This is a genomic window from Saccharopolyspora sp. NPDC047091, from assembly GCF_040643635.1.
Taxonomy (GTDB): domain Bacteria; phylum Actinomycetota; class Actinomycetes; order Mycobacteriales; family Pseudonocardiaceae; genus Saccharopolyspora_C.
Genome location: NZ_JBEYUS010000033.1, coordinates 1 through 56,656 on the forward strand (window position 1 = coordinate 1; position 56,656 = coordinate 56,656).

50 protein-coding genes and 1 pseudogene (1 of these 51 cut by a window edge) are annotated in these 56,656 nt (G+C 73.3%); 37 read left to right on the plus strand and 14 right to left on the minus strand.

The annotated features are described in order from the left end of the window. The first annotated feature begins 388 nt into the window (after positions 1-388). The 11 genes from ABZ805_RS16190 to ABZ805_RS16240 all read left to right on the plus strand — a co-directional run bounded on the left by ABZ805_RS16190 (position 389) and on the right by ABZ805_RS16240 (position 12,875). Positions 389-2,002 (plus strand): amidohydrolase, encoded by a 1,614-nt coding sequence (locus ABZ805_RS16190; protein ID WP_358440328.1) that lies wholly within the window; start codon positions 389-391, stop codon positions 2,000-2,002. Between the two features lie 663 nt (positions 2,003-2,665). Further along, complete coding sequence (locus tag ABZ805_RS16195) at positions 2,666-3,661, plus strand: ScbA/BarX family gamma-butyrolactone biosynthesis protein (RefSeq protein ID WP_358440331.1); 996 nt, start codon at positions 2,666-2,668, stop codon at positions 3,659-3,661. Then, a complete protein-coding gene (locus ABZ805_RS16200) occupies positions 3,658-4,722 on the plus strand; it encodes a ketoacyl-ACP synthase III family protein (RefSeq protein ID WP_358440333.1) in 1,065 nt (354 codons plus the stop codon). The genes ABZ805_RS16195 and ABZ805_RS16200 overlap by 4 nt, the downstream gene beginning before the upstream one ends. Next, entirely contained in the window at positions 4,712-6,304 is a 1,593-nt protein-coding gene (locus ABZ805_RS16205; protein WP_358440336.1) for an FAD-dependent monooxygenase, read from the plus strand. Before ABZ805_RS16200 ends, ABZ805_RS16205 begins: the two co-directional genes overlap by 11 nt. After that, on the plus strand, positions 6,301-7,344 hold the full coding sequence (locus ABZ805_RS16210) for a beta-ketoacyl-ACP synthase III (protein ID WP_358440338.1): 1,044 nt from the start codon (positions 6,301-6,303) through the stop codon (positions 7,342-7,344). The genes ABZ805_RS16205 and ABZ805_RS16210 overlap by 4 nt, the downstream gene beginning before the upstream one ends. Next, on the plus strand, positions 7,341-7,580 hold the full coding sequence (locus ABZ805_RS16215) for an acyl carrier protein (RefSeq protein WP_358440341.1): 240 nt from the start codon (positions 7,341-7,343) through the stop codon (positions 7,578-7,580). The genes ABZ805_RS16210 and ABZ805_RS16215 overlap by 4 nt, the downstream gene beginning before the upstream one ends. Further along, entirely contained in the window at positions 7,577-8,800 is a 1,224-nt protein-coding gene (locus ABZ805_RS16220; protein ID WP_358440343.1) for a beta-ketoacyl-[acyl-carrier-protein] synthase family protein, read from the plus strand. The genes ABZ805_RS16215 and ABZ805_RS16220 overlap by 4 nt, the downstream gene beginning before the upstream one ends. 42 nt (positions 8,801-8,842) lie before the next feature. Then, positions 8,843-9,802: an aldo/keto reductase gene (locus tag ABZ805_RS16225; RefSeq protein ID WP_358440346.1), complete on the plus strand. Its 960-nt coding sequence runs from the start codon at positions 8,843-8,845 to the stop codon at positions 9,800-9,802. Between the two features lie 33 nt (positions 9,803-9,835). After that, complete coding sequence (locus ABZ805_RS16230) at positions 9,836-10,513, plus strand: HAD-IB family hydrolase (RefSeq protein ID WP_358440348.1); 678 nt, start codon at positions 9,836-9,838, stop codon at positions 10,511-10,513. Next, positions 10,510-11,913 carry an MFS transporter gene (locus tag ABZ805_RS16235; RefSeq protein ID WP_358440351.1) on the plus strand — a complete coding sequence of 468 codons (1,404 nt, stop codon included), beginning with the start codon at positions 10,510-10,512 and terminating at the stop codon, positions 11,911-11,913. Before ABZ805_RS16230 ends, ABZ805_RS16235 begins: the two co-directional genes overlap by 4 nt. Then, a complete protein-coding gene (locus ABZ805_RS16240) occupies positions 11,910-12,875 on the plus strand; it encodes a zinc-binding dehydrogenase (protein WP_358440354.1) in 966 nt (321 codons plus the stop codon). Before ABZ805_RS16235 ends, ABZ805_RS16240 begins: the two co-directional genes overlap by 4 nt. Before the next feature lie 461 nt (positions 12,876-13,336). Here ABZ805_RS16240 and ABZ805_RS16245 read toward each other — a convergent pair whose 3' ends face one another. Further along, the gene (locus tag ABZ805_RS16245) at positions 13,337-14,029 is read right to left on the minus strand and encodes a helix-turn-helix domain-containing protein (RefSeq protein ID WP_358440356.1); all 693 of its coding nucleotides are present in this window, start codon (positions 14,027-14,029) and stop codon (positions 13,337-13,339) included. A 111-nt stretch (positions 14,030-14,140) separates the two neighbouring features. Between ABZ805_RS16245 and ABZ805_RS16250 the strand changes: the two genes are divergently transcribed. The 8 genes from ABZ805_RS16250 to fahA all read left to right on the plus strand — a co-directional run bounded on the left by ABZ805_RS16250 (position 14,141) and on the right by fahA (position 22,401). Next, on the plus strand, positions 14,141-14,560 hold the full coding sequence (locus ABZ805_RS16250; protein WP_358440359.1) for a nuclear transport factor 2 family protein: 420 nt from the start codon (positions 14,141-14,143) through the stop codon (positions 14,558-14,560). A 34-nt stretch (positions 14,561-14,594) separates the two neighbouring features. Next, complete coding sequence (locus tag ABZ805_RS16255) at positions 14,595-15,422, plus strand: SDR family NAD(P)-dependent oxidoreductase (RefSeq protein WP_358440362.1); 828 nt, start codon at positions 14,595-14,597, stop codon at positions 15,420-15,422. After that, a complete protein-coding gene (locus ABZ805_RS16260) occupies positions 15,415-16,209 on the plus strand; it encodes an SDR family oxidoreductase (RefSeq protein WP_358440365.1) in 795 nt (264 codons plus the stop codon). Before ABZ805_RS16255 ends, ABZ805_RS16260 begins: the two co-directional genes overlap by 8 nt. Further along, entirely contained in the window at positions 16,206-17,621 is a 1,416-nt protein-coding gene (locus tag ABZ805_RS16265; RefSeq protein ID WP_358440367.1) for an FAD-dependent oxidoreductase, read from the plus strand. Before ABZ805_RS16260 ends, ABZ805_RS16265 begins: the two co-directional genes overlap by 4 nt. Before the next feature lie 27 nt (positions 17,622-17,648). Next, entirely contained in the window at positions 17,649-18,974 is a 1,326-nt protein-coding gene (locus ABZ805_RS16270; RefSeq protein WP_358440370.1) for an MFS transporter, read from the plus strand. A gap of 132 nt (positions 18,975-19,106) precedes the next feature. Then, positions 19,107-20,306, plus strand: a complete 1,200-nt coding sequence (locus tag ABZ805_RS16275) for a cupin domain-containing protein (protein ID WP_358440372.1) — start codon at positions 19,107-19,109, stop codon at positions 20,304-20,306. Beyond that, positions 20,273-21,232: a hypothetical protein gene (locus ABZ805_RS16280; RefSeq protein WP_358440375.1), complete on the plus strand. Its 960-nt coding sequence runs from the start codon at positions 20,273-20,275 to the stop codon at positions 21,230-21,232. The genes ABZ805_RS16275 and ABZ805_RS16280 overlap by 34 nt, the downstream gene beginning before the upstream one ends. Further along, complete coding sequence (gene fahA / locus ABZ805_RS16285) at positions 21,229-22,401, plus strand: fumarylacetoacetase (protein ID WP_358440377.1); 1,173 nt, start codon at positions 21,229-21,231, stop codon at positions 22,399-22,401. The genes ABZ805_RS16280 and fahA overlap by 4 nt, the downstream gene beginning before the upstream one ends. A 64-nt stretch (positions 22,402-22,465) precedes the next feature. Here the strand turns inward: fahA and ABZ805_RS16290 are convergent, their stop codons facing one another. Together ABZ805_RS16290 and ykgO are read right to left on the minus strand one after the other, a co-directional pair. Further along, positions 22,466-23,032 carry an exonuclease domain-containing protein gene (locus tag ABZ805_RS16290; RefSeq protein ID WP_358440380.1) on the minus strand — a complete coding sequence of 189 codons (567 nt, stop codon included), beginning with the start codon at positions 23,030-23,032 and terminating at the stop codon, positions 22,466-22,468. Positions 23,033-23,210: 178 nt separating this feature from the next. Then, positions 23,211-23,333 carry a type B 50S ribosomal protein L36 gene (ykgO, locus tag ABZ805_RS16295; protein WP_009943488.1) on the minus strand — a complete coding sequence of 41 codons (123 nt, stop codon included), beginning with the start codon at positions 23,331-23,333 and terminating at the stop codon, positions 23,211-23,213. 136 nt (positions 23,334-23,469) lie between these two features. Between ykgO and ABZ805_RS16300 the strand changes: the two genes are divergently transcribed. Next, complete coding sequence (locus ABZ805_RS16300; protein ID WP_358440382.1) at positions 23,470-24,477, plus strand: 2-oxoglutarate and iron-dependent oxygenase domain-containing protein; 1,008 nt, start codon at positions 23,470-23,472, stop codon at positions 24,475-24,477. Further along, positions 24,474-25,772: an aminotransferase class V-fold PLP-dependent enzyme gene (locus ABZ805_RS16305; RefSeq protein ID WP_358440384.1), complete on the plus strand. Its 1,299-nt coding sequence runs from the start codon at positions 24,474-24,476 to the stop codon at positions 25,770-25,772. Before ABZ805_RS16300 ends, ABZ805_RS16305 begins: the two co-directional genes overlap by 4 nt. Here ABZ805_RS16305 and ABZ805_RS16310 read toward each other — a convergent pair. Beyond that, positions 25,769-26,605 carry a hypothetical protein gene (locus tag ABZ805_RS16310; protein WP_358440387.1) on the minus strand — a complete coding sequence of 279 codons (837 nt, stop codon included), beginning with the start codon at positions 26,603-26,605 and terminating at the stop codon, positions 25,769-25,771. The two genes, ABZ805_RS16305 and ABZ805_RS16310, sit on opposite strands and share 4 nt — an antisense overlap. Before the next feature lie 147 nt (positions 26,606-26,752). On the opposite strand from ABZ805_RS16310, the gene smpB reads away from it, so the two are divergent. Continuing rightward, on the plus strand, positions 26,753-27,289 hold the full coding sequence (gene smpB / locus ABZ805_RS16315; RefSeq protein ID WP_358440390.1) for an SsrA-binding protein SmpB: 537 nt from the start codon (positions 26,753-26,755) through the stop codon (positions 27,287-27,289). A 48-nt stretch (positions 27,290-27,337) separates the two neighbouring features. Here the strand turns inward: smpB and ABZ805_RS16320 are convergent, their stop codons facing one another. After that, a complete protein-coding gene (locus tag ABZ805_RS16320; RefSeq protein ID WP_358440393.1) occupies positions 27,338-27,496 on the minus strand; it encodes a hypothetical protein in 159 nt (52 codons plus the stop codon). Positions 27,497-27,663: 167 nt separating this feature from the next. Between ABZ805_RS16320 and ABZ805_RS16325 the strand changes: the two genes are divergently transcribed. Further along, positions 27,664-28,101, plus strand: a complete 438-nt coding sequence (locus ABZ805_RS16325) for a MarR family winged helix-turn-helix transcriptional regulator (RefSeq protein ID WP_358440396.1) — start codon at positions 27,664-27,666, stop codon at positions 28,099-28,101. Between the two features lie 178 nt (positions 28,102-28,279). Further along, the gene (locus ABZ805_RS16330; RefSeq protein ID WP_358440399.1) at positions 28,280-29,116 is read left to right on the plus strand and encodes an SAM-dependent methyltransferase; all 837 of its coding nucleotides are present in this window, start codon (positions 28,280-28,282) and stop codon (positions 29,114-29,116) included. A gap of 43 nt (positions 29,117-29,159) precedes the next feature. On the opposite strand, the gene ABZ805_RS16335 is transcribed toward ABZ805_RS16330, so the two are convergent. The 3 genes from ABZ805_RS16335 to ABZ805_RS16345 form a co-directional block, all read right to left on the minus strand. Beyond that, positions 29,160-29,555 (minus strand): hypothetical protein, encoded by a 396-nt coding sequence (locus ABZ805_RS16335; protein WP_358440402.1) that lies wholly within the window; start codon positions 29,553-29,555, stop codon positions 29,160-29,162. Positions 29,556-30,086: 531 nt separating this feature from the next. Next, a complete protein-coding gene (locus ABZ805_RS16340; RefSeq protein ID WP_358440405.1) occupies positions 30,087-31,559 on the minus strand; it encodes a HAMP domain-containing sensor histidine kinase in 1,473 nt (490 codons plus the stop codon). Beyond that, entirely contained in the window at positions 31,556-32,245 is a 690-nt protein-coding gene (locus tag ABZ805_RS16345) for a response regulator transcription factor (RefSeq protein WP_358440408.1), read from the minus strand. Before ABZ805_RS16345 ends, ABZ805_RS16340 begins: the two co-directional genes overlap by 4 nt. A 364-nt stretch (positions 32,246-32,609) precedes the next feature. Between ABZ805_RS16345 and ABZ805_RS16350 the strand changes: the two genes are divergently transcribed. Together ABZ805_RS16350 and ABZ805_RS16355 are read left to right on the plus strand one after the other, a co-directional pair. After that, positions 32,610-32,735 (plus strand): hypothetical protein, encoded by a 126-nt coding sequence (locus tag ABZ805_RS16350; RefSeq protein WP_358440411.1) that lies wholly within the window; start codon positions 32,610-32,612, stop codon positions 32,733-32,735. Continuing rightward, positions 32,732-33,889: a methyltransferase domain-containing protein gene (locus tag ABZ805_RS16355; protein WP_358440413.1), complete on the plus strand. Its 1,158-nt coding sequence runs from the start codon at positions 32,732-32,734 to the stop codon at positions 33,887-33,889. Before ABZ805_RS16350 ends, ABZ805_RS16355 begins: the two co-directional genes overlap by 4 nt. 61 nt (positions 33,890-33,950) lie before the next feature. Here ABZ805_RS16355 and ABZ805_RS16360 read toward each other — a convergent pair whose 3' ends face one another. After that, positions 33,951-34,889 (minus strand): LysR family transcriptional regulator, encoded by a 939-nt coding sequence (locus ABZ805_RS16360; protein ID WP_358440416.1) that lies wholly within the window; start codon positions 34,887-34,889, stop codon positions 33,951-33,953. 151 nt (positions 34,890-35,040) lie between these two features. Here ABZ805_RS16360 and ABZ805_RS16365 point away from each other — a divergent pair, with 151 nt between their 5' ends. Next, positions 35,041-36,090: a YncE family protein gene (locus ABZ805_RS16365; RefSeq protein ID WP_358440418.1), complete on the plus strand. Its 1,050-nt coding sequence runs from the start codon at positions 35,041-35,043 to the stop codon at positions 36,088-36,090. A gap of 106 nt (positions 36,091-36,196) precedes the next feature. Here the strand turns inward: ABZ805_RS16365 and ABZ805_RS16370 are convergent, their stop codons facing one another. Together ABZ805_RS16370 and ABZ805_RS16375 are read right to left on the minus strand one after the other, a co-directional pair. Continuing rightward, a complete protein-coding gene (locus ABZ805_RS16370) occupies positions 36,197-38,008 on the minus strand; it encodes a sialidase (protein ID WP_358440421.1) in 1,812 nt (603 codons plus the stop codon). 1,027 nt (positions 38,009-39,035) lie between these two features. After that, entirely contained in the window at positions 39,036-41,645 is a 2,610-nt protein-coding gene (locus ABZ805_RS16375) for a bifunctional FO biosynthesis protein CofGH (protein WP_358440423.1), read from the minus strand. A gap of 145 nt (positions 41,646-41,790) precedes the next feature. Here ABZ805_RS16375 and ABZ805_RS16380 point away from each other — a divergent pair, with 145 nt between their 5' ends. The 4 genes from ABZ805_RS16380 to ABZ805_RS16395 all read left to right on the plus strand — a co-directional run bounded on the left by ABZ805_RS16380 (position 41,791) and on the right by ABZ805_RS16395 (position 46,841). Then, the gene (locus tag ABZ805_RS16380) at positions 41,791-43,389 is read left to right on the plus strand and encodes a transposase (RefSeq protein ID WP_358440426.1); all 1,599 of its coding nucleotides are present in this window, start codon (positions 41,791-41,793) and stop codon (positions 43,387-43,389) included. 96 nt (positions 43,390-43,485) lie between these two features. Beyond that, positions 43,486-44,181: a DJ-1/PfpI family protein gene (locus ABZ805_RS16385; RefSeq protein ID WP_358440429.1), complete on the plus strand. Its 696-nt coding sequence runs from the start codon at positions 43,486-43,488 to the stop codon at positions 44,179-44,181. A 109-nt stretch (positions 44,182-44,290) separates the two neighbouring features. Further along, positions 44,291-45,595, plus strand: coding sequence for an enolase C-terminal domain-like protein (locus tag ABZ805_RS16390; protein ID WP_358440431.1), 1,305 nt, complete (start codon positions 44,291-44,293; stop codon positions 45,593-45,595). A gap of 94 nt (positions 45,596-45,689) precedes the next feature. Continuing rightward, positions 45,690-46,841: a sialidase family protein gene (locus ABZ805_RS16395; RefSeq protein WP_358440434.1), complete on the plus strand. Its 1,152-nt coding sequence runs from the start codon at positions 45,690-45,692 to the stop codon at positions 46,839-46,841. Between the two features lie 93 nt (positions 46,842-46,934). Here ABZ805_RS16395 and ABZ805_RS16400 read toward each other — a convergent pair. Together ABZ805_RS16400 and ABZ805_RS16405 are read right to left on the minus strand one after the other, a co-directional pair. After that, a pseudogene (locus ABZ805_RS16400) lies at positions 46,935-47,033 on the minus strand (transcriptional regulator); the annotation flags it as partial. A 138-nt stretch (positions 47,034-47,171) separates the two neighbouring features. Then, complete coding sequence (locus ABZ805_RS16405; RefSeq protein WP_358440437.1) at positions 47,172-48,416, minus strand: helix-turn-helix domain-containing protein; 1,245 nt, start codon at positions 48,414-48,416, stop codon at positions 47,172-47,174. Between the two features lie 267 nt (positions 48,417-48,683). Here ABZ805_RS16405 and ABZ805_RS16410 point away from each other — a divergent pair, with 267 nt between their 5' ends. The 3 genes from ABZ805_RS16410 (at position 48,684) to ABZ805_RS16420 (ending at position 52,706) form a co-directional block, all read left to right on the plus strand. Then, entirely contained in the window at positions 48,684-51,032 is a 2,349-nt protein-coding gene (locus tag ABZ805_RS16410) for a molybdopterin cofactor-binding domain-containing protein (RefSeq protein WP_358440440.1), read from the plus strand. A gap of 297 nt (positions 51,033-51,329) precedes the next feature. Next, positions 51,330-51,806 (plus strand): (2Fe-2S)-binding protein, encoded by a 477-nt coding sequence (locus tag ABZ805_RS16415; RefSeq protein WP_358440443.1) that lies wholly within the window; start codon positions 51,330-51,332, stop codon positions 51,804-51,806. A gap of 171 nt (positions 51,807-51,977) precedes the next feature. Then, positions 51,978-52,706, plus strand: coding sequence for a lysophospholipid acyltransferase family protein (locus ABZ805_RS16420; RefSeq protein ID WP_358440446.1), 729 nt, complete (start codon positions 51,978-51,980; stop codon positions 52,704-52,706). On the opposite strand, the gene ABZ805_RS16425 is transcribed toward ABZ805_RS16420, so the two are convergent. Beyond that, positions 52,678-54,246: a hypothetical protein gene (locus tag ABZ805_RS16425; RefSeq protein ID WP_358440449.1), complete on the minus strand. Its 1,569-nt coding sequence runs from the start codon at positions 54,244-54,246 to the stop codon at positions 52,678-52,680. The two genes, ABZ805_RS16420 and ABZ805_RS16425, sit on opposite strands and share 29 nt — an antisense overlap. Before the next feature lie 207 nt (positions 54,247-54,453). On the opposite strand from ABZ805_RS16425, the gene ABZ805_RS16430 reads away from it, so the two are divergent. The 3 genes from ABZ805_RS16430 to ABZ805_RS16440 all read left to right on the plus strand — a co-directional run. Continuing rightward, on the plus strand, positions 54,454-55,200 hold the full coding sequence (locus ABZ805_RS16430) for a class I SAM-dependent methyltransferase (protein WP_358440451.1): 747 nt from the start codon (positions 54,454-54,456) through the stop codon (positions 55,198-55,200). 153 nt (positions 55,201-55,353) lie between these two features. Continuing rightward, entirely contained in the window at positions 55,354-55,707 is a 354-nt protein-coding gene (locus ABZ805_RS16435) for a hypothetical protein (RefSeq protein ID WP_358440454.1), read from the plus strand. Further along, positions 55,704-56,656 carry the beginning of an AAA domain-containing protein gene (locus ABZ805_RS16440; RefSeq protein ID WP_358440457.1) on the plus strand. 2,416 nt of this gene lie beyond the right edge of the window, so the window shows 953 of its 3,369 coding nt (coding positions 1-953); it begins with the start codon at positions 55,704-55,706; its stop codon lies beyond the right edge, outside the window. Before ABZ805_RS16435 ends, ABZ805_RS16440 begins: the two co-directional genes overlap by 4 nt.

The following is a 56,656-nucleotide window of genomic DNA, read 5'->3' on the forward strand; positions in this document are numbered from 1 at the left end:
GTTCGGCGGGGTCACCCCCCCGGGGGGGCCCCCACCGCCCGACCAGTGGGGTAACGCTGCGGCCAACGATGGGGGCGGGCGGGGGGCGCGCCCCCCCCCACCCCGGCCACGGTGGCGCATGGCGAGGTTCACCTCGGCGCGGGCCTCGATCCACCGGGGTCGCGGAGCTCCGCGTAAGGTGATCCACCCGGCTCCGGACGGAGCGGGCGGATGGGGACCGGGCGGCCGAGCCGCCCGATGCGGTCCGCCGCCGACCGGACAGGTCGGTGCGACCCGGAGCGGAGGGGCTCGTGCCGACGCGGGGGCCGGGCGGAACAGTTGCTCGTCACGCCTTGCGCCGCCAGCAAGCCGAAGCCGGGGGAGATCCCCAGGACAGGGAACACAGGACATGTCCGAGACCACGTTGCTGCTCGGCGGCCGGATCCATTCGCCCGCCGATGCCGACGCCACCGCGATGGCCGTCATCGATGGCACCATCGCCTGGGTCGGTTCTGACAGGGTCGGCCGTGCACTGCATCCCGAGGCGGAGATCGTCGAGCTCGGCGGGGCGTTCGTCGCCCCCGCGTTCGTCGACGCGCACGTGCACGCCACCTCGTCCGGTCTGCTGATCAACGGCCTGGACCTGACCGGTTGCGCTTCGCTGACCGAATTCCTGCACGCGCTGCGCGACCACGTCGAAGAGCACCCGGGCGCGCTGGTGTGGGGTCACGGCTGGGACGAGACCTGGTGGCCGGAGCGCCGCCCGCCGTCCCGCGCGGAGATCGACAACGCCTGCGGCGGAGCGCCCGTCTACCTGTCCCGGATCGACGTGCACTCGGCGCTGGTCTCCAGCGCGCTGATCGAGCGCGCCCCGCTGGCCAGGGACACCGAGGGCTGGAGCCCGGACGGTCCGTTGACCCGGGTCTCGCACCACCACGCGCGCAGCGCCGCCCGCGAATCGCTGGGCCTGGCGCAGCGCCGGGAGGCGCAGCTGGCGTTCCTGCGGCACGCGGCGTCCTGCGGCGTCGCGGCCGTGCACGAGTGCGCGGGACCGGACATCTCCGGGGCGGAGGACCTGCGGGACCTGCTGGCGCTGTCGGCTCGCGGGGACGTGCCGGAGGTCGTCGGTTACTGGGGCGAGCTGGGCGCGTTGGAGACCGCGCGGGAGCTGGGCGTGCGCGGGCTCGGCGGTGATCTGTTCGTGGACGGCGCGGTCGGTTCGCGCACGGCGGCGCTCGGCGCGCCCTACGCGGACGACCCGACGACCTCCGGCGTGCTGTACCTGGACGCCGAAGCGGTCGCCGAGCACCTGATCGACTGCACCCGCAACGGCTTGCAGGCCGGGTTCCACGTGATAGGGGACGCCGGGGTCGCCGAGGCCTGCGAGGGGTTCCGCCGCGCGGCGAAGGTGCTCGGCGTGCCCGCGCTGGCGAGCATGCGGCACCGGCTGGAGCACCTGGAGATGGTGACCACCGAGCAGGCCGCGGAGCTCGGCTCGTTCGGCGTGGTCGCCTCGGTGCAGCCGCAGTTCGACGCGGCCTGGGGCGGGCCGTCGGACATGTACGCGCGCCGGCTCGGCGTGCCGCGCGGCACCCGGTTGAACCCGTTCTCGGCACTGGCCGCGAACGGCGTCGTGCTCGCGTTCGGCTCGGACGCGCCGGTCACCCCGGTGGACCCGTGGGCGGCGGTGCGGGCCGCGGTGCACCACCGCACGGACGGTTTCGGCGTCTCGCCGCGCGCCGCGTTCACCGCGCACACCCGGGGTGGCTGGCGGGCCGCCGGGGTGGATGACGGGGTGACGGGCGCGCTGGTGCCGGGCGCTCCGGCGACGTACGCGGTGTGGGAGACGGGAGATCTCGTCGTCACCGCACCGGATTCGCGGGTGCAGCGCTGGTCGACCGATCCGCGCGCGGGCGTGCCGCCGCTGCCGGACCTGAGCCCGGGCGCGCCGTTGCCGCGCTGCCTGCGCACCGTGCTGCGGGGGAGGACGCTGTACGTCCGGGATCCGGACGAGGAGGACTGAGCTCCGTCGCGCCGGCTCGCGCCGGCGAACGACGTGATCGAGCGCCGGGGTGGTGCCCGGCCGGTCGAGGACCGGGGGCACCGCCCCGGCGTTCGCACGTCCGGGGGCGGGGCCGTCTCGTGCGGGCTCACCCGATCAGCGTGCCACGGTGTTCGGTCGACAATGGAATTGGAATATGCCGATGGCCGCATTAATTCGATCGGGTGCACTTCGCGATTCCGCTGCGTGCTGCGGCAAATTCTTCGATGAATGAGACCCGCTATTCGAGGCCGCTGCGACCAGTGGTTTTCCCGAAAAAACGGACGCAATTCCACCGGCGCGGTGAATAGGATCACAGCGCGTTGCGGAGCGTGATCAATCGGCGCTAGCGTGTGCGCATCCACTGCGAGAGGCCGCGTCGTCCGCGGCTCCGGTGGACCCCGTTCGGGGAACTGGGGATGGCGCTCCGCGGAGCGCGCACGACGGCCGATCGATGCGACGGGGAACGCGCGTCGGCCGCGGGGGAAAGAAGAACAGCACGCACCGCGAAGCGGGGCGACGCCGTGCATTCCGGCGTCGGCCGCCCGGAACGCGTGCGTTCTCCCGGCCGGTCCGCCGGTCGAAACGGAATGCAGGAGTACCGCCGCCGGCCCGGGGTGCCGGCGACGAACTGAGGGGAACGTTGTGACGAATACTCCCGTGCACGAAGGTGCCTGCCCGGAGCTCGGCTTCGAGCACACGGTCGCGCGCAGCCTGGTGCACCGGCGGAACCTGTCGGAGTTGTTCCTGACCGACGGCGTGCGGCTGGACAGCGCGCACTTCGCCGCGGCCGCCCAGCTGCCGATGATCCACTACTACTACACCGACCACCTGACCGACGAACGCGTCGACCCGCTGCTGCTGCTGGAGTGCTGCAGGCAGGCCGAGACGCACGCGATGCACGCGCACTTCGGCGCGCCGCTGGACACCAAGTTCGTGCTGCGCTCCTGGTCGCTGCGGCTCGACGACGCGCACGGCGACCGCGGGGCGGCACCGCACGAGTTCACCGCCACCGCCGAGACCTCGCTCGCCCGGTGGCGCGGCGGGGAACTGCGCGGGCAGCGCTACGACATGGCGCTGTTCCTGGACCAGGCGCCCATCGGGCAGGTGCGGATGGACGTCGGCTACCTGCGCGGCGCGGTGTACGCGGCGATGCGGGAGCGCAAGCGCGGCGGACTGCCGCCGAGCTCCGCGGAATTCACCGCGGACGCCGCCGCGGATCTGGTGAAACCGCACCTGGTGGGCCGGTCGAACGCGGACAACGTGCTGCTGCTCGCGCCCCGGTTCACCGCGGACCGGATCGTGGCCCGATTGCGGGTGCACGGATCGCATCCGAGCCTGTTCGACCACCCGCAGGACCACGTTCCCGGAATGGTGCTGATGGAAGGCGCCCGCCAACTCGGGGTGCTCGCCGCGAAGCATTTCGCCGGGATTCCGGCGCACGAACTCGGCATCGTCGGGATGGCGGCGGAATTCGACGCCTACGCCGAATTGGACGCGCCGGTGGAACTGCTGTGCTCCGAGCCGGTAGCCGGTGCGGACGGCGAATCCCGCATTTCCATCCGATTCGTGCAGCACGGTTCGGTCATCGCCCGCGCTACGTTCGACGTGCGCTGCGGGGCAGTGCGGGAGGCGGCGTGAGCGCCCCCGCCCGGACCTGGCTCAGCGGATTGTCCGAATGGTTGCCGCCGACGAGCGTGCCCGTCGCGCAAGCGGTCGCCGAAGCTCGCCTGGAGCCCGCCGAGGCCGCGGCCACCGGGTACGCCGCGCTGCCGGTGTCGCACGACCTGGCGGCACCGGAGATGGCGGTCCGCGCGGCCCGCGACGGGCTGGCGCGGGCCGGGTTCGCGGCCGCGGACATCGGGTTCCTCGCGCACGCCTGGACCTACCACCAGGGCCACGACTTCTGGTCCCCGGCGCACTACATCGCGGCCCGGATCGGCGCGGACGGCGCGAACCCGGTCGGGGTGCAGCAGATGTGCAACGGCGGGGCGGCGGCCCTGGAACTCGCCACCCGCTGGGTCGGCGCGGCGGAGGCGGGCACCGCGCTGGTCACCACCGCCGACCGGTTCGCCGAACCCGGGTTCGACCGCTGGCGCGGGGATTACGGGCTCTGGTACGGCGACGGGGCGGCCGCGGTGCTGGTCGGGCGCGGGACGGACGGCTCCAGCGCCGACCTGGAACTGCTGGCGCTGGCCAGCCGCGCCGAACCGGCGGCGGAGGAGATGCACCGCGGCGCCGACCCGTTCAGCGCCGCACCGCTGGGCCGGGTCGACGTCCGCCGCACCAAGAAGGCGTACCTGAGCAGGCACGGCCGCACCCGCTTCGCCGAGATCACCGCGGTCCGGGTGCCGGAGGTGGTGCGGGCGGCGCTGCTGGCGGCCGAGGTGGACGCGGGCGATCCGCGGCTGCGCTGCGTGCTGCTGCCGCGGCTCGGCGAACGCGCCCTCGGCGAGGCCTACCACCCGGCGCTGCGCGCGGTCTTCACCGATCTGCCCGCACTCGACCTGGGTGCCGACACCGGCCACCTCGGCGCCGGTGACCTGCTGTCCAACCTGGTCGCGCTGGCCCGCCCCGGAGCGCTCGCCGCGGGCGAGCTCGCGGCGGTGCTCAGCGCGGGCGGCGGGTTCACCTGGTCCTGCGCGATCGTGCGCAAACCCGCCCCGGCCGACCACGAACGGGAGAACCACCATGTCCGCTGACTCCTCCGGGAACGACCCGGTCCTCGTCGTCGGCGCGGGCCCGGTCGGGATGGTGCTGGCCGCGTTCCTGCTCCGCCAGGACGTGCCGGTGCGGATCGTCGACCGCGAGCCGCGCAGCACGCTGCACTCGCGGGCGGTGATCCTGTGGCCGCGCAGCCTGGAACTGCTGCGGCCGCTCGGCGCCGCCGACGAGCTGACGGGCATCGGCGAGCACATCGAACGCGTCTCGTACTACTCCGGCAGCCGCCGCCTCGGCGACATCGACATGACCCGGCTGCGCGAGACGCCTTACCCGTTCGGGCTGTGCACCCCGCAGCACCGCACCGAGGACGTGCTGCGCGCCTGCGTGGAATCCGCGGGCGCCGCGGTGGAATCCGAGGTCGAGCTGGTCGACCTGGACGGCTCCGGCGAGCGGCCGGAGGCGACGCTGCGGCACGCCGACGGCACCCGGGAACGGGTGCGGGCCCGCTGGGTGATCGGCGCGGACGGCGCGCACAGCGCGGTGCGCCGGCTGCTGGACATCCCGTTCGAGGGGGCCGGGGCCGACGTGCTGTTCGCGATCTGCGACGCACCGCTGGACGCCGAGCTGCCGCGCAACGAGATGCTGTACTGCTACGACCGCGGCGGTGCGATGGGGTTGGCGCCGTTCCGCGGCACCGACTTCCGCGTCGCGTGCAGCGTGCCGGTGTGGAACGACGACGAGCCGCCGCCGCACGAGCTGTTCCAGCGGAACCTGGACGCGGTGGTGCCGTTCCCGGCGCGCCTCGGTGAGCTGAAGTGGACCACGGTGTTCCGGGCCCGCAGGCGCACCGCGGGCCGGTTCCGCGCCGGGCGGTGCTTCCTGGTCGGCGATGCCGCGCACATCTTCAGCGCGGCGGGATCGCAGGGCATGAACACCGGCATCCAGGACGCGGTGAACCTCGCCTGGAAGCTCGCCGCGGTGGAGCACGGCACGATGCGCCCCGAGGTGCTGGACGGCTACGACCCGGAACGGCGCCACTCGGCGAAGCGGGTGTCGCGGCTGACCGCGAAGCAGACCAGCTGGGGGCTGATCTCCCGGCGGGACAAGGTGGTGGTGCGCGACGCGCTGGTCGGCGCGGCCCGGAAGTCGGGCGTGCTGCAGCACGTGGTGGCGCCGATGATGAGCCAGCTCAGCGTGCGCTACCGGCCGGACGCCCCGGAACGGGCCTCCGACCTGCGGTTGCGGAAGCTGGTGCGGGAACCGGGCGGCCGGATCCCGGTGTTCACCACCGGTTCCGCGCCGGACCCGTGGCCGGAGGTGGCCGGAGATCGGTTGACCGTGCTGCTGTGGGCGGGCGAGACGCGGGACGCGGCGTGGCGGGCGCGGTGCGCGGCGATCCGCGCGGAGGTGCCCGCGGGTACCCCGGTGCAGGACGTGTCGTCCTGGGCGGTGCTGCGCGATTTCCTGGGCCGCGACCGCTGCGCGGTGGTGGTGCGCCCGGACGGGCACGTCGCGGCGATCGAGCGCGGCGCGGTGGACCCGGGCGCGGTCCGGTCGGCGCTGCGCCGCAGCGGAGCGCTGGACGCGGCCGGCGCGCCCGCCGAAGGAGCCGTCCGATGAGCCCGGCGGCCGTGCTCGCGGGCCTCGGCGGCTGGACGCCGCCGCGGGTGGTCACCAACGACATGCTGGCCGCCGAGCTGGACACCTCCGACGAGTGGATCCGCACGCGCACCGGCATCCACCGGCGGTGCGTGGTCCCGCCGGGCATGAGCACCGGGGACCTCGCCGTGGAGGCGGGCAGCCGAGCGCTGGACTCGGCGGGCGGTGGCGCGGTGGACGCGGTGGTGCTCGCGACGAGCACTCCGGACCGGCCGTGCCCGGCGACCGCGCCGTCGGTGGCGCACCGGCTCGGGCTGGGCGAGGTGCCCGCCTTCGACGTGGCCGCGGTGTGCACCGGGTTCCTGTACGCGCTGGCCACGGCGCGCGGGCTGATCGGCGCGGGCATCGCCGGATCGGTGCTGGTGATCGGCGCGGACGCGTTCTCCACCATCCTCGATCCGGCGGACCGCACCACCCGGGTGATCTTCGGGGACGGTGCGGGCGCGGTGGTGCTGCGCGCGGGGGAGGTGGCGGAACCGGGAGCGCTGCTGGGGTTCGACCTCGGCAGCGACGGCGCGGACGCGGAGCTGATCACGGTGCCCGCGGGTGGTTCGCAGCAGCGCAGCCGCGGCGCGCCCGCCGCGGTCGCGGACCACTACTTCCAGATGGACGGCAAGCCCGTGTTCAGCCGCGCGGTGCGGCGGATGAGCGGTTCCGCGCGCCGGGTGGTGGCGGACGCGGGCTGGGAGATGTCCGATGTGGACGTTCTGGTCGCGCACCAGGCGAACGCGCGGATCCTCAAGGCCTGCGCGGCGGAACTGGGCATCGCGCCCGAGCGCGCGGTGCAGAACCTGGACCGCGTGGGCAACACGGTCGCCGCCTCGGTGCCGCTGGCGATGGCCGACGCGGCGGCGAGCGGCGAACTGGCTCCCGGTGATCGCGTGGTGCTCACCGGGTTCGGCGGTGGACTCACCTGGGGGGCCACCGCCTTGAGATGGCCGGGCATTCCGGTGAACGACGAGCCGGACGCGGTGCGTCCGGGGACTGAGGGGACATCATGAACGAGATCGAGGAACGCCTCTGCGGCATCGCGGGCAGCAGTCTCGGGGTGGAGGCGCAGCGGTTGCGCGACGGGCAGACCTTCGAAGACCTGGGCCTGGACTCGCTGGCGCTGATCGAATTCGGGATCGAGGTGCAGCGCGAGTGGGGCGTGCGGCTCGAAGACGACGAGATCAAGCCGGAGTTCACCCTCGGGGACCTGCTGGACCTGATGGCGGCCAAGGGCGTGTCCGCGTGACCGCACCCTTCGACGCGGCCGTGACCGGGCTCGGCCTGGTCACGCCCGCGGGCGTCGGAGTCGCGGAGAACTGGCGGCGGGTCTGCGCGGGCCGGTCGACGGCGCGCACCGACGAGCGGCTCGCCGGCGACCAGGTGGACATCTCCTGCCGGGTGCCGGACTTCGACGCGGAACGGCTGCTGGGAGCGGCGACCGCGCGGCGGGTGGACCGGTTCGTGCAGCTCGCGCTGGTCGCGGCTCGGGAGGCCGTCGCCGACGCGGGACTGGACCCGGCGAGCTGGGACGGCGACCGGGTCGCGGTGGTGATCGGCAACTCGCTCGGCGGCACCGGGACGGTGGAGCGCCAGCACCGGCGGCACCACGAGGAGGGCGACCGGGTGGTGTCGCCGCTGACGATCCCCGCGTCGATGTCGAACATGGTCGCCGGGCACGTTGCCATCGACTGCGCCGCCCGCGGCCCGAGCCTGGTCACCGCCACCGCGTGCGCGTCCGGGACGACGGCGGTGGGGCTGGGCCGGGCGCTGCTGCGGGCCGGGCAGTGCGACCTGGTGCTCGCGGGCGGTGCGGAGTCGGCGCTGTCGCCGACGGCGATGGCGGCGCTGAACCGGATGGGCGCGCTGTCCCGCCACGGCGATCCGGGTTCGGCGTGCCGCCCGTTCGACGCGGACCGGGACGGGTTCGTGGCCGCCGAGGCCGCCGGTTTCCTGGTGCTGGAGCGGCCGGAGTCCGCGGCCGCGCGCGGTGCGCGGGTGCGGGCGCGGGTCAGCGGCTACGGCTCGGCCACCGACGCGCACCACCCGACGACGCCGCACCCGCGCGGGGCCGGGCTGGAGCGCAGCATCCGGGAGGCGCTGCGCGACGCGGACGTGCCCGGGTCGGCGGTGGAGCACGTGAACGCGCACGGCACCGGCACGAAGCTCAACGACGTCACCGAGGCGGCGGTGCTGCTGCGCAGCCTCGGCGACTCGGCGGCGGTGACCTCCACGAAGGGCGTCACCGGGCACGCGCTCGCCGCCGCGGGCGCCATCGAGGCCGCCTACGCGGTGCTGGCGCTGGAGACCGGCACCGTGCCGCCGACGGCGAACCTGGCCCGGCTGGACCCGGAGATCGGCGTGGACGTCGTCGCCGGGGAACCGCGGCAGCGGCGGCTGCGCACCGCGCTGAGCACCTCGCTCGGCTTCGGCGGGCACAACGCGGCGCTGCTGCTCACCGCCGCGTGACCGCGGGGCGGGACGTGAAGGGGAACGACGAGAGGAGAACGCGTGCGACAGCGCGAACTGGGCGCCACCGGCCACGAGGTCGGGGCGATCGGCCTGGGCTGCATGGGCATGAGCTGGGGCTACGACGAGGGCAAGCGCGATGACGCGGTGTCCGCGGCGGTGATCCGCGAGGCGATCGACTCCGGTGTCACGTTCCTGGACACCGCCGACGTCTACGGCGACGGGCACAACGAGCGGCTGGTCGGCGGCGCGCTCGCCGGGCGCCGCGACGAGGTGGTGCTGGCCACCAAGTGCGGCCTGGTGGTGGACGACCTGGCGACTCGGTCGATGCACCGCGACGGTTCCCCGGAACGCATCCGGGCCGCGGTGGAGGCGAGCCTGCGCAGGCTGGGCACCGAGCACATCGACCTGTACTACCTGCACCGCGTCGACCCGGAGGTGCCGCTGGCCGACACCTGGGGCGCGCTGGCGGAACTGGTCGAGCAGGGCAAGGTCCGCTGGCTCGGATTGTCCGAAGTGGACACCGAGCAGGCCGCGGCGGCGCACGCCCAGCACCCGGTGACCGCGATCCAGTCCGAGCTGTCGCTGTGGACCGCCGACGCCGTCGAGAACGGCGTGCTCGACTGGTGCTTCGCGAACGGGGCGGCGTTCGTGCCGTTCGCCCCGCTGGGCCGCGGATTCCTCGCCGGCGCCGTCGGCGGGCCGGGCGACTTCGAGAGCTCCGACTTCCGCAGCACCAACTCGCGGTTCGCCGCCGAGGCCTGGGAGCACAACCGCCGCATCGTGGACGTGATCGAGCGGGTCGCGGCCCGGCACGGCGCCACCGGGGCGCAGATCGCCATCGCCTGGACCGCCTCGCGCGGCCCGCACGTGCTGCCGATCCCCGGCACCAAGCGCAGCACCTACCTGCGGGACAACGTCGGCGCCGCCGACGTCGAGCTCACCGCCGTCGACCTCGCCGAGCTGGACGCGGTCCCCGCGCCGGTGGGCACCCGCTACTGACCGACCACCTCCGACGGGAGAACGAGGACAGCCATGACCACCACGCCGCCCGGCACGACCGCGGCGTTCTTCGACGTGGACGAGACGCTGGTGACCTGCAAGTCGATGCTGTCGTTCCTGGCGCACCACCACCGGGAACGGGGTTTCGCCCGCGACGAGCACGAGCAGGCCCTGGCGCTGCTCGCCGACCTCGTCCGGCTCCGCGGGTCCCGCGCCGAGTCGAACCGCGCCTACTACCGGCTGTTCGCCGGGCAGCGCATCGACCAGGTCATCGCGGCCGGGCGGCGCTGGTTCGGCGAGCAGGTCCGCGACGGGCTCTTCCACGAACCGGTGCTGAGCCGGCTGCGGGCGCACCGCGAGGCGGGCGAGCTGATCGTGCTCGTCTCCGGATCGTTCCGCGCCTGCCTGGACCCGATCGCCGCGCACGTGGGCGCGCACGTCGTGCTCGGCAGCGAACCGGACGTGCTCAACGGCCGCTACACCGGTGACGTGCGGGAGGTGCGCATCGGCGAGGGCAAGGCCGTCGCGGTGCGCCGGCTCTGCGCCGACCGCGGCATCCGGGCCGAGGACAGCCACGCCTACGCCGACCACGCCACCGACCTGGAACTCCTCGAAGCGGTGGGGAATCCGGTGGTGGTGGGCACCGATCCGGTGCTGCGCGAGCGGGCCCGGCTGGACGAATGGCAGTGCGTGGAAGGGATCGGGACGTGACCGCATCGACGACGGCGGGCCGGACGACGACGCTGCTGGTCTCGCTGGTGGCGGTGTTCCTGGTGCCGCTGACGCTGACCGGGGCTTCGGTGGCGTTGACCGACATCCAGCGGGACCTCGGCGCGGGGCTGGCCGGAGCGCAGTGGGTGGTGAACGCCTACAGCGCCACGTTCGCCGGGTTCTTGCTGGTGACCGGGTCGCTGGCGGACAAGTTCGGGCGGCGCCGCACCTTCGCGGCCGGGGTCGGCCTGTTCGCCGGGTGCGCGGTGGTGAGCGCGGTGGCGCCGGGCATCGTGCTGCTGGACGTGGCGCGGCTGCTGGCCGGGATCGGCGCGGCGGCGACCACGACCGGGGCGAGCGCGATGCTGGCCGAGGTGTTCCAGGGCCCGGCGCGGGCGAAGGTGTTCGGGTTGTTCGGCACCACGATCGGCGTGGGGCTGGCGTTCGGGCCGACGATCGCGGGGCTGCTGCAGTCCGAGCTGGGCTGGCGAGCAGTGTTCGCGGTGCCCGGGGTCGTGGGGCTGGTGCTGCTGGCGTTCTTCCCGGTGCTGCCCGCGACGAGCGAGCGGGACTCGACGAAGCTGGACGTGGCGGGGGCCGCGCTGTTCACCACGGCGCTGCTGCTGCTGATCTTCGCGCTGGTGGAGGGGCCCGAGCTGGGCTGGGGCCACGGCCTGGTGCTGGGCGCGTTCGCGGCGGCGGTGCTGCTGTTCGTGGTGTTCGTGCCGGTGGAGCGGCGGGTCGAGAATCCCGTGCTGCGGCTGGAGGTGTTCGCGACGCCGCGGTTCGCCGCGCTGTGCGGGGCGATCACGGCGATCGTCGGCGTGTTCGGGCCGCTGCTGGTGTACCTGCCGTCCTACTTCCAGGGCGTGCTGGGCATGAGCACCCGCGAGGCCGGGCTGAGCATCGTGCTGCTGACCGGGCCGACGCTGGTGGTGCCGGTGCTGTGCGGCTGGCTGGTGAAGTGGGTGCCGGGGCTGCGGCAGGTGGTGTTCGCGCTGCTGCTCGTCGGCGCCGGGGCGGCGTGGCTGGCCGGGACGGGCAGCTGGGTCGGCCCGCTGCTGGTGATGGGCGTGGGCATCGCGATCGCGCAGGGGCTGCTGGACGGGCTCGCGGTCGGCAGCGTGCAGGCCCGGTTCGCGGGCATCGCGGCGGGCGCGTTCAACACGGCGAAGGTGACCGCGGAGACCGTGGGCATCGCCGCGGTCGGTGCCGCGGTGGCGGGCGCGACCGGCGGCGAGCTCGCCGGGCCCGCGTACGAGGAATCGCTGCGCGGCGCGCTGTGGGTGTTCGCCGCGCTGGCGTTCGCGGTGGCGCTGCTGGTGATCGCGCTCGACCGGCGCGCCGCGCCGGACCGCACGACGACGGAGCACTCCGAGCGGGAAGGAACCCGACAGTGACCAGAGCAGTGACCATCCCCGAGTTCGGCGGCCCCGACGTGCTGCGGCACGCCGAAGTGGAACCGCCCCGCCCCGGGCCGGGGGAGATCGCCCTGGACGTGGAGTGCTCCGGCGTGAACTACGCCGAAGTGCTGTTCCGGCAGGGACTGGTGGACGTGCCGCTGCCGTACGTGCCCGGCATCGAAGCCGCCGGGCGGGTCCGCGAGCTCGGCCCCGGCGTGACCGGTGTCGAGGTGGGGCAGCGCGTCGCGGCGCTCACCATGACCCACGGCGGCGGCTACGGCGAGGTCGCCGTCACCGACGCGAACCTGGTGGTGCCGGTGCCGGAGAACCTGAGCACCGCGGAAGCCGCCGTGATCCCGTCCAACACCACCACCGCGCTGCTGGTGCTCGACGCGGTGGCGCGGCTGCGGGAGGGCGAGTCGGTGCTGGTGCACGCTGCCGCGGGCGGTGTCGGTACCCAGCTCGGCCAGGTGGCCCGGCTGCTCGGCGCGGGCCGCGTGGTGGGCACCGTCGGGTCGGCGGCGAAGATCGAGGTGGCGCGCCGCTCCGGCTACCACGAGGTGCTGGTGCGGGAGGACTTCCTGCGCACCGCCCCGCGGGACGAGTTCGACGTGGTCGTCGACCCGGTCGGGGGCGCCGTGCGCAGGCCCGGCCTGGACGCGCTGCGGATGGGCGGGCGGCTGATCGCGATGGGCAACGTCTCCGGCGGCGCCGACGTCGCGTTCGACGCGAACGAGCTGTGGTTCAGCGGCAAGGGAGTGCTGGGCTTCAACCTGGGCGGGCTCAGCGCGAGCCGGCCGCAGGAGGTGGGTCCCGCGCTGCGCCGGGCCGTCGCCGAGGTCGCGGCGGGCCGCATCCGCGTGGAGCTCACCGGCGAGTTCCCCGCCGCGCAGGCCGCGCAGGCGCACCGCGAGCTCGAATCCGGTGCCAGCACCGGGAAGTTCGTGCTGCACCACTGATCACTTCTTGGCTCGCTTCTTCTGTTGCGTAGTGGTCGGGTGGCGGAACCTCAGCTGCCCCCTCGCTGCGGGATCGATTTCACAGGTGGCTCCGCCACATGCGAAATCGCTGTCCTCGCGAGGGACCAGCTGAGAACCCGCGGCGGTGCCGGTTGATGAGGTGGCCGCTGCTCAGCGGCTGCGCCGCTGACAGGGCACCGACACGACCGCCGGGCGGGTTCGGCGACGGGCGGTCATGGTTCCCTCGCCGCGGGAGCGATCTCCGACGCGGGTGGAGTCGCCGTCCGCGCGGGGGAACCGCTGGGCACCTGATGGTCGCCTGCGTGGTCGGCGGCGCATCGGCTTCGCCGCTGACGGACGGCGGCACGATCGGCCGCGCCGGTTCGACGCGGCCGGTGACCCGGCGGATCGAGCGCCCCGCTCGCGCGGAAATCGCGGGCGGGGCGTTCCGGCGTCCGGGGTCAGCGCAGCAGCGTGCCGAGCCGGTGCGCGGCATCGAGGACGATGCCGCCGAGCTCCGGCACGTCGTCCACTTCGAACAGCGACAGCCCGAGGCTGACCGGCCGTTCGGTGCCGGGCACGAGCGCCGAGATGCCGGTGACCGAGGGCGCGATCTCCCCGTGCGACACGGCGAATCCGCGTGCGCGGGTCTCCCGCACCGCCTCCCGTTCGCCCGCACGTGGGGGCGCGGCGGCCAGCAGGGCGAGGCCCGCCGAGCCGCGGTCGATCGGGTCGACCTGCCCGGGCCGGAACGACACGTGCATCCGCGCTCGCCGGGGTTCGACGATCATCAGCATCCGCACCCGGTGCTCGTCCTCCTGCACCACCAGGTGCGCGGTGGCCTGGGTGCGTTCGGTGAGCTCGTCGAGCACCGGGCGGGCCAGCGTCCGCAGGTCCTGCTCGACCGGTTCGCTCAGCTGCACCAAGCCGGTCCCCAGCGAGATGCGCTTGACCTCGTCGCGGCGGCACAGCCGGTGCGCTTCGAGGGTGCGCACCAGGCGGTGCGCGACGGTGCGGTGCACGCCGACGCGTTCGGCCAGCTCGCCGAGGGTGAGCCCGCGCGGGTGTTCGGTGAGGACTTCGAGGATGCGCAACCCGTTGTGCAGCGTCTTCGACATCCCGGAGTCGAGCTCGACCGCGCCGGTCTCGGACATGGCGTTCCTCCTGCGCAGTGTTGACGGCCTGCGTGAGCCCGCTTACAGTACCAATTAATCGCACGCTGTGTGCGATAATAGCACATGGTTCGGGCTACGAGGAGGTGACCCGTGCAGCCGATCGGCGCCGACGTGCTCGCGCACGTCCACCAGCTCTACGGGGCGCAGAGCGCGCACATCGACGAGGGCCGCGCCGCCGACTGGGCCGCCACGTTCACCGCCGACGGCGAGTTCCACTCGCCCAGCTACCCGGAACCCGCTACCGGCACCGCCGCGCTCGTCGAGTTCGCCGAACGCCTCGCCGCCGCCGACCGCGACGAGGGCGCCCGCACCCGGCACGTCATCACCAACCTGGTCGCCGAGCCGGCGGGTCCCGGCGCGCTCACCGTGCGCGGCTACCTGCAGATCGTGCGCACCGCCGACGGCGAGTCCCGGCTGCTGCGGATGACCACGTTCACCGACGAGCTCGTCGCCGACGGCGGAGCGTGGCGGGTGCGCCGCCGCGTGGTGCGCCGCGACGATGCGCGCTGAACCCCGAATCCCCAGCCGAAACAGGAGAAACACCATGTCCACTTCGGACGGAACCGGACCGGGCGGCGCGCTGCACCGGCCGATCGGCGCGCACTACCCGGACCTGCCCGGCAAGGTCGCCGTGATCACCGGCGCGGCGCGCGGCATGGGCGCGGTCTTCGCGCGCGGCCTCGCCGCCCGCGGGGTGCACGTCGTCGGCGGCGACCTCGACGGCGAGCGGATGTCCGCCACCGCCGCCGAGATCAACGACGCGGTGAAGTCCGAAGTGGACGAACCGGGGCGGGTCGTCAGCACCGTGGTGGACGTGACGTCGGCCGAACAGCACGACCGGCTCGCCGCCACCGCCCTCGCCGAGTTCGGCAGGCTCGACCACTGGGTCAACAACGCCGGGATCTTCCCGTTCGCCCCCGCCGCGGAGATCAGCCCCGACCAGCTCGGCGACGTGCTGCGCGTCAACGTCGAAGGCGTGCTCTACGGCGCGCAGGCCGCGGCCCGGCACCTCGGCCCCGGCGGAGCGATCGTGAACATGTCCTCGGTGTCGGCGACCCGGGTCCGGCGCGGGCGCGGCGCCTACTGCACCTCGAAGGCCGCGGTCGCGCACCTGACCGAATCGCTCGCCGTCGAGTTCGGCGACCACGGCATCCGGGTCAACGCCATCGCACCCGGCTACATCGACACCGACATGACCCGCTGGGTCAAGGAGGACCCGGTGGCGCTGCGACACGCCGTGGACACCGTGCCGCTGCACCGGATCGGCTCCCCGGAGGAGGTGTTCGGCGCGCTGCTGTTCCTGCTCTCCGACAGCGCCCGCTACATCACCGGGCACAGCATCGCCGTCGACGGCGGGTCCCGGCATGTCTGAGGCCGTCGAGCGCGTCCGCTACCCCGGAGTCGTGCTCATCACCGGCGCCGCCGGGGGCATGGGCGCCGCGCACGCGCGGGCGCTGGGCCGCCGGGGCGTGCACGTGTGCCTCGCCGACGTGGCCGACCCGGGCGAGGTCACCGCCGAGATCACCGCCGCGGGCGGCTCGGCCTCCGCGCACGAGCTCGACGTCACCGACCCGGCGGCCTGGGCGCGCGTCGTCGCCGAGATCCGCGACGGCCGCGGTGAACTCGGCGGGCTGGTGAACAACGCGGGCATCTCGCGGCGGCTGCGGTTCACCGAGACCACCGCCGAGGTGTGGGAGCAGGTGCTGCGGGTCAACCTGCACGGCCCGTTCCACGGGATGCAGGCCGTCGCCGAGCTGATGCGCGACTCCGGCGGCGGGTCGATCGTGAACATCTCCTCGATCTCCGGGCAGATTGGCTACTTCTCCCCGTCGTACTCGGCGAGCAAGTGGGGCCTGACCGGGCTGTCGAAGTCGGCGGCCGGGGACTTCGCCCGCTGGGGCATCCGGGTCAACTCGGTGCACCCGGGCCTGGTCGGCACCGCGCTGCTGGACGGTGCCGACGCGTTCGTGGCCTCCGCGGTCGCCAGCATCCCCGCCGGGCGCACCGGGACCCCCGAGGAGATCACCGAATCGGTGCTGTTCCTGCTCTCGGACCGCTCCGCGTACCTGACCGGCAGCGAGGTGACCGTGGACGGCGGGCTGGTGTCCAACGGGCTGTACCACCGCATCCTCGCCGACACCGGGGGAGACCTGCGATGACCGAGCACTACGACGTGATCGTCGTCGGCGGGGGCGGGGCCGGGCTGGCCGCGGCCGTGTCGGCGGCCGAACGCGGCGCCGCGGTGCTGCTGTTCGAATCGGAACGGGAGCTCGGCGGTTCCACGCAGCTCTCGGCGGGCATGTTCACCGCCGCCGGGACGTCCGTGCAGCGCGGGCTCGGCGTCGAGGACTCGCCGGAGGCGTTCTTCCAGCACTACATGGACCTCAACCAGTGGCTGCTGCGGCCCGGCCTGATCCGTGGGTTCTGCGACCGGGCGGGCGCCGCCCTGGAGTGGCTGATCGGGCTCGGCGTGGAGGTCCCCGCGGCGATCTCCGGCGACGCGCACACCCCCGGCCTGTGCCGGGCGGGCGTGGAGGACGTGTGGCGCGGGCACGTGCCGAAGGACCAGGGCTACGGACTGGTGCAGGTGCTGGACAAGGCGCGCCGCGCGCACCGGGTGGAAGCGGTGCTCGGCACCCGGGTGCAGCGGCTGCGCACCACCGGCGACCGGGTGTCCGGCGTCGTCGCCGACGACGTCGAGGTCGACGCGGACGCGGTCGTGATCGCCAGCGGCGGCTTCGCCCGCGACCCGGAGCTGCTGGCCCGGCACTACCCGGCCGCGGCCCGCGCCGGCGAGGACCTGTTCGTCGTCGCCGCCGACGGCAGCCGCGGCGACCACCTCCGGTTCGGCGCGCAGGTCGGCGCCGCGCTCGCCGGGGACGGCTGGGGACTGATGCTGCCCACCGCCTACTTCCAGCGGCTGCACCACTGGCAGTCCGGCTTCCCGCCGAAGTCCCGCATCCACGTCAACGCCCGCGGCCGCCGCTTCATGGACGAGGACGCCTCCTACGCGGTGTCCACCGGCATCATCGACGCCCAGCCCGGACCGGTGTGGGCGGTGTTCGACGAGCGGGCCCGCCGCGCGCTGCCACCCGGCTACGCGCACTGGGACGCGGCGGTGGTGCTGCGCGAGGCCGAGGCCGGTCGCACCGCGCGCGCCGCGACGCTGCCCGAGCTCGCCGCCGAGATCGGGGTGCCCGCCGCGGCGCTCACCGCCGAAGTGGCGCGCTGGAACGACCAGCTGCCGCACGGCGCCGACGCCGACTTCGGCCGACACGAGACTCTGCGGGCCAAGGGATCCACCGCCGCACCCGACCCCATCGGCGAGGGCCCGTTCTACGCGGTGCGCACCCTGCCCGCCGAGCTGGTCTGCACCCACGCCGGGCTGGAGATCGACGCCACCGCCGCCGTGCTCGACGAGCGCGGCGGCCGGGTGCCGGGCCTGTTCGCGGCCGGGGAGGCCGGGGCCGGGGTGCTCGGCGCCCGCTACGTCGGTGGCGGCAACGCCGTCGCCAACGCCATCACCATGGGCCGCGCCGCCGGGCTGTCCGCCGCGCGCCGCGCCGCCTGACTCTGCTCAACGTCGAGGAGAAACGCCATGTCCGACGCCGCCGACGGCGAACTCGGCAGGAGGACGGTCCGGAAGGTCTCGTCCCGCATCCTGCCGATCGTGGGCCTGCTGTACGTGTTCAACTACATGGACCGGGCCAACATCAGCTACGCGCAGCTCGGGATGCAGCACGAGCTCGCCATCACCACCGCGACCTTCGGCATCGCCGCGTCGATCTTCTTCCTGGTGTACGTGCTGTTCGAGATCCCCAGCAACATGATCATGAAGCGGGTGGGGGCCCGGCTGTGGCTGGCGCGCATCGCCCTCACCTGGGGCCTGGTCACCGTGCTCACCGGGTTCGTGCAGAACGTGCCGCAGCTCTACGGCGCCCGCATCCTGCTCGGCATCGCCGAAGCCGGCCTGTTCCCCGGGCTGCTGCTGTACATGACCATGTGGTTCCGCACCGGGGAGCGCGGCCGAGCCATCGCCGCGCTCGCCCTGGCGCAGCCGATCGCGATGGTGCTGGGCAGCCTCACCGGCGGGCTGATCCTGGACCACGTGCAGTGGTTCGGGCTCAGCGGCTGGCGCTGGGTGTTCATCCTGCAGGGCGCCCCGGCGCTGCTGCTCGGCGTGCTCACCCTGCTGTACCTGCCGAACGTGCCCAGCCAGGCCCGGTTCCTCAGCAAGGACGAGTCCGCGTGGCTGGAACGCGAGATCAGCGGCGAGTACCGGGCCGAGGAACCCGAGACGTTCCTCGGCCAGCTGCGCATCCTCAAGGACCGCAAGGTGCTGTACCTGGCGGTGGCGAACCTGTTCGCGGCCTGCGGGCTCTACGGCTTCACCTTCTTCCTGCCGCAGATCATCAGCCAGCTCGACCCGTCCTACTCGGCCACCAACATCGGAGTGCTCGGCGCGGTGCCGTTCCTGGTCGGCGCGGTCGGGATGCTCCTGGTGGCCCGCAACTCCGACCGCACCGGCGAGCGGCGCGGGCACGTGGTGGCGCTGATGCTGCTGGCCGCGGCCGGGCTGGCGGGCACCATCTGGTTCCGGCACGATCCGGTGCCCGCGCTGGTGTGCCTGTCGATGGTGGCGGTCGGGGTGCTCGGCTACATGGCCCCGTACTGGGCGATGGCGGCGCGGGTGCTGTCCCGCGAGCACACCGCGGTCGGGCTCGCCGCGATCAACTCGATCGCCGCGCTCGGCGGGTTCCTCGGCCCGTACGTCATCGGCATCAACGCGGGCGAGGGCGACGTGTCGCTCGGGCTCTACTTCCCGATCGGCTGCCTGGTGGTGTGCGCGGTGATGCTGCTGGCGGTGCGCGCGCCCCGGGACGAGCCCGCGCGCAAGGTGGTACCCGCGGGAGCGGCCGAATGAGCCGGTCGCGCTTTCGGCGGTGGCGCGCGGCGGGGCGGGTCGGTGCAATGACCCCGCCCCCGTTCGCCACCGCGGACGGGATGGCAGCAGGCGGCGGTGCCCGACCGGCACCGCGGACAGGAGGCGAGAACGATGGCGCACTACCGGCGACTCGGTGACGTCCCGCCGAAGCGGCACACCCAGCACCGCGACGAGGAAGGCGCACTGTACTTCGAGGAGCTGATGGGGGAGGAGGGCTTCTCCGCGGACTCCTCGCTGCTCTACCACCGCAACCTGCCCTCGGCGATCGTCGACTCGCAGGTGTGGGAGCTCCCGGACCAGGCGACCACCCCGAACCACCCGCTCATGCCGCGGCACCTGAAGCTGCACGACCTGTTCACCGCGGAGGCCGCGGCCGCCGCCGACGTGGTCACCGGGCGCAGGCTGGTGCTCGGCAACGCGGACGTGCGGATCTCCTACGTGGTCGCCGAACGGGAATCTCCGCTGTACCGCAACGGGATCGGCGACGAGATCGTCTACGTCGAGTCGGGTGCGGCGACCGTGGAGACCGTGTTCGGCGCCCTGGAAGCGACCTCCGGCGACTACGTGCTCATCCCGCGCGCCACCACGCACCGCTGGGTGCCGCACGGCGAGGAGCCGCTGCGCGCCTACGCCATCGAGGGCGGCGGGCACATCGTCCCGCCGAAGCGCTACCTGTCCCGGTTCGGGCAGCTGCTGGAGAACGCGCCCTACTGCGAGCGGGACCTGCACGGGCCCGCCGAGCCGCTGCTGCGCGAGGGCACCGACGTGGAGGTGCTGCTCAAGCACCGCGGCTCCACCGGCATCGTCGGCACCCGGCTCGTGTACCCGCAGCACCCGTTCGACGTGGTCGGCTGGGACGGCTGCCTGTACCCGTTCACCTTCAGCGTGCACGACTTCGAACCGATCACCGGGCGGGTGCACCAGCCGCCGCCCGTGCACCAGGCGTTCGAGGGCGAGAACTTCGTGATCTGCAACTTCGTCCCGCGCAAGGTGGACTACCACCCGCTGTCCATCCCGGTGCCGTACTACCACTCGAACGTCGACAGCGACGAGATCATGTTCTACTGCGGCGGGAACTACGAGGCCCGCAAGGGCTCCGGCATCGGGCAGGGCTCGGTGTCGGTGCACCCCGGCGGGCACTCGCACGGGCCGCAGCCCGGGGCCTACGAGCGCAGCATCGGGGTGGAGTTCTTCGACGAGCTCGCCGTCATGGTCGACACCTTCCGGCCGCTGGAACTCGGCGAAGGCGGGCTGGCCTGCGACGACGGCAAGTACGCGTGGACCTGGGCGGGACGGGGGCCGCGGTCGTGACGCCCCCGCTGGTCGCCGGGCTGCTCGACGACGCGGCGATGTTCCCGCCCGGCCTGCTGCCGCTGCCGCAGGCCGTGCGGGCGCACGCCGCGCACCGCACCGCCGCGCACTCGGCCGCGGTGGGGCCGCTGGTGGTGGCCGCGCCCGCGCTCGCCGAACTGCGCGAAGTCGATGCGGGCCGGGTCGAGACGAGCCGAGCCGTTCCGGACCGGGGTGCTCCAGGCCGGGCCGATGCCGGCCGGGCGGCTCCGGACGGTCCCGCGCCGCTGGCGGTGACGGTGCCCGCCGGGCCCGCCGCCGTGCCCGCCGCGCTCGCCGAACTGGGCGGATTCCCGTTGCGGGCGCTGGAGATCCCGGTCCCCGACCTCGATCCCGCCGACCTCCCGGACGCGCTGCGCCGGGTGCGGGAGAACACCGACGCCGAGGTGTACGTGGAGGTGCCGCGGGACGACCGCCGCGCCGCGGTGCTGGCGCTGCTCGGTCCGCTCGGCTGCCGGGCGAAGTTCCGCACCGGCGGGGTGCGCGCCGACCTGCACCCCGGCGAGGCCGAGCTGGCCGCCGCGGTGCACGAGGTGGTGCGCCTCGACGTCCCGTTCAAGGCCACCGCCGGGCTGCACCACGCGGTGCGCAACAGCGACGGGTTCGAGCAGCACGGGTTCCTGAACATCCTGCTCGCCGTGGACGCCGCGCTGCGCGGTGGCGCGGTCGCCGACCTCGCCGCCGTGCTCGCCGACCGGGACGCCCCCGGCATCGCCGCCCGCGTCGCCGCGCTGGGGGAGGAGCGGACCCGGGAGCTGCGCACCCGGTTCACCTCCTTCGGCACCTGCAGCGTCGCCGAACCGCTCGCCGAACTGGCCGCGCTCGGCCTGCTGCCCGGACACCTCGCCACCGACCTGCCCGCGATCCACCCAGGAGCCGACTCGTGATCATCGACGTGCCCGCCGATTCCGGCTACGGCCGGGAGAACCTGCCCTACGGCGTGTTCAGCACGCCCGGCACCACACCCCGCGTCGGCGTCCGGCTCGCCGACCGGGTGATCGACCTGGCGGTGGCGCTGGACGACCCGCTGTTCGCGGTGCCCTCGCTGAACCCGTTCCTGGCGCGCGGCAAGCGGAGCTGGGACGAGGTGCGCGCCCGGATCACCGCGCTCGTGGACGGCGACGTGCCCGACGCGGCCGTGCACCCGGTGGCGGAGGTGACGATGCACCTGCCGTTCGACGTGGGCGACTACGTGGACTTCTACGCCTCCGAGCACCACGCCTCCAACCTCGGCAGGCTGTTCCGGCCGGACGCGGCACCGCTGCTGCCGAACTGGAAGCACCTGCCCGTCGGCTACCACGGCCGCGCGGGCACCGTCGTGCCCTCCGGCACGCCGATCGTGCGGCCCAGCGGGCAGCGCAAGAGCCCGGACGAGGACGCCCCGAGCGACGGGCCCAGCAGGCGGCTGGACATCGAAGCCGAGTTCGGGTTCGTCGTCGGCGCCGGGTCGGAATTGGGCGAACGCGTTCCGGTGTCCGCCTTCGAGGAGCACGTGTTCGGCGCGGTGCTCGTCAACGACTGGTCCGCCCGCGACCTGCAGGCCTGGGAGTACGTGCCGCTCGGCCCGTTCCTCGGCAAGAGCTTCGCCACCTCGATCTCGCCGTGGGTGGTGCCGCTGGCCGCGCTGCGCGCCGCCCGGGTGCCGACCCCGGTGCAGGACCCGGAACCGCTGCCGTACCTGCGGGAGGACGATCCGTGGGGCCTGGACGTCGAGTTCAGCGTGCGGTGGAACGGCGCGGAGGTCAGCCGCCCGCCGTACCGCGAGATGTACTGGTCTCCGGCGCAGATGCTCGCGCACCTCACCGTCAACGGCGCGAGCTGCCGACCCGGCGACCTGTTCGCCTCCGGCACCATCTCCGGACCCGGCAAGCACGAGCGGGGCGCGTTCATCGAACTCACCTGGGGCGGCGCGGAACCCGTGCAGGTCGGCGGCGAGCAGCGGACGTTCCTGGAGGACGGCGACGAGGTCGTCCTCACCGCCACCGCCCCCACCGCGTCCGGCACCCGCCTCGCCTTCGGCGAGGTCGCCGGCCGGATCCTCCCCGCGCGGCCCTGACGAACGAACGCCCCGTTCGGTCTGCGCGATCGGTCGAACGGGGCGTTCCGGAGGGCTTTCGCCGTCAGCGGAGATCCAGTCCGTCCAGCAGTTGCGAGAAGCCGTGCTCGGTGACGATCGGGATGCCGTACTTCCGGGCCGTTTCGGCTTTGCGGGACTGCGAATCCGCGTCAGCGGCCATCAGCAGCCGGGTCTTCTCGGTGACGTATTCCTGCACGGTGAGTCCGGCTCGTTCGGCGCGGTCGATCCACTGCGCGCGAGGTGAGGTCGTCTCGCCGGTGAACACGACGGAATCTCGCGGTGCCAAGCGGAGGTCGACGGTCAGCGGAGGCACCGGCATCGCGTTCGCAGCCGCCGCGGATCGGTGCACCGGTACCGCCGCGGGGCAGAACAGCCGGGACAACTCCGGCGCGATCTCCGCGAACACCGGCGCGTTCCTGGCATCGGCGGCACTGATGCCGTGCACGTGCTGCGGGCCCGGATCGCGCTGCGGGTCGATCAGCGTGCACCACTCCTCCTGCACGGCTCCGGACGGATCGAGCAGGACGACGGCGATCTCCGCGATGCGATGCCGCGAACGGAGTCGGAGGCCGGTCGTCTCGACGTCGATCACCGCAAAACCCCAGGACATGGCGGTTTGCCTCGCCTCCTGCCGCGACTTCGAGCCTGGCCGGTTCTCCCATGGCGCAGCCGCATCGCGTTCGTGTCGATCTTCACGTTGCAGGTGGCTCGAAGCGGGAGACGGGAGAAGACGTTGCGTGCCGGGGAAAACGTCGCCGGGACCCGGTTCGGCGGATCCCGGCGACCGGTCAGCCCTGGCGGCCCTTCCAGCGGGGGTTGCGCTTGTTGACCACGTAGAGCTTGCCGCGCCTGCGCACGACCTGGGACCCGTCCTTGTCCTTGAGCGACTTGAGCGATGCGCGGACCTTCATCCGTCCTCCTCTGCGGAACCTCGCTGACCCGCCCAGCCTAGACGATAGTGATAATCGTTTTCATCGGCACCCGATCGGGTTGAAGATCACCACCGGTGGATCTCCGCGTCCTACGCTCCGGACCGGAGGTGCCGCCATGCCGCAGACCGCGCTCCCGCTCATCGACCTCGCCCGCTTCCGCGACCCCCGCGAACGGGATTCCCTGCTGGCCGAACTGCGCCGCGCCGCGCGCGAGGTCGGGTTCTTCCACCTCGGCGGTCACGGCGTGCCCGACGAGCTGATGACCGGGATCTTCGAGGTCACCCGCCGGTTCTTCGCGCTGCCCGTGGAACGGCGCCGGGAGATCGAGAACGTGCGCTCCCCGCAGTTCCGCGGCTACACCGCCACTGGTCACGAGCTCACCGGCGGCACCCCGGACCGGCGCGAACAGCTCGACATCGGGCCCGAGCGCGACCCGGTGCCGACCGGCCCGGACGACCCGCCGTGGCAGCGGCTGATCGGGCCGAACCAGTGGCCCGCCGCGCTGCCCGAACTGCGGGAGGTCGTCCTCGCCTGGCAGGGCGAGATGCTGCGCGTGGGCCGCGAAGTGCTGCGCGCGCTCGCCGCCTCGCTCGGGCAGGCCGACGACCACTTCGAGGCCTGGTTCGACGCCGACGCCAGCACCCACCTCAAGCTCGTGCACTACCCGGGCGCCGCCGACCGCGGCCAGGGAGTCGGCGCGCACAAGGACTACGGTTACCTGGCGCTGCTGCACCAGGACTCGATCGCGGGGTTGCAGGTGCAGGACGAATCCGGCGGCTGGATCGACGCCGATCCGGTGCCAGGGGCGTTCGTGGTGAACATCGGCGAACTGCTCGAAGTCGCCACCGGCGGCTACCTCACCGCCACCCGGCACCGGGTGCGCAGCCCCGAACCGGGGGTGGACCGCTACTCGGTGCCGTTCTTCCTCGCGCCCCGGCTGGACGCGGTGGTGGAACCCCTCGCGCTGCCCGCCGACCTCGCCGCCGAGGCCCGCGGGGTCAGCACCGACCCGGACAACCCGCTGCTGGCCGCGTACGGGGAGAAGGCGCTGCTGGGCTGGCTGCGCTCGCACCCGGAGGTCGCGCGGCGCTGGTGGTCCGACGTGCTGGAGGCGCGATCATGACGGAACCGCGCTGGGCGTTCGAGACCCGCCAAGTGCACGCCGGAGCCCGCCCGGACCCGACGACCGGGGCGCGCGCCACCCCGATCTACCAGACCACCTCGTTCGTCTTCGACGACGCCGAGCACGCCGCCGCCGCGTTCGCCCTGCAAGATCTGGACACGCACGCCTACAGCAGGCTGTCCAACCCGACGAACTCGGTCGTGGAGCAGCGCATCGCCGACCTGGAGAACGGCGTCGGCGGGGTCGCGGTCGCCAGCGGGCAGGCGGCGTCCGCGCTGGCGCTGCTCGCGATCGCCCGCGCCGGTGATCACGTGGTCGCGTCCTCGGCGCTCTACGGCGGGACGCACAACCTGTTCGCGCACACCTTCGCGGACCTGGGGATCACCGTCGACTTCGTCGAGGACCCGGACGACCTCGGCCGGTGGCGGGACGCGCTGCGGCCCGAGACCAGGGCGCTGTACGGGGAGACGATCGCGAACCCGAGCGGCGCCGTGCTCGACGTCGAGGGCGTCGCCTCCGTCGCGCACACCGCCGGGGTACCGCTGATCGTGGACAACACGGTGGCGACGCCGTACCTGTGCCGCCCGCTCGACCACGGCGCGGACGTGGTGGTGCACTCCACCACCAAGTTCCTCTCCGGGCACGGCACCGGCGTCGGCGGGATCATCGTCGACTCCGGCCGGTTCGACCACTTCGCCGAACCGGAGCGCTGGCCGCAGCTGACCGCACCCGACCCGAGCTACCACGGGCTGGTGTTCGGCACCGAGTTCGGCGAGCTCGGCTACCTGATGCGGGTGCGCACCCGGCTGGTCCGCGACCTCGGGCCCGCCGTGTCGCCGTTCAACGGATTCCTGCTGCTGCACGGCGTGGAAACGCTGTCGCTGCGGATGGAACGGCACGTCGCGAACGCCCGCGCCATCGCCGGATGGCTCGAAGACCAGCCGGGGGTGACGGGGGTGCACTACGCCGGACTGCCGTCCAGCCCGTGGCACGGCGCGGCGAAGCGGTACCTCGCCGACGGCGCCGGGGCGGTGCTCGCGTTCGAACTCGCCGGTGGGATCGCGGCCGGGAAGCGGTTCGTGAGCGCGCTGCGGTTGTTCAGCCACCTGGCCAACATCGGCGACGTGCGCAGCCTCGCGATCCACCCGGCGTCCACCACGCACGCCCAGCTCGACGAGGCCCGGCAACGCGCCGCCGGCGTCACCCCCGGCCTCGTCCGGCTCTCCGTCGGCCTCGAAGCCGTCCCCGACCTCATCGCCGACCTCGCCACCGCACTGGCCGCCGCCGAGGGCTAGCCCGCCACCGGTGCCTCCGGGCCGAGGAGCTCGGGAGCGTAGGCGAGGAGCAGCCGCAGGGCGCTCACCGGGGCGGCGACCGGGTCGGGCAGCGCCACGTCGCGGGCCACGTGCGCGCCGCGGTAGGCCGGTTCCGGGATGGTGACGTCGGTGAACCAGCGCAGGAAATCGGCCGGGGCCAACGGGATCCCCGTCGTCCCGGCCATCGCCTCGTTCAGCGCGAACAGCGCGGCGGGCGGGTTGCGCAACATCCACCGGTACAGCTCGGAGAACTCGAAGATCCGCTGGTCCACGCGGCTCGCGACCGCACCCCGGCGCTCGGCGAGCCGCACCCCGTGCTCGGTGGAGGCCTGTTCGGCCTCGCTCCACGCCGGGTCGTGCGCCTGCCGCTCGTCCAGCTCGCCGCGGTGCATCCGGCGCAGGTAGTCCGCCCACAGCCGCGCACCCGGGTTGCCGAAGTCGTCCGCGGAACGGCCCAGCGCGATCGCGGCCCCGCGCTCCACGCCCTCCAGGATTCCCGCGTCCACGTAGGACACCCAGCTGCCTGGTGCGCCGAAGCCGTTCTCCGCGAAGAACCGGATGATCCCCTCGATGTTGCGCCAGTGCCGGAACCCCGGCACGTACTCGACGGCGATCTCGTCCTGCACCGCGCGGACGAACACCAGCCGCTCCGGCAGCGGCAGCCGGTCCAGCTCCAGCGCGGAGCAGTCCAGGGTCCGCGCGCACTCGGCCCCGTCGCGCGGTGGCGCGGCCGACGCCGCCGGCACGCCGAGCGCGAGCAGCGCCGGGACCAGCAGGGGCAGGACGATGTCGCGGCAGCGGGGGAGTCGCACCAGGGCCTCCGGGAATCGGGACTCGATCACCGGACAGTGCAGCAGCCGCGGCCACCGATCCGCTGCTCCTCGCCCCCGGAGTCACCCGCACGGATGATCTCGGCCGGTGGCGGCGGGGCGTCGGCCCGAGGTCGTAGAGTCGGGGGCATGGTCCAGCACGGCGACCGCTCGGTGATCGCGACGAATCGCCGGGCACGACACCACTTCACGATCCTCGACACCTACGAGGCCGGGCTCGTCCTGGTCGGCACCGAGGTGAAGAGCCTGCGGCTCGGCCGCGCCTCCCTCGCCGAGGCGTTCGCGACCGTCGACGACGGTGAGGTGTGGCTGCGCAACCTGCACATCGCCGAGTACTGGCACGGCAGCTGGACGAACCACACCCCGCGCCGCACCCGCAAGATGTTGTTGCACGCCAAGGAGATCCGCACCCTCACCGGCAAGTCCAAGGAGACCGGGCACGCGCTGGTCCCGCTGTCGATGTACTTCAGCGACGGCTGGGTGAAGGTCGAGCTGGCGCTGGCCCGCGGCAAGAAGAACTGGGACAAGCGCCGCGACATCGCCGCGAGGGACGCGGAACGCGAGATGGCCCGCGGCATCGGCTGGCGGCTCAAGGGTCACCCCGGCCGCGGCGCGAAGGACCGCCGCCGCCCGCCGGACGACCCGGTGCTCGACTACAGCCCGTGAACCGGCCGAGCACGGGAGTCCGGGTGGACGCCCGTGCTCGGCCGCCGCTCAGTCCTGGTCCGGCTTGGCGTGGTCCGCCACACCGGGGTTGGGGTCGCGGGAGAGGTCGATCAGCGGGTCCACTCCGGCGCCCTCGGGGGCGGCGTGGTCGCCGACGCCCGGGTTCGGGTCCCGGGCCAGGTCGATCAACGGGTCGGGTTCGGTCATGCCGTGCCTCCTCGGCGTTCTCGGGGCTGGCCGCCTGGGCGGCGGCTCCACCACCCAGGATGCCTGGTCGGCGGTGGGTGCCGACCGCGGGGAGGCGGGTTCCGGGTGCGCCCGCGGGAACGGGCGGATGAGATCATGAGCACGGTCCGCTAGGGGAGGAGCACCCGGTGTCATCCGAGGACGAACTGCCTGCGCTGGAGGAGGAGGTGCGCGCGCTGATGCGCCGCAGCAGGCTGCGCACCCGCGAACTCGCGCGCGCCGTGCACCCGAAGCTGGACCCGACCGCGTATCCGCTGGTGGTGCTGCTGGCGAAGGAGGGCGCGCAGCGGATGTCGGCGATCGCGGCCGCGTTGTCGCTGGACAAGTCGACGGTGAGCAGGCAGGTCGACGCGGTGGTGCGGATCGGGCTCGCCGAGCGGGTCGCCGATCCGGTCGACGCGCGCGCCAAGCTGGTGGTGCTCACCGAGGACGGGAACGCGCAGGTCACCGAGCAGCTCGCGGAGCAGCGGCGGCGGTGGCGGGAGGTGCTGGGCGGCTGGGATCCGGCGGACATCGCGGAGCTGGCCCGGCTGCTGCACCGGCTGGGCGCGACCGACCTGCTCTGAGCCGTCTTGCACCGTCCGGGCGCCTCGGCGATGCACCGGAACGTCGCTCACCTGACGGGGCTCCCGGTGAGGTTCGTTACGCGCCGGGCGGGATTACCCAGTTCAACCCCTGATCGGATGAAAACTTCCGGCGGGCGAGAACTTGTCGCCGACCCACCATGATCACTACTTTGGGTGAATGGCTGGTGATCAGGACAGGTGGCGGGCGCTCGGGGTCGACGTGGAGCTGCCCAGCGCGGCCCGCGTGTACGACGCCTACCTCGGCGGCGCGCACAACTTCGCGGCGGACCGGGCGTTCTTCGCCAGGGCGAAGGAGAAGTTGCCGCACATCGCCGACGTGGCCCGCTGGAACCGCACCTTCCTGCGCCGCGCCGTGCAGACGATGGCGGAAGCGGGCATCGACCAGTTCCTGGACATCGGCTCCGGCCTGCCCACCGCGGGCAACACGCACGAGATCGCGCACCGCATCAACCCGGACGCCCGCGTCGTGTACGCCGACAACGAACCGGTCGCGGTCGTGCAGACCCAGGAACTGCTCAAGGACGTGCCGGGAACGGCCGTCGTGCGGGGAGATTTCCTGGCGCCCGACGAGATCCTCGGCGCGGCCGCCACCCGCGAACTGCTCGACCTGGACAAGCCGGTCGGGGTGCTCGCCGTGGCCCTGCTGCACTTCATCCCCCGCGAGCAGCACCCGGAGGCCGCGCTAGAGCGGTACAAGGAGGCGCTGCCCGCGGGCAGCGAGCTCGCCATCAGCCACGCCACCGTCGACGGCGTCGCCGAACCGGTCCGCTCGCAGACCCTCGACTTCATCGACTCGTACAAGGACACCCAGAACCCGGGCTTCACCGCTCGCGACGAGCTGGAGTTCCGCCGGTTCTTCACCGGCTGGGAACTGCTGGACCCGGGCGTCGCGTTCACCTCGGAATGGCGGTCCGACCTCACCGACGTCGACGAATTCGCCGCCACGAACCCGAAGAACGCGGTCTGCTTCGCCGCGGTCGCCCGCAAGCCGTAGGCCGCGGAGAGCCCCCTCGAACCCTCCGCGGCCGGGGCTCGGATCAGCCGATCTCGACGCGGGTGGCGTCGGCGTGCTCGCCGTTCGCCACGCCGGAGACGGTGACCTGGTCGCCTTCGCGCAGCTCGTCGGCGCCGACCGGCTGGCCGTCCTTCAGCACCTCGGTGTCCGCGCCGACGACCCACAGGAGGCCGTCGGCGTTGGCCTTGAACACGACGAACCGGCCTTCGGGCGTCTCCACGTCGCCGCGCTCCTGCACGACGCCCCGCTCGGCGATGATGTCGCGCGGCGCCTGCTCGGACACCGCGGAGCGCTCGATCCCGGTGGGCTGGGCGGCGTCGGTGGCGGTCGCGGCGTGGGCGGCGGCGCCGATGGCCAGGGCGGGCGCCAAGGCCAGCGCGGCGATGGCGGCGGTGCGTCGGAAGTTGTTGATCCGCATGGGTTTTCCTCTCTCGTGAACTTGCTGACCGGTTCAGCTTGACCGCCCGATCTCGGCGAATCCGGTGCGGTTCTGGGAGGTTCCTGAGAACCGCGGACCGTTCCCGCAGTTCGTGATCACCGGGGCGGTCCGGGGCTCGTGGATCTCCCGGAGAATTCCCAGGAATCCGATCCGGTCGGAGACCACCCCGCGCCGCGGCGGCCGCAGGCGGTCCCGCTCGGCGAGCCCGAGGTCGGCCAGCGGCGGTTCGGAACCACTTCCGCCCGGGGGCGTGCGGTCCGGAACCACCACCTGCCAGGGGGCATCCCGCTCGGCGGTCCGGAACCTCCTGCCAGGGGCGTCCTGTTCGGCGGCGTTCCGAAGTCCCTTGCCGGGAACGTCCCGTTCGACAGCGGAACGGAACCACCGCCAGGGGTATCCCGCTCGACGGCGGTCCGCCGCCCGCCCGAGGCCTTCCCGTTCGACGGCGGCGGAATCGCCCCGGTCAGGGACGCCCCGCTCGACGCCGGTTGCCCGCTCGGCGGGCCGAGGTCAGCCCGCGTCGGCCGCCCGGGCGAGCTCCGCGTCGGCGCGGCCGAGCACGACCCGGAAGCAGGTGCCTTCCCCGGGCGCGGTCGTCAGCTCGACCCGCCCCCCGTGCGCCGCCACCAGCGAACGCACGATGGCCAGCCCCAGCCCGGCTCCGCCGCTGGCCCGGCTGCGGGATTCGTCGGCGCGGTAGAACCGCTGGAACACCCGCTCGGCCTGCTCGGGAGCGAGCCCGGGGCCCTGGTCGGCGACCTCCAGCACCGCGCACCCGTCGACCGAACCGACGCCGATGCGCACCGGCGTGCCCTCCGGGGTGTGCCGAACGGCGTTGCCGACGAGGTTGGTGACCACCTGGCGCAGCCGCTCCTCGTCGGCCAGCGCGGGAGCGGCCGCGGGCGGGCCGACCCCGGACCCGGTGAGCCGGCCCGACCCGGTGAGCTGGGCGGGACCGGTCAGCTGGGCGGGCCGGGACGGGTCGAGGGCGTGCACGTCGTGCAGCGCGTCGGCGGCGAGGGTCCGCAGGTCCATCGGGGCGAGCTGCAGCGGCAGCCGCTCGTCGAGCCGCGCCAGCAGCAGCAGGTCGTCCACCAACCGCTCCAGCCGGTCCGATTCCCGCTCGATGCGGGCCATCGCGTCCACCCCAGCGGGCACCGCGCCCATCCGGTGCAGCTTGCTGAAACCCTTGATCCCGGCCAGCGGGGTGCGCAGCTCGTGCCCGGCGTCGGCGACGAAGCGGCGCATCCGCGCCTCCGATTCGGCGCGGGCGGCGAACGCGGTCTCGTTGCGGTCGAGCATCGCGTTCAACGCCCGCGAGAGCCTGCCGACCTCGGTTTCCGGCCCGGCCGATTCGGGGACGCGGCTGGCGAGGTCGCCCGCCGCGATGGCCGCCGAGGTCCGTTCGATCCGGCGCAGCGGTCGCAGCCCGGCGCGCACCGCGAACCACCCGGCCAGCGCGAGGACCGCCAGCAGGACCGCCGCGGTGCCCGCGGAGATCGCCAGCATCCCGGCGACGGTGTCGTCCACTTCGGCCCGCGAGATCGCGGTGACCACCAGCCCGTCCGGGCCGGAGTGCGCGAGCAACCGCCAGTGCTGGGTGCCGTCGTGACTCGGCACGTCCACGGGGGCCGCGGTGGCGGTGAGCCCCGCGAGGTCCGGGCCCGGCACCCGCGGCCCGCCGGTCCACTCCTCGTCGGTGACCGCGCCGTCCGCGCCCAGTCGCGCCGAGTAGGTGGTGGAACCGGGCAGCGCGAAGTTGTCCCGCACCACCACCGTGCCCGGCCCGGGCAGCCCCGCGTCCGGCACCTGGTAGATCTGGGCGCCCGCCCGCGCCGTCGCCTCCAGCTGCGCGTCGAGCTTGCCGACGAGGTTGCGCTCCAGCGCACCGGTCACCACGGCGCTGCCGATCGCCAGGCCCGCCGCGAGCAGCCCCACCGCGATCAGCAGCACCCGGGTGCGCAGCGACATCCGGGCGATCACGCGCGGGCCCCGCGCAGCACGTAGCCCACCCCGTGCACGGTGTGGATCAGCTTCGGTTCGCCGCGGTCCACCTTGCGCCGCAGGTAGCTGATGTAGGTGTCCACGATGCTCGGGTCGCCGCCGAAGTCGTACTGCCACACCTCGTCGAGGATCTGCCGCTTCGACACCACCTGCCCCGCGTTGCGCACCAGGTAGGTGAGCAGCCGGAATTCGGTGGGGGACAACCGGATCGGCTGTCCGGCGCGCAGCACCTGGTGGCTGTCCGGGTCGACCTCCAGGTCGGCGACGGTCATCGCGCGGGAAGTCGCGGCGTGCCCGGAGCGGCGCAGCACCGCGTGGATGCGGGCGATCAGCTCCTCCGGGTCGAAGGGCTTCGTCACGTAGTCGTCGCCGCCCAGCGTCAGGCCGCGCACCTTGTCCCGCGGGGCGTCGCGGGCGGTGAGGAACAGCACCGGCACCTGCCCGCCGCGTTCCTCGCGCAGCCGCCGCAGCACGTCGAATCCGTCCGCGTCCGGCAGCATCACGTCCAGCAGCACCAGGTCCGGCCGCTCGTCCACCGCCGCCCGCAGCGCCTCCGCCGCGGTCGCGGCGGCCGTCACCTGGAAGCCCGCGAAGCGCAACGTCGCGGCCAGCAGTTCCCGCACGGTCGGCTCGTCGTCGACCACCAGCAGGCTTCCCGATCCCATCCGCACCCCGCCCCTAGATCCGATCTTCCCGGTTCAGGTTAGGCCCGACCGCGCGCTCCGCCGCCGAGAGCGGCGCGACGCGACCCGGCCCGCAGGTGACCGGGCTGACCGGTCCGGTCCGGCGGCTCCGGCGGCGACGCCGCCGACCGGGTGGCGGGGCGCGGCTCGTGATCACCCGCGGGGAGCATTCCGTTGCCCTGACAGGAGGAACTCGCACCGGTCGGCGCCGCGGAATGCCGATGGAGAGGGGGACGGCCGAGCACGTCCCGGCCGTCCCCGTCCGCCGCGGTCCCCGATCCGGGCGGGCGAACGAGGTTCCGCGCGACCGCGCGGATTCCCACCATGAATGAGCGGAGGAGTCCCCATGAGCGCGGAGAAGGAGGACACCAGCGCCACCGACGGTGGGCAGCACGACGTGGGCCGCGACGGGCAGACCGGCAAGACCGCGGACGACATCGACCCGAAGGACTACGAACAGGGGTTCCGGTGACCGAGGTCGCCGCACCGGACGGGCCCGGCGGTCTCGTCGCCCAGCTGGACGCGGCGGGCGCGCTGCCCGCCGCGTTCGGCCCGGCCTTCCGCGCCGCCGCGCGCGAGTGGTTCGTCCCGGAGCGGATCTGGTACCGGCCGGACGGGGCGGTCGAGGACGTGGCGCTGGACCGGGACGACGCCCCGGAACGCTGGCTGGCGGCGGTGTACGCGGACCGTCCGCTGGTGACGCAGTTCGACGCCGGGGCGACGGCGTGGCCGGAGCTCGGCCACCGGCCCACCAGTTCCGCGTCCGCGCCGTCGGTGGTGGCGGGGATGCTCGGGGCGCTGGAACCCCGGCCGGGGGATTCGGTGCTGGAGATCGGCACCGGCACCGGGTGGAACGCGGCGCTGCTCGCGGAGGTCGTGGGTCCGGCCGGCGGGGTGACGACCGTGGAGATCGACCCGGCGGTCGCCGCCGGTGCGCGGGCGAGGCTGCGCGCGGCGGGCTACGGCCGCGTGGAGGTGGTCGAGGGCGACGCCGTGAGCGCGGTCGCCGGTGCCGGCCGCTTCGATCGGATCATCGTGACCGCCGGTGTCCACATCGGACGGTTTCCGCACTCCTGGGTGCGCAGCGTGGTCCCGGGCGGGGTGCTCGTCGCGCCGATGCGGGCGGACCTGGCGACCGGTCCGCTGGTGCGGTTCGTCGTCGGCGCGGACGGCACGGCGCGCGGGAACGCGGTGGCGGACCTCGGGGTGTCCTTCATGGACCTGCGATCGGCGCGGGAGGTCCCGGCGGAGCTCGACCGGCCGCGGTGGGACGACGCGGCGGCCGACCTGTCGTGGACCGACCTGGCGCCGTGGGTGCCGCTGCTGGCCGACGAGCACCGCTGGCCGATCGCGGTCGCGCTGCCCGGCTGCCGCTACGAGGTGCGGCAGCGCACCGCCGACCGGCCGGGGGAGGCGTGGCTGGTCGACCCGCTCTCCGGATCGTGGGCCGCCGTCGTCCCGGCGGACGGCCGGTACGCGGTGCGCCAGTCCGGGCCGCGCCGGTTGTGGGACGCGGCCGAGGCGGCCTACCGGTGGTGGACCGACCGCGGCCGCCCGCCGCTGTCCGCGTGGGAGTGGACCGTCGCCCCGGACCGCCAGCGCGTCACCCTGCCGCCCGCCACCTGAGGTGAATGGCCCATCCGCCCAGGCTGAGTGGGCGAATGGGCCATTCACCTTGGTCGGCGACCTAGGTGATCTGGTCGTCGCCGTGCGGCGCGGGCGCGAGGTCGGTCGGGTGCTGCCGTGCGAGCACGCCGCGGACGTGCTCGCGGAACCACCGGTGCGCGCGATCGGCGTCGTTGCGCGGGTGCCAGGCCATGCCGATCTCGATCGGCGGGATGTCCAGCGGCACGGGGAAGGTGCGCAGCCCGAGCGCGTCGAGCCAGTCGGCCGCGGGAGCCCCGGGCAGGGCGAGGCAGACGAGGTCGGTCGTCCTGGCCAGGAGCATCGCGCTGGTGTGACCGGGCACGGTGATCGGGACCCGGCGACGCAGCCCCTGCTCGGCGAGTGCCGCGTCGATGGGGCCGTGGCGCTTGCCGGTGCGGGACGTGCCGATGTGGTCGGCTTCGGCGAACCGGCGGGCGTCGATGGGGCCGTCGAACAGCGGATGGCCCTGCCGGGCCACGCCCACGAGTGCGGTGGTGATCAGTCGTTCGGAGCACGTCTCCGGGTCGAGGTGGCCGAGCACGCCCAGTTCCAGGTCCACCACGCCCTGCCGGAGCGCGGGAGTGCCCTCGAAGGACTCCGGCAGGAAGACGACGTTCACGTCCGGGGCCTGCGACCGGATCGTGGAGATCAACGGCGCGGCGAGCCCGGCGAGCAGGAAGTCGCCTGCCTGCACGGTGAACACCCGGTGCAGCGTCGCCGGATCCGGGACGTCCGCGGCGGTGAGCACCGACTCGGACCGCTCGATGAGCGCCCGCACCTCGCCGCGGAGTTCGAGGGCTCGCGCGGTGGGCTGCAGCGCCTGACCGGCGCGGACGAGCAGCGGATCGCCCACGATCCGCCGGAGGCTCGCGAGCTTGCGGCTGACCGCGGCCGGTGAGGTGCCGAGCCGGTCGGCCGCCCTGGTCACGCTGTTGTCCGCGAGCAGGGCGTCGAGCACCAGCAGCAGGTTCAGGTCCACGCGCGCCTCCCCATCTTTGCGCTGGGAGCAATGATTCCGTGCTGATCTTTGCATTGCTGACCTGGGTCGGCCCGGCCAGGCTCGGGGGTGTTCGCACGGCGCGGATCGCCGATCGCGCCGTCACCGGAAACGTCCTGAGAAGGAGCCGACCATGCACGATCCCGCCAAGGCCGGGAGGTCCGGCGACGTGCTCGCCGTGGTGAGCCAGAGCGGTTCCACCGTGTCGTTCTTCGACGCCGAGTCCGACCGGGGCGTCGGCGTCGTCGAGGTGCTGCCGGAACCGCACGAGCTGCTGTTCGACCCGACCCGGCGCGTGCTGTGGTGCACGCACGCCTACCGATCGGGCTACTACCACGCGAACACGGGCCGGCGCAGCGAGATCACCGCGATCGACCCGGACGGCAAGCGGATCATCGACGTGGTCGACCTCGCCCCCGAGCACGCTCCGCACGGCCTGGCCCTCGACGCCGACCGCGGTCGGCTGTACGTGAGCGTCGAGGGCGCGCCGGGCCGGTCCGGCGGTGTGGTCGTCGTCGACACCGGCTCGCGCAAGCCCCTCGGCCGGATCGACACCGGAGCGCCCGGCCCGCACTGGTTCGCGATCGGCCCGGACGGCACCACGGGGTACGCCACCAACAAGGAGGCGCCGTTCGTCTCCGTCGTCGATCTCGTCGCGGGCGAGCTCGTGGACCAGGTCGAGGTCCCGGGCAGCGAAGGACTGGCGGTATCGGCGGACGGCGCCCGCGTGTACGTCGGGGGACCGTACGTCTCGTTCACCGCGGACGGCTCCGCGAGCGCCAACGGCGTCCGGGTCATCGACGCGGCGACCCGAACCGTCGCCGAGGTGCTGCCGACCGAGAACCGGGTGATGCCGGTGCACCTCACCGCGGGTGGGAAGTTGCTGGTCGGGGAGCTCCGGCCGCGTCCGGACACGGCCTCCGGCGTGACCGGGCAGGATCCCGGCCGGCTGGTGGTGTTCGCGGCGGACGGCCACGAGCGGCTGGGGGAGCTGGAGATCGGCCGGAGCCCGCTCACCATCGCCTCCTCGCCGGACGGCGCCCTCGGTTACGCGTCCTGCGTCGTCGACTCCGCGGTGGACGTGGTCGACCTGGATTCGCTGCGAGTGCTCTCCCGGATCCGGGTCGCGAAGGCCGGGGACGCCGGCGCGCACGGCCTCGCCTACGTCCCGCGCGCCGGGTGAGACGGCGACCGCCGACCGGTTCGCGCGGCGGTGTCGCACGTCCCGGAACGCGACGGTGCCCGGGTGCGGATCGCGCACCCGGGCACCGGTCGGAGGGGGCGGGAGATCAGCCGCCGTACTCCGGGACGTAGCTGATCTGGTTGTCACCGTTGGCGGTGTCGCCCTGATCGTTGATGACCTTGTCGATCGTGCCCGTGCCGCCCAGCGAGACGGACACGAGGTCGTGCATCTTGACGCCCGGGTTCACCGGAACCTCGAACGAACGCGCGGCCGTGACCTCGGGGTTCGTGTCGAAGAAGCAGTAGCTACCCAGGCCCCACGCCTCGTGGTCGGTGACGCCGTCGGCGACCTTGTAGGCCGCCCAGCCGCCGTCGCCGCCCCACGCCGCCTGGTCCGGCGGGTCGTAGGGGAACTCGTTCTGGAAGAAGTAGGTGCGGCCGCCGTTGCCGTTCCACACCACGTTGTTCTTCTGGTAGTGCTCCACGAACAGGCCGTGCGCGGTGACGTTGTCGCCGTTCACGATGAGCCCGGTCTCGGCGGTGTTGACGTCCCAGCCGACACCGTCGCCGTGGTCGGCGCGCCACATCCACGAGTGGTCGAGCAGCACGTCGTTGCTGTTGATGGTGAGGGTGTTGGTCGCCTTGCCCACGCCGGGGCCGCCGATCCGGAAGAACACGTCCGAGAGCTGCGTCGGGTTCTCCGCGTGGCTCTTGTCCGCGCCTTCCTCGCCGAGGGTCATCAGCGACGGCGAGTTCTGCTCACCGGCGTCGATGAACAGCCCGGCCAGCTTCACACCGTCCACATCGGCCACCGACACCGCGGGCTTGCCGGTGTCGGGGACGAGCGAGGCCATGCCGATGCCGAGCACTACGGTGTCCGGGTTGTCGACCTTGATGGTGTCGTCGAGGTGGTAGACACCGGGGGTGAACAGCAGGTTCTTGCCCTCGGCCAGCGCCGCGTTGATCGTCGCGGCGTTGTCGCCCTCCTTGGCGACGTAGAAGTCCGCCAGCGAGATCTGCTCACCTTCCGGTGCGCCGTTCGCCCAGCTGACCCCTTGGGTGTTCTCCCGCAGCGCGGGCACGAACACGTTGTAGTTGCCGTCCTCGCCGATGTTCAGGAACGGCTTCTCCCGCAGCTTCGGGGTTTCCGGCACGTTGGTGTGCGACGGGTCCGGGAAGTGCTGCTCGGGAGCGCCGACGGTGCCGGTGAACATCATGTTCCACACCGAACCGTCCCAGCCACCGGCCAGTTCGCTGTTGCGGGTGAGGAACTGCTGCTGCGAACCGGACTCGACCAGGCCGTCGATCTTGGAGTCGGCGATGTAGCCGCCGCTGGCCCAGCCGTCGTACCCGTTCCACAGCTGCATCTGACCGCGCATGTGCATCCGGCGGTACGGAGCGGCCTGGGACACGGCCCAGCGCTCGATCTCGCCGTCGGGCGGCGTGACCGAGAGGTTCTCCGCGGTGCGCCAGAAGTTCTGCGTGGCGTTGCCCTCGCCCAGCCAGTCCGCCTCGACCCGGACGTGACCGTTCAGGTTCACGTCGTCGGGCGACATGCCCAGACCGGCGACCTGGGTGTTGAAGCCCAGGTTCACATCGGCCGAGTAGTCGCCGGGCTGGAACAGGACGGCGTCGCGTTCCGGGCCGAACTGGTTGGTGTGCTGGCGCTCGGCGATCTCGTCGAGCTTGCCCTGCAACTCGCCCGCGGGAGTGGACGGGGTGGCGATGTAGGTGTTGGGCCCGAGGTCCGGGTTCTTCGGGTCGGTGTCGCGCACCGCCTGCGCCGGTTGCGGCGCCGGAGCCTGCGGCTCTGCCCCCGCGGCGGTGACGGTGACGAGCCCGGCGGCCACGGCCGACGCCGTCGCCAGCGCCAACACCGCCTGCCGCGGGCGAGTCTCGGTTCTACCGAAGATCTTCATGCTGCTGCCTGTCTGACGTGGCGGGGGTCTGCGACCCCTCGCGGGTTGAATCCTTGGTGCGCGGAGATGTGCGGTGTCGTCGGCTCCTTCCTCCGGTGGCGGGGTGCGCCCGCGGCCCGAACGGGCGGCGGGAGATCGCAGGACGTCAGCGCGGCGGGGCCTGCGCGACGGGGAGCGGCATGGCGAGCCTTTCCGACGAGGGCGTGTCCAACGGGTTCGGCGGTCGCCGCCTGGTGGCGGTCCGCGCGGGACTCGTCCGGCTCGTCGTCGCTCGCGGGTGGCCCGTGGGGTGGCCGCTCCCGGGAGAACGCTCCCATGATTCTGCGGCCCGGCGTCCGAAAGTCAAGACCGGAGATCGATCCGGGAATTCCCGGAGATGTGAATGGGAAAAGGAGTTCCGCCCGGATCGTCGGATCGGAACTTGACCCCGGGATTGCCGTGTTGTTAACTCACCGGTGCTCGTCGTCGGAATCGGTTCCGAAGGGCTCTCCTGGTCTCCCGGGCGATGCCGGCGGAGAGCGGTGATGCGATCGGCCGCGGTCCACCCACCGGCTCGGGTGGACCCGTGGTCGCCACGCTCACCAGCAGGTCACAGCGGTGCGGAGCGGGATGCGCGTGGGGCGCTCCCCGGTCCGGCGCCGCAGCGGGCGGACGTCGTCGGGCGGCCGCGCGACCCGCTTGGCGAGAAATCGACAGCGGAATTGACAAAAGGCGCTCGCGCGCGCTCGGAAATGGCGAATCGGCGAGACCGGGCGAGACCGTTCGTGGTCCGTCGTCCGGTCGCAGTCGGCGTTCTCGCGCGATCCGCGACCCGTGTTCACCGGATGTCCCGTGCGGTCGGGAAACCCGCCGGTCGTTCCGGAACACCCCGGGCGGAGGGCCCGGCGATTCCGCGTTCCCCGACGCCCCGACGCCCCGACACCCCGATACCTCGGATATCCCGGGACACCCCGGACACATGCAGGACACCCCGGAACGAACGACGGGGCCGACCGCGCGTGCGCGACCGGCCCCGTCCGGAGCTCGCTCAGCTCAGGATCGGCAGCGACCGGCGCACCGCCGGCGTCACCCCGTCGCTGGCCGCGGCCGCCGCGACGCGCTCCGCGTCCGGCCTGCCGTACAGGCTGGTGCGCTGCCGCAGCGGACGCCCGGTCGGCGCCACCAGCTCCGCCAGGTCGCTGATCGTCTTGAAGGAACCGTTGTCGGCACCGGCCATCCTGCTGATCGTCTCCTCCATCAGCGTGCCGCCCAGGTCGTTCACGCCGCCCGCGAGCACGTCCCGGCAGCCGTCCACGCCGAGCTTCACCCACGAGCACTGGATGTTGTCGATCAGCCCGTGCAGCAGGATGCGCGCCACCGCGTGCACCGCCCGGTTCTCCCGCGGCGTGGTGCCCGCCCGTGCCAGCCCCGCCAGGTAGATCGGCGAGTTCTGGTGGATGAACGGCAGCAGCACGAACTCGGTGAACCCGCGCTTCCCGGTCTTCTCCAGGGTTTTCCGCTGCAACTCGCCGATGAGCTTGATGTGCCCGACCCAGTGCTCCGGGGTGTCCACGTGCCCGTACATCATCGTGGAGGTGGTGGGGATGCCGAGCTCGTGCGCGGTGCCGACCACTTCGATCCAGCTGGAGGTGGGCAGCTTGCCCTTGGTGAGCACCCAGCGCACGTCGTCGTCGAGGATCTCCGCGGCGGTGCCCGGCAACGAGTCCACACCGGACTCGTGCGCGCGGGTCAGCCAGTCCCGGATGGACAGGTTCGTGCGGGACGCCCCGTTGACGACCTCCATCGGGCTGTAGGAGTGCAGGTGGATGCCGGGCTGCCGCCGCTTCACCTCGGCGGCCAGGTCGAAGTAGGCGGTGCCGGGCAGGTCCGGGTGGATGCCGCCCTGCATGCAGATCTCCGTCGCGCCCGCCTCCCACGCCTGGTCCACCCGGTCGCCGACCTGGGACAGCGACAGCGTGTAGGCGTCCGCGTCGGTGCGCCGCTGCGCGAACGCGCAGAACCGGCAGCCGGTGTAGCAGACGTTCGTGAAGTTGATGTTCCTGGTGACCACGAACGTCACGTCGTCACCGACCGCGTCCCGGCGCAGCCCGTCGGCGAGCGCCGTCACCGCGTCCAGGTCGGCGCCGTCGGCGTGCAGCAGCGCCAGCGCGTCCTCGGTCGGCAGGTTCGCCGGGTCCTGCTCGGCGCGCTGCAGCGCGGCCCGCACGTCGGAGTCCATCCGGCGCGGCGCGCTCGGCACCCGCTCGGCCAGTTCGCCCCAGTCGCCGTAGACCGAGTCGAAGTCGCTGCGCCGGTCGCCGGTGCGCCCGACCGTGTCCACCTCCACGTGCAGGTCGGTGCGCCCGCTGCCCGCGAGGTTCTGCCAGCCGCCGTCCGGTTCCTGCCAGGTGATGCCGGTCGGCTGCGCGCCTTCCTTGGCGAGGCCGGTGTCCGGGTCGGCGAGCGCGGCGACGTGCGCGTTCAGCCGCGGGTCGAGCCACGGCTCGCCTGCCTGCACGTACTCGGGGTAGATGGTGAGGCGCTCGCGCAGCCGGAACCCGGCCTGCTCGGTGAGCCGCGCCAGCTCGTCGATCTGCGGCCACTCGCGCTCCGGGTTCACGTGGTCCGGGGTCAGCGGCGACACCCCGCCCCAGTCGTCGATGCCGGCGCGGATCATCAGCGCGTACTCGTCGCCGATGAGGTTCGGCGGCGCCTGCACCCGCATCTTCGGGCCGAGCACGATCCTGGTGACCGCGATGGTGGCGGCCAGTTCTTGCAGGTCGGCGTCGGGGGTGGCGCGCATCTTCGTGTCCGGCTTGGCGCGGAAGTTCTGCACGATCACCTCCTGGATGCCGCCGTAGGCGCGGGCCGCCTTGCGGATCGCGAAGATCGCGTCGGCGCGCTCGCCGTGGTCCTCGCCGATGCCGATGAGGATGCCGGTGGTGAACGGCACGGTGGTGCGACCGGCGTCCTCCAGGACGCGCAGCCGCACCTCGGGATCCTTGTCGGGGGAGCCGAAGTGCGGGCCGCCCTTCTCGGTGAACAACCGGGCGGCGGTGGTCTCCAGCATCATGCCCATGGACGGCGCCACCGGCTTGAGCCGCTGCAGCTCCTGCCAGCTCATCACGCCCGGGTTCAGGTGCGGCAGCAGGCCGGTCTCCTCCAGCACCCGGATCGCCATCGCCCGCACGTAGGACAGCGTGTCGTCGTAGCCGTGCGCGTCGAGCCAGTCGCGCGCCGCCGTCCACCGGTCCTCCGGGCGGTCGCCGAGGGTGAACAGCGCTTCCTTGCAGCCCATCGCCGCGCCCTTGCGGGCGATGTCGAGGACCTCGTCGGGCGACAGGTAGGGCGATTCGACGCGGCCCGGCACGGTGACGAACGTGCAGTACCCGCAGCGGTCCCGGCACAACCGGGTCAGCGGGATGAACACCTTGCGGCTGTAGGTGATGACGCCCTCGCGGCCCACGTCGCGCAGCCCGGCGTCGCGGGTGCGGGCCGCGTACTCGGCCAGCCGGTCCAGGTCGGCGTCCCGCGCCTGCAGCAGCACGGTGACCTCGTCGTGGTCGAGCGCCTTGCCGTCCCGCGCGCGGGCGAGGGCGCGGCGCATCGCGGAGGCGTTCGGAGCGGCCGCGGTGGTGGGAACGTCATCGGAAGCCATGCGGGGAACGCTAAGCGGCGCGCGCCGGGGCTCGCCAGTACACGAACGCGGCCACCGGTCACCGCGCCGTCACCGGGGGTGTCGTGCCTGATCAGCGGCTCACATCCGGTTGTGGGAGGCCGTGGCCGCGTGTATTACCTAAAGCATGGCTTCGATCGTCGGCAAGCGGATCGGGGGCCGCACCTACTACTACGCGGTGGAGTCCGCGCGGGTGGGCGGGAAGCCGCGGGTCGTGTCCCAGCGCTACCTCGGGACCGCCGAGGACGTGGCGGCCGCGGTGGACCGGGTCGCCGCCGAACCCGAGCACACCCGGCACCTCGCGTTCGGCGAGGTCGCCGCGGTGTGGGGCGCGATCCGGCGGCTGGACCTGGCCGGAATCGTGGACGCGGCCGTCGGCAGGCAGCGCGCCGCGGTCTCCGCGGGCACCGTGGTGGCGCTGGCGGTGCTGCACCGGGCCACCGCGGACCGGGAACCGGCGCGGTGGTGGCCCGAGGTGTCCCGGCTGATCCGCCCCGAGCCGCCCGCGCAGCTGTGGGAACCGGGCCGGATGCGCCGCGCGCTGCGCAAGATCGGCCCGGAGCAGCGCCGCGAGGTGGAGTTCGGGGTGGCCGCCGCGGTGCGCGACCAGCTCGGCGCCCCGGACGTGCTGCCCGCGCTGGTCGTGGACGTCCCGCACCTGAGCTCGCCGACCGCGCCGGACCGCGGCGAACCGGCCGGGATGGGCGTGCTGGTCAGCAGGGACGGCACCATCCCGCTGCTCACCCAGGACCACCTGTGCGGCCGGGCCGACCGCGCGCCGTACGGGGAGCTGGCGCAGCGCCTCGCCGAACGGCACCGGGAGCGGGCGGGCACCGGCGAGATCACCGTGGTGCACGACGCGGGCACCCATCCGCACGCGCACCCGGACGCGGAACTGGGCTTCGTCGGCGGCCTGCTGCCCGGCGACCACCCGGAGCTGCTGGGGCACCCGCCGACGGCGCGGCGCCCGGTCGATCCGCGGCGGCTGCCGGGGTTGACGGTGCTGGACACCCGGGCGGTGGTGGACGGGGTGAGCAGGCGGGTGCTGCTGACCCACTCGGAGACGCTGCACGCGGCGCAGGCCCGCGGGTTCACCGAGGCGCTCGGCCAAGCGGCGCGGCGGCTCGACGGGCTCGCCGAGGCGCTCGCCGCGGGGGACAACCGGCGGTCCCGGGACCACGTGCTCGCGGAGATCTCCCGGATCACCCGGGTGCGCTGGCTGGACCGGGTGCTGGTGACCTCGTTGCAGGGGTCGGCGCCGGGGGAGCTGGGGCTGCGCTGGCACATCGACGCGGCGGCACGCAGGCGGGTGGCCGCGGAGTTCTTCGGCAAGCAGCTGCTCGTCACCGACCGGGACTCGTGGTCCGCCGCCGAGGTGATCACCGCCTACCGCGCCCGCTACCACCTGGACTCCACGTTCGGCAGGCTCCGCGGCCCGCAGGCGCGCGGGCGGGCGGACGCGGAGCGGATCGCGGTGGACCGGATGATCTCGGTGCTGGCCGTGTCGGTGCTGCACCTGATGCGGCAGGAGGCCAACCAGGCCGGGCTGGACCTGTCGGTGCGGGAGATGTTCGAGCAGCTCGCGGGCATCCAGGAGACGGTGCTGCGCTACCCGTCGACCGGGGGCAGGCCGCGCACCCGCCGGGTGATCACCGACCGCACCGAGGTGCAGCAGCGCCTCTACGACCTGTTCGACCTGGACCGCGCCGCGCCGCGCAGGCGGTGAGCGGCCGGAATCCGGCGGAACATGGCCGTTTTCCCGCGGTCCCGGGAAGTCGATCACTCCTAGCGTGAGGTCATCGGACCGGACTACGGAGGACTGATGACCGAGAACCCGGGCGCACCCGCCCCCACCGCCGCGATGCTGGTGTTCGACGGGATGACGCTGCTCGACCTGGTCGGCCCGCAGGCGGTGTTCACCGCGGCGGGCATGCAGGTGTCGCTGGTCGGGGCGACGCCGGACCCGGTGCGCTGCGACAGCGGGGCGCGCATCGAGCCGACGGCCACCTTCGCGGACTGCCCGGCCGAGGTGGACGTGCTGTTCGTGCCGGGCGGGGACGTCGGCGCCCTGCTGTCCGACGCGGCGGTGCTGGAGTTCCTCGCCGACCGCGGCCGCACCGCGGGGTACGTCTGCTCGGTGTGCACCGGGTCGCTGGTGCTGGCCGCGGCCGGGCTGCTCGACGGGTACCGGGCGGCGACGCACTGGGCGACGCGGGAGCTGCTGGCCGGGCTCGGCGTCGAGGTCTCCGCCGAGCGGGTGTGCGTGGACGGCGACCGGATCACCGGCGGCGGCGTCACCGCGGGCATCGACTTCGGGCTCACCCTGGTGGCCCGCCTGCTCGGCGCGGAGACCGCCGAGTTCGCGCAGCTCGTCCTGGAGTACGACCCGGCGCCGCCGTTCGACGCGGGTACGCCGGAGCGCGCGCGGCCGGAGCAGGTCGGCCGGCTCCGCGAATTCCTGACCGGACCGGGCACCGCGCTGGTCGCCGCGGTCGAACGCGTCGGCCGCCCGGGCTGACCGCAGGTCCGGATGGAGGAATCCCGCGCGGGGCAACGGGATTCCTCCTTGCGCGCGCCAGCGCCGTCTGGTGGGTTCGGAGCGGAGCCGCCGCAGCGAGGAGCCGCCGATGACCGCCCGCATCCTGGACTTCGAGACCGTGGACCTGCGGTTCCCCACCTCGCGGGAGCTCGACGGCTCCGACGCGATGAACCCGGCTCCGGACTACTCGGCGGCCTACCTGGTGCTGCGCACCGACCACCCGCAGGCCCCCGAAGGCCACGGGTTCACCTTCACCATCGGCCGCGGCAACGACCTCGTCGTCGCCGCCGTGGAGGCCGTCGCCCGCCGGACCCGCGGGCTACCGGTGGAGGAGATCGCCGCGGACCTCGGCGGGTTCGCCCGGCACCTGGCCGCCGACAGCCAGCTGCGCTGGCTCGGCCCCGACAAGGGGGTGCTGCACCTGGCGACGGCCGCCGTGGTGAACGCGGTGTGGGACCTGGCGGCGAAGCTCGCGGGCAAGCCGGTGTGGAAGCTGCTGGCCGACCTGCCGCCGGAACGCATCGTGGACCTGGTGGACTGGCGCTACCTGCGCGACGAGCTGAGCCCGGCGGCGGCCCTGGACCTGCTGCGCCGCGCCGAACCCGGCCGCGTCGAACGGGAACGGCGCATCCGGGAGCACGGCTACCCGGCCTACACCACGAGCGCGGGCTGGCTCGGCTACGACGACGAGAAGCTGCGGCGGCTGTGCCGGGACGCGGTCGCCGCGGGCTGGGACTCGGTGAAGCTGAAGGTCGGCGCGGACCTGGACGACGACCGGCGGCGCTGCCGCATCGCCCGCGAGGAGCTCGGGCCGCACCGCCGCCTCATGATCGACGCGAACCAGACCCTCGGGGTGGCGGACGCGATCCGCTGGCACCGCGGCCTCGCCGAGCACGACATCCACTGGTTCGAGGAGCCCACCAGCCCCGACGACGTGCTCGGGCACGCTGCGATCCAGCGCGCCATCGCCCCCACCCGCGTCGCGACCGGCGAGCACGCGCACAACGCGGTCATGTTCAAGCAGTTCCTGCAAGCGGAGGCGATCGGCGTCTGCCAGCTCGACGCGTGCCGGCTCGCCGGGGTCAACGAGGCCGTCGCGGTGCTGCTGCTGGCCGCGGCGCGCGGGGTGCCGGTGTGCCCGCACGCAGGCGGTGTGGGGTTGTGCGAGCTGGTGCAACACCTGTCGATCTTCGACTTCGTGGCGGTGAGCGGCTCGCTGGACGGCCGGGTGGTGGAGTACGTGGACCACCTGCACGAGCACTTCGCCGACCCGGTGCGGCTGCGCGGCGACCGCTACCTGCCGCCGGAGGAACCGGGCTACAGCGCGCGCGTCCTGCCCGAGTCGCTGCACCGCTTCCGGTTCCCGGACGGCCCGGCGTGGGCGGACCGGTGAGCGCGCGGCCGCCACGGTCGGCGGCTACCGCGAACCGCCCGGAACGGGCAGACTTCCCCTGATCATCGACGCGGGCTGGGCGGAAGGGGAACCGATGCGGCGTGCGAGACCGGGGATGTCGATGCTGTGCGGAGCGCTGGTGGCGATGGTGCTGCCCGCCACGGCGGCGGGGGAGGGCGCGGAACCGGCGGCGACCGGGACCCCGCTGTCCGCGGATGTGGCCTACTACCCGACCACCGTCCGGTTGGCACACGCCGGCGAGGAGAACGGGGCGGTGCTGACGGCGACGGTCAGCTTCGGCTCCGGCGGCGGTTCGGTGCCGATCTACGAGAGCACCGACGACGGCGCCACCTTCGACGAGGTCGGCCGCATCACCGACGACGGCTTCGGCGAAGGCCTGTGCTGCGGTTCCCTGCTGGAACTGCCCGGCGCGGTGGGAGATCTGCCGGAAGGCACCCTGCTGTGGACGGGCAGCGCGGGCGCCGACCAGGAGACCGACCGGCGGATGCGGCTGCCGGTGTTCGAAAGCCGGGACCGCGGCCGCAGCTGGACGCAGCTGTCGACCTGCGCGACCGGTACCGGCACCGGCGGCATGTGGGAACCCGAGCTGGCCGTGGACTCCGCCGGAACCCTCGGCTGCTACTACGCCGACGAGAACCAGCCCGGGCACAGCCAGGTGCTGCACCGCACCACCTCCACCGACGGCGTGAACTGGAGCGCGCCGGAACCCGTGGTGCAGGTCCCGGAAGGTGACCTGCGGCCCGGGATGGCGGTGGTGCGACCGCTGCCGGACGGGCGCTACTACCTGTCCTACGAGATCTGCGGCGGTGGCGACCCCTACCACTGCGCCGCCTACTTCCGGCTCTCCGACGACGGCTCGGACTGGGGCGACCCGGCCGCGCACGGCACGCTGCTCGCGACCGAGGACGGGCGGTTCTTCGCGCACGCGCCGAAGATCACCGTGACGCCGGACGGGAAGGTCGTCACCGTCGGGCAGGAGCTCAAGCACGCCGACGGGACCGTCGCCGAGGGAAACGGGGCGACGCTGTTCGTCACCGACCGGCCGGGATCGAGCACGCCCACCGCGATCCCCGCACCCGTCGAGGTTCCGGCGGCGCGCGACGACCCGTGCCCGAACTACAGCTCCTCGCTGCTGCCGGTCGGCGAGGACCGGATCCTGGAGATCGCCACCGACTACGACGACGGGGGTGCCTGCAAGGCCTACTTCGCGACCGGAGACCTCTGACCGGCGAGCACCGGAGGACCACGTCGTCGGCAGGTCCGCCGCCCACTTCGCGAACACCGCCGCGCAGCGCGCCGGTTCGGTTCGGTGCAGGTCGGAGGGTCGGTGCTCCGGGCCCTGCTCCAGCCGGACGCGGTAGTCCACGCGGATCCCGGCGGCCTGCGCGACCTCCTCCCGCCGCAACCCAGGAACCCGGTGGCGCCCGCGGAGCGCACGCCCGGTTCGGCGGGGCCGAGCCGCGTGCGGCGGGAGCTGACGAACGCGGTAGGGGAACGACCGGCCCGGGGCGCTGATCGGCGCGCGCCGGGGCCTGCGGCACCCGGGCGGTGCGCGTCAGGGGATGTCGGGTTCGGCGGGGAGGCGGCCTTCGCGGCGGAGGATGGACAGCGCCAGCAGGATCTGCGGCCACACCGTCACGTCGCTGAGGTCCAGGTGGGTCAGCGACTCCATCCGCCGCAGCCGGTTGAGCACCGTGTTCCGGTGGCAGTACAGCGATTTCGCCGCCCGCAGCGTCGAGCCGAGCGACCGGATCCACACCGACACCGTGTGCAGCAGCTCCTCCCGCTCGGCGGTGGGCAGCGCGAGCACCGGGCCGAACGTCACCAGCACCATCCGGTCCGCCAGCTCGGGCGAGCTCAGCGCGAGCGCGTCGGGCAGGCATTCGTCCAGCGACACCGCGCCCGGCCGGTGCGCGGGCAGCGTCGTCATCGCCAGCATCGCCATCCGGTACCCGGCACCGACCTCCATCAGCGCCGACAGCGATTGGGACACCCCGATGCGCGCCACCGCGCGTTCGCGCAGCGCGGTCGCGATCTCGGCGGGCTGGCCGTCGCCGACGGCGATGATCCCGACCTGGCAGCCGGTGCGCAGCCGCCACGTGGAGTCCAGACCGCGGCGCCGCAACCCGTCGGCGAGCTCGCGCGGCGAGGCGGGACGTTCCCCGGACGTCTCGGCGACGGCCACCACGAACCGCTTGCCGCGCCCCAGCCCGAGCAGGTGCTCGGCCTCGCCGCGCACCTCGGCGGCCCGGCCGTCCAGCAACGCGTCCATGATCATCGTGGTGCGGAGTTCCGCGCCGCCCTGCAGCTCCTGCTCCGCGGAGTGGTAGCTCAGCGCCATCTCGATGGAGAACCGCTCGGTGACGCCCCACAGCTCCCCGGCCGAGCCGACCAGCTCCTGCAACCGCCGCGGGTCGTGCGCGCCCGCGTGCTCGGCCATGTCCGCCCACAGCACTTGGCCGCTGAGCCGCCACGCGTGCAGCACCCAGTCCAGCGGGCAGTGCTGCTGCGCCCGGCGCATCCCGGTGCTGCGCGCCGGTCCCAGCAGGTCGGGCAACGCGGGCCCGGTGCCGGTCAGCGTGGTCAGCATGCCGTGGATGTTGTCCCGGCAGGAGCGCCACAGGTCGTCCTTGGCGACCGGCCCGTCCGGGGTGTACACCGAACCCCACGTCTGGTCCACGAGCGCGTCGGCGAGGCCCGGAACCCGCGTCAGCGAGGTCCGCGCCAGCCCCGCGAGCATCCGCAGTTCCCCGTCGCCGAAGTCCTGACCTGGCTGTTCCGCGGTGGATTCGTCGGCCATGAGCTCCGCTCCTTTGCGGCTGCCGGGAGCACCGTTCGAGGCAGGGTAGTTTCCGGATCACGGCAAGTCCACCGGTCGTGCGAGCACTCGTTGCGCCATCCGGCGGCGTGCGCGCTGGCAATCCGCACAAGATCCGGTGGAGATCGATGGGCGGAACGCCCTCGATCCGCGGGCCGACGCTGATCAGGATGGGACTCCGATCCCACCACCGATCAACGTCGATCGATCGCCGTCCCCGCCGCACGGGGAGGCGGCGGAAGGAACGCGATGGAACAGCGCACACCGCAGCCGGGCCGCACGCCTCGGCTGGACAGCCCCGACCCCGGGGCCACCGGTCTCGACCGCCGCCGGTTCCTCGGCCTGCTGCTGGCGGCTCCCACCGTGGCCGCCGCCGCGCAGCTCGGCCAGCTCGCCGACCCGGCGACCGCGCAGGCCGCGCTGCCGGAACCCTCCGACATCCTCGACCTCAACGACCTGCTCACCGAGTCGGCGCTGCCCACCTCGAACCTCATCTCGGTGCAGGTGCACGAGGACGGCACCGCCTCCTTCGAGATGCCGCGCACCGAGAGCGGGCAGGGCATCACCACCATGGCCGCGATGATCATCGCGGAGGAGCTGGACCTGCCGGTGGAGAAGGTCCGGGTGTCCCTGGCCGACGCCCGCCCCGAGCTGCTGTTCAACCAGTTCACCGCCGGTTCCAACACGGCGATCTCCATGTTCACCCCGATCCGGGTCGCCGCCGCCATCGCGCGCGGCAGGCTGCTGCAGGCCGCCGCGAACGAGCTCGGCGAACCCGTCGGGCTGCTCACCAGCAAGCTCGGCCTGATCACCTCGGTCGCGGGCACCCAGCTGCCCTACGGCGAGCTCGCGGAGAAGGCCGCCAGCGACGTCACCCGGCAGGTCGAGGCCGTGCTCAAGCCCGAGAGCGAGTTCCGCGTCCTCGGCAAACCGCACAACCGGGTCGACGCCCGCGAGGCCGTCACCGGCCGCAAGAAGTTCAGCATGGACCTGGACATCCCCGACGCGCTGCCGACGATGGTGTGCCGCCCGCCGACGGTCAAGGGCGGGCCCGAATCGGTGGTGAACCTCGACGCGGTGCGCGGCATGCCCGGCGTCACCGACGTCGTGATGATCTCCACCGGGGTCGCGGTGCGCGCCCGCACCTTCGGCCAGTGCATCGACGCGGTCCGCGCGTTGCAGGTGAACTGGGAACCCGGCAGCGTCGACGGCGAATCCGACGAGACGGTCCTGGAGAAGATCAAGGCCTCCGAGATCCCGCTCGTCGTGCCGGACACCGGGTCCACTGTGGAGGGCGAATTCACCTTCCACTTCCGCAACAACGCCGCGCTGGAACCGAACACCGCCGTCGCTGACGTGCGGCCCGGCAGCGCCGAGGTCTGGTCCTGCCTGCAATCGCCGATCCTGTGCAAGCAGGAGGTCGCCGCCAAGCTCGGCCTGCCGCAGGAAGCGGTCAGCGTGCACGTCCAGCAGGGCGGCGGTGCGTTCGGCAGGCGCATGTTCAACGACGTCGTGCTCGAAGCCGTGGAGATCTCCCGCGAGCTCGGCAAGCCCGTCAAGCTCATGTGGCACCGCACCGACGAATGCCGCCAAGGCCGCACCCACCCGATGTGCACCTCCCGCATCCGCGCCAGCTACGTCGGGGACAAGGTGCTCACCTTCGAGCAGCGGCACACCAGCATCGCCACCGACTACACGATGGGCTTCGCCGAGGCCATCACCTCCGTCGCCGCCCGGCTGCCCCCGCTGGGACTCGGCAACTTCGCCGCGTTCTCGGTGCCGGTGTTCGAGCTGACCGTCGGCGTGCCATACAAGTTCGGCGTCACCACCCAGCTGCTCAACGAGATCATGCAGTACGACACGTTCCCCACCGGCTCCAACCGGAACCTGTTCAACCCGGACGTGCGCACCGCGCAGGAACTCATCGTCGACCAGCTGGCCGCGAAGATGGGCAAGGACCGCTACGAGTTCCGCCGCTCCTTCCTCGACGACGAACGCCTCATCGCGGTGCTCGACAAGGTCGCCGACGAAGGGGAGTGGGGCCGGTCGATGCCGGACGGGTGCGCCCAGGGCATCGCCGTGCACAAGGAATACAAGGGCGCCGTCGCGGTCCTCGTGGAGATCGACTGCCGGCCGGAGACGGTGAACCGGCGGATCCGCGACGCCGTCACCGGGCCGCGCGTGACGAAGGTGGTGCTCGCCGTCGACACCGGCCTCGCGCTCAACCCGCGCGGGCTGGAAGCGCAGATGCAGGGCGGCATCTCCGACGGCATCGCGCAGGCGCTCACCTCCAGCCTGCACCTCAAGGACGGCACCTTCCTCGAAGGCAGCTGGGACGACTACTTCTACACCCGGCAGTGGAACGCGCCGCCCGACGTGCGGGTCATCATCATGCCGCCCACCACCGGAAAACCGGGCGGTGCAGGGGAATTCGGGGTGCCCGCGTCGATGGCCGCGACGGCCTGCGCCTACGGGGCGGCGACCGGCACGGTGCCGACGAGCTTCCCGATCAACCACGGCACGCTCAGCTTCGAGCCGAAGCCGGTGGTGCCGCCCATCCCGCAATCCCCCACCAACGGCCTGGACTTCGCTTACTGAGTCCGTCTGGTCCGGTTGCTTGGGGGAGGTGGCGGAACCTCAGCTGCTTCCTCGCTGCGGGATCGTTTTCACCGGTGGCTCCGCCACAGGAGAAGGCGCTGTCCTCGCGAGGAAGCAGCTGAGAACCCGCTGCGGTGCGAGTTGCTCGGGTGGTCGGCTGCTCAGCGGCTTCGCCGCTGACGGGACGACGGCGTGAACGCCGGGGAATTCGGTCGAGTTTTTCAGGGACTTGGTTCGTGCGGGTGGGTGGGCGCTCGGTTCGGCTGCGCACGGCGCTACGAGGGAGGAGCTTTCGGCATGGGACAGCACACTTTTCGGCTCAACGGCGAGACCGTGACCGTGGACATCGAGGACGACGTGCGGCTGCTGTGGGTGCTGCGCGAAGTGCTCGGGTTCTACGGGCCGAAGTACGGCTGCGGCATCAACGTGTGCAAGGCGTGCACCTCGCACATCAACGGCAAGGCGTTCAACCCGTGCTCGGTGCGGGTCGGCGACATCGGACCCGACGACGAGGTCACCACGATCGAAGGGCTGCCCGGCACCGTCGGCAGCGACCTGCACCCGATGCAGGAGGCGTGGCTCGACGAGGACGTCGCCCAGTGCGGCTACTGCCAGCCCGGCCAGATCATGGCGGCGGTCGCGAAGGTCCGGCAGGTCACCGAGGAAGGCCGCGACATCACCGACGCGGACCTCGACGAGATCCGGAACATCTGCCGGTGCGGCACCTACACCCGCATCCGCAAGGCCATCAAGGCGGGCGCGCAGAACATGTGACCCGGCGCGGGGTGCGGGCGCCCCGTCCGGCCGATCCGGTCGGGCGGGGCGCTCGTGCGGCGGTGCGGCCGCGCGCGACGGTGCCGTCGTGCGACAGGGCGGCCGCGCCGGGGCGGCCGGGCACCGGGGCCGCCGACCAGTCCGGGACCGCGTCGGCTACGAATGGGCCTCGTGCGACTGATCTCGGGAAGTGCCCGCCTGCGCGACGCGGTCCGGCTCGGGCGGCGATTCCCCCGCCGCGGCCGGGGACGCTGGTTCGGGCTGGCCATCGACCTGGTGTGGCCGGTGCTGGCGCTGAGCTCCCGGCTGCGGCTGCGCGGCACCCTGCCCGCGGGCGGAGTGCTGGTGGCCACCAACCACCTGTCGTTCGCCGACCCCGTCACCGCCACCGCGTTCTGCCTCGCCGCCGGCCGCGTCCCGCGCTACCTGGCGCGCGCCGACCTGTGGCGGATTCCGCTGGTGGGGCGGGTGATGCGCTCCGGAGGGCACATCCCGGTGCACCGCGGCACGGCCCGCGCCCAGGACGCCTACCGGGACGCGGTGCGGGCGGCCGCGGACGGCGAGTGCGTGGTGTTCTTCCCCGAGGGCACGTTCTCCGACGATCCCGCGCACTGGCCCGCGCGCGGGCGCACCGGCATCGCCCGCGTCGCGCTGGCCACCGGGGTGCCGGTGGTGCCGCTGGCGAACTGGGGCACCCACCGGTTGCTGCCGCGCCGCCGTCCGCCCCGGCTGTTCCGGCGCACCCCGGTCGAACTGACCGCCGGACCGCCGGTGCCGCTGGACGACCTGATCGGCCTGCCGCTCACCGCGGCCGTCCTGCGGGAGGCCACCGACCGCATCATGGCCGCGATCACCGGGCAGCTCGCCGAGATCAGGTCGGTGGAGCCACCTGCGGCGTGAACCGCCCCTCGCGCCTGCCGACCAGCTGCCGGTAGAGCTCCCGGCGCGTCTCCGGGTCGTTCTCCGCGGCGATCAAGCGGTCCTCCCAGTTCGCCTTCACCGCGTCGAGGAACTGCTTCCAGCCGATGCCCGCGGAAGGGCTGAGCTCCGCCAGCGGCACGTAGCGCTGGTTGTCCTTCAGCTTGCCGCCGCCGATCTTCTCCTTCTTGTGGCCGAAGAAGCTGGACTCGGGGTTCGCCGTCGCCTCCGTGGACCGCCAGTCGTGCCGGTGGCCGACCGGACTGACCCCGCCGGGACCGATGGTCTCCAAGCCGACCTGCAACGCCCCGTCCTGGTCGGGCCCGGGTGGGGAGAAGACGAGCAGCATGTGGCCGTGCGAGTTGTCGGGCATGATCACGTCACCGTTGAAGTCGCGCCCGCCGATCCCGCCGGCGCCGAGCGCCACGCCCCAGAGGTCGTTCTTCGTGCCGTCCAAGCGCGGGATGAGGTTGCGCAGCGAGGCGAGCATGCCACCGCGTTCCTCGAACTTCTCGGTTCCGCGGATGGACATGTAGTGGGTGGCGAAGTCGCGCTTCTCGAGCTTCGCGCCCTTCGAGCCGTCGGGGTTCTTCTCGTACTCGTGCTCGTTCACCCCGTTCTCGGTGATGCCGAGCCAATCGGGCAGCGCGGTGGCGGACTCCGACCCCCCGTTCAATGCGGGGATGCGGATGGTGACCCGGCCGCCGTGCGCCAAGGCCCTGGCGACGTCGCCGTCGGTGTAGTCGATGTGCCGCGCGGCTTCCGGGTCGTACACCTTCAGGCCGTTCTGGAGGATCAGGAAGACCCTGCTCAAGATCATGTTGGCCCGGGCGTTCCTGTCCAGGGCGGTGCGGTCGGTGACCTGGTCCGCGAACTCCGGGACGAAGGTGTCGACGAACTGCTCCCGGATCTGCTCGTCGCGCTGCCCCTCGACCGTCGCGCGTTCCTCGTCCGGGACACCGCCGCCGCGCAGGTCGAGCTGCCTGCCCAGCGTGAACGCCGGGCTGTCCGTCCCCTGGTCGTGCGGTCCGCGCCACTTCACGGCGGCGACGAGCAACCGCTTGCCGGGGGGCAGGCTCAGCCAGTCGTAGTGTTCCCCCTTCGCGGCGTAGGCGACGGCTTCGTCGTAGGTGCCGGTGCCGATCGCGTCGAGCCACTTCGGATCCTGCCGCGCCAGGTCGTGCAGCTCGGCATCGCTGAACATCGGGCCCTTGTTCAGCCGCTTCAGCAGCACGCGCTTGACCGGGCCCGCCGCGATCGAGTCGGGGACCAGCGCCCGGAGACCGTGTCGCGGCGGCCGGTGCAGGAAGGTGCTGGGTTCGTCGGGTTGCCCCGCCTCGTCCTCCGAGACGCGCTGGAGCGACCGCGCGACCGCCCGGTTGCCCACCGCGTGCTGCAGGTGCAGGACTTCTGCTGCGGACGTCGCCACCGCGCGGGGGTGCGGAGGCGGCTCCCGCCTGCCGGCGGCGGGGCGGGAGGACTTCGCCCGGTCGGCTCCTTCGCGTTCTCGTTCTGCTCGCACGGTCGCCCTCCGATGGGTGTCGTTCTCCACCCTCCGTGAGCGGTCCGGCGCGCGTAAGGGTGCCGGGGGCAGCGTTCGGGCAGAGCGGTTTCCCGAAAGGACCACCGGGCGGTCGGGGTGTGACCTTCGTTCGGGCTCGTCCGATGCTGTTGCACATCGGTTGCGACAACGCCCAGGGTGGGTGGAACCGGCGAAAGGACCCCGCTCGTGACCGACCGCGCCATCGAAGCCGTCCGCGACAACTGGACCCAGCGGGCCGCGGCCTACAACGACTTCTACGAGCGCTACGCGCAGGACAAGCGCGAGGCGTGGCGCGCGGTGTGCGACAAGGCGGTGCACGCGGCGTTCCCGGAGCGCTCCGCGCCGCTGCGGGTGCTGGACGTGGGTACCGGCACCGGTTTCCTGAGCACGCTGCTGGCCGAGCTCGGCCACGAGGTCACCGCCGTCGACCCGTCCCCGGCGATGCTCGGCTACGCCCGGGAGGAGGCGCGGCGCCGCGGGGTCGAGGTGCGGTTCGCCGAGTGCGGCGGGCACGACGTCCGCGAGGTCGCGGGCGACGGCGGGTTCGACCTGGTCAGCGCCCGCTACGTGCTGTGGACGTTGCCGGAGCCGGTGCGGGCGCTGCGAGCCTGGCGGCAGGTGCTAAACCCGGGCGGCGCGCTGCTGCTCGCGGACGGCGTGTGGCACGGGTGGCGGCACGACGCGCGCCGGGTCCTGGCCTCGCTGCGGCCGGGCGCGGACCACGGCTACCTGCTCAAGGTGGCCCGGGACTACCGGAAGATCGGGCGGGCCACGCCGAACTGGAGCGGCCTCACCGCCGCGAAGACCGCGGACCTGCTGCGGGCGGCGGGTTTCGCGGCGGGGGAGCGGCTGGACCACCTGCTGCCGGAGTACGCGCACCCGTCCAGCGCCGCTTTCCACCTGCGCACCGCGCGTCCTCGGACGGGGGACTGAACCCGCGCGGGTGCGGGATTCCCCGGCGGCCCGTGACTGAGATCGTCTCAGTTGTGCGCTGTCGGGGTGCCATCTCCGGAAATTCGACCGGATCGGGCCGGTGATCTTCTAAGATCTGCGGCGATCTGCGCGGATTCGGCTGGAGAGGGCGGCATGGCGGACGGCTCGACGGTCTTCTGGATCAGGGTCGCGGGCGGCGGCGATCCGCACCGCGAAGGACGTCTGGTGCGGTCGCTGCGCGACGAACTGCGCACCGCGCTGGGACTCCAGGTCTCGCTGTCCGCGGAGCAGGACGCCGCCGGTCCGCTGCTGTGGGCGTCGCTCGGCGGCTCCGCGGCGCGGACCGCACCCGCCCTGCTCGCCACGATCAGCGAGTGGTGCGCCCGCGACGCCTCGCACGAAGTGGAGCTGGTGCTCGGCGGGCGGTCGATGTGGCTGTCCGGCCGGCCGAACGAATGCCCCGAACTGGTGCGGACGCTGCCGCGCGACCTGCGGGCCGACGCGTGACCCGCCCGCGGCGCGGCCGCGCGCTGCTGATCGGGGTCGGCCGGGAGCAGGCGGACCTGCTGCGGCGGCTGGCCGACGACGGGTACCGGCCGGTGGAACTGGTGCGGGACCCGACGGCAGCCCGGCTGCGCGCCGAGATCGCCGAATTCCTCGACGGCTGCGGGCCGGACGAGCTCGCGCTGCTGCACCTGGCCGCGCCCGGCGCGACCGGACCCGGCGGGGAGCACGTGTTCCTCGCCGCCGACACCGACCTCGACGACCTCGCGGGCACCGGGGTGAGCGCGGGATTCGTCGACGAGCAGCTCGAAGCCTGCCGCGCCGCGCACACCGTCGCCATCGTGGATTCGACGCCGCAGCGCGGGCGGACGCGCACCGGGCGGCGCTGCCCGCTGACCGCGCGCGGCACCTACGTGCTCGCCACCACCGGGACCGACGCGTTCGGCGAGCGGCTGTCCGAGGCGTGGCGCGCCGCCGGGCACGACGGTGGCGCGCTCACCGCCGACGGGCTGTTCGAGCACCTCGACCGGCGGCTGCGCGACGCGGGCGAGGAACCACCGCTGCGGTCCGCGATCGACGTGGACGACGTGATCCCGCTGTCCTTCCGCGCGCGGCGGGCGGCGAGACCCGCACCGGAACCCGCACCGGAGCGGAGCGCGCCGGACCTCGCGGCGGTCCTCGGCTACTACCGGCGCTGCCTGCTGGCCGAGGACCCGCACCCCGGGCTGATCCCGGTGCGCGCCGCGGGCGAGCGCTACGTGGTGCTGCCCGGCCGGGAGCGGTTGCTGTCCGGCGATCTGGACGACGACGGCTGCGCGCCGGTACCGCCCACCGCGGCCGCGTTCCTCGACGAGGCCGAACGACGCGGACATCCGCTGTGGGCGGGCTACCCGGCGGTGGTGCTGCCCGGACGCGCGGGTGCCGGCGCCGAGTTCGCGCCGCTGCTGGTGCG

Coding starts and splice junctions, on each gene's coding strand:
- ABZ805_RS16190 (WP_358440328.1), top strand. CDS start 389: ATGTCCGAGACCACGTTGCTGCTCGGCGGCCGGATCCATTCGCCCGCC.
- ABZ805_RS16205 (WP_358440336.1), top strand. CDS start 4,712: ATGTCCGCTGACTCCTCCGGGAACGACCCGGTCCTCGTCGTCGGCGCG.
- ABZ805_RS16210 (WP_358440338.1), top strand. CDS start 6,301: ATGAGCCCGGCGGCCGTGCTCGCGGGCCTCGGCGGCTGGACGCCGCCG.
- ABZ805_RS16215 (WP_358440341.1), top strand. CDS start 7,341: ATGAACGAGATCGAGGAACGCCTCTGCGGCATCGCGGGCAGCAGTCTC.
- ABZ805_RS16230 (WP_358440348.1), top strand. CDS start 9,836: ATGACCACCACGCCGCCCGGCACGACCGCGGCGTTCTTCGACGTGGAC.
- ABZ805_RS16245 (WP_358440356.1), bottom strand. CDS start 14,029: ATGTCCGAGACCGGCGCGGTCGAGCTCGACTCCGGGATGTCGAAGACG.
- ABZ805_RS16255 (WP_358440362.1), top strand. CDS start 14,595: ATGTCCACTTCGGACGGAACCGGACCGGGCGGCGCGCTGCACCGGCCG.
- ABZ805_RS16260 (WP_358440365.1), top strand. CDS start 15,415: ATGTCTGAGGCCGTCGAGCGCGTCCGCTACCCCGGAGTCGTGCTCATC.
- ABZ805_RS16265 (WP_358440367.1), top strand. CDS start 16,206: ATGACCGAGCACTACGACGTGATCGTCGTCGGCGGGGGCGGGGCCGGG.
- ABZ805_RS16270 (WP_358440370.1), top strand. CDS start 17,649: ATGTCCGACGCCGCCGACGGCGAACTCGGCAGGAGGACGGTCCGGAAG.
- ABZ805_RS16275 (WP_358440372.1), top strand. CDS start 19,107: ATGGCGCACTACCGGCGACTCGGTGACGTCCCGCCGAAGCGGCACACC.
- ABZ805_RS16290 (WP_358440380.1), bottom strand. CDS start 23,032: ATGTCCTGGGGTTTTGCGGTGATCGACGTCGAGACGACCGGCCTCCGA.
- ykgO (WP_009943488.1), bottom strand. CDS start 23,333: ATGAAGGTCCGCGCATCGCTCAAGTCGCTCAAGGACAAGGACGGGTCC.
- ABZ805_RS16300 (WP_358440382.1), top strand. CDS start 23,470: ATGCCGCAGACCGCGCTCCCGCTCATCGACCTCGCCCGCTTCCGCGAC.
- ABZ805_RS16305 (WP_358440384.1), top strand. CDS start 24,474: ATGACGGAACCGCGCTGGGCGTTCGAGACCCGCCAAGTGCACGCCGGA.
- smpB (WP_358440390.1), top strand. CDS start 26,753: ATGGTCCAGCACGGCGACCGCTCGGTGATCGCGACGAATCGCCGGGCA.
- ABZ805_RS16320 (WP_358440393.1), bottom strand. CDS start 27,496: ATGACCGAACCCGACCCGTTGATCGACCTGGCCCGGGACCCGAACCCG.
- ABZ805_RS16330 (WP_358440399.1), top strand. CDS start 28,280: ATGGCTGGTGATCAGGACAGGTGGCGGGCGCTCGGGGTCGACGTGGAG.
- ABZ805_RS16335 (WP_358440402.1), bottom strand. CDS start 29,555: ATGCGGATCAACAACTTCCGACGCACCGCCGCCATCGCCGCGCTGGCC.
- ABZ805_RS16345 (WP_358440408.1), bottom strand. CDS start 32,245: ATGGGATCGGGAAGCCTGCTGGTGGTCGACGACGAGCCGACCGTGCGG.
- ABZ805_RS16350 (WP_358440411.1), top strand. CDS start 32,610: ATGAGCGCGGAGAAGGAGGACACCAGCGCCACCGACGGTGGGCAGCAC.
- ABZ805_RS16365 (WP_358440418.1), top strand. CDS start 35,041: ATGCACGATCCCGCCAAGGCCGGGAGGTCCGGCGACGTGCTCGCCGTG.
- ABZ805_RS16370 (WP_358440421.1), bottom strand. CDS start 38,008: ATGAAGATCTTCGGTAGAACCGAGACTCGCCCGCGGCAGGCGGTGTTG.
- ABZ805_RS16375 (WP_358440423.1), bottom strand. CDS start 41,645: ATGGCTTCCGATGACGTTCCCACCACCGCGGCCGCTCCGAACGCCTCC.
- ABZ805_RS16380 (WP_358440426.1), top strand. CDS start 41,791: ATGGCTTCGATCGTCGGCAAGCGGATCGGGGGCCGCACCTACTACTAC.
- ABZ805_RS16385 (WP_358440429.1), top strand. CDS start 43,486: ATGACCGAGAACCCGGGCGCACCCGCCCCCACCGCCGCGATGCTGGTG.
- ABZ805_RS16390 (WP_358440431.1), top strand. CDS start 44,291: ATGACCGCCCGCATCCTGGACTTCGAGACCGTGGACCTGCGGTTCCCC.
- ABZ805_RS16395 (WP_358440434.1), top strand. CDS start 45,690: ATGCGGCGTGCGAGACCGGGGATGTCGATGCTGTGCGGAGCGCTGGTG.
- ABZ805_RS16405 (WP_358440437.1), bottom strand. CDS start 48,416: ATGGCCGACGAATCCACCGCGGAACAGCCAGGTCAGGACTTCGGCGAC.
- ABZ805_RS16410 (WP_358440440.1), top strand. CDS start 48,684: ATGGAACAGCGCACACCGCAGCCGGGCCGCACGCCTCGGCTGGACAGC.
- ABZ805_RS16415 (WP_358440443.1), top strand. CDS start 51,330: ATGGGACAGCACACTTTTCGGCTCAACGGCGAGACCGTGACCGTGGAC.
- ABZ805_RS16435 (WP_358440454.1), top strand. CDS start 55,354: ATGGCGGACGGCTCGACGGTCTTCTGGATCAGGGTCGCGGGCGGCGGC.